Origin of the sequence: Streptomyces scopuliridis RB72 (assembly GCF_000718095.1) — a bacterium.
GTDB classification, from domain to species: domain Bacteria; phylum Actinomycetota; class Actinomycetes; order Streptomycetales; family Streptomycetaceae; genus Streptomyces; species Streptomyces scopuliridis.
Genome location: NZ_JOEI01000029.1, coordinates 1 through 57,414, shown reverse-complemented (window position 1 = coordinate 57,414; position 57,414 = coordinate 1). Strand labels below are relative to the sequence as shown.

Below are 57,414 nucleotides of genomic sequence, written 5' to 3'. Positions count from 1 at the left end.
TACGTCTTCTTCTTCGCCGCGGCGCCGACGGTCCGTGACGGCAGTGCGATGGCGACCGTGCTCTACCAGTCGTCGACCATCGGGATCATGGCGCTGCCGGTCGCGCTGCTGATGATCGGCGGGGAGTTCGACCTGTCGGCCGGCGTCGCGGTGATCACCTCCGCGCTCACCGCGGCCATGCTCAGCTATCAACTGACCATGAACGTCTGGGTCGGTGTGATCGCCGCGCTGCTGGTGTCGCTGGCGGTCGGCTTCCTGAACGGCTGGCTGGTGGTCAGGACCGGGCTGCCCAGCTTCCTGATCACCCTGGGCACCTTCCTGATCCTGCAGGGCGTCAACCTCGCCGTGACCAAGCTGGTCACCGGCAACGTGGCGACCGACGACATCAGCACCATGGACGGCTTCGACCAGGCGAAGAAGATCTTCGCCTCGTCCTTCGATGTCGGCGGCGTCCAGGTCAAGATCACCATCGTGTGGTGGCTGGTCTTCGCGACGCTGGCCACGTGGGTGCTGCTGCGCACCACGTACGGCAACTGGATCTTCGCGGCCGGCGGGAACAAGGAGTCCGCGCGGGCTGTCGGTGTGCCGGTGGCCTTCACCAAGATCTCGCTGTTCATGCTGGTCGGCTTCGGCGCCTGGTTCGTCGGCATGCACCAGCTGTTCTCGTTCAACACCGTGCAGTCGGGTGAGGGCGTCGGCCAGGAGCTCATCTACATCTCCGCCGCGGTGATCGGCGGCTGCCTGCTGACGGGCGGCGCCGGCTCCGCGATCGGCCCGGTATTCGGCGCGTTCATGTTCGGCATGGTGAACCAGGGCATCGTCTACGCCGGCTGGAACCCCGACTGGTTCAAGGCCTTCCTCGGCGTCATGCTCCTCGGCGCCGTCCTCATCAATCAGTGGGTCCAGCGCACAGCGACCCGGAGGTGAGCCCTATGACAAGCAACGCAACCGGCGCACACCGAGCGGTCCTCACCGAAGCCGCTCCCGGGAAGAACGCCCCGATCGTCGAACTGCGGAACGCGGGCAAGTCGTACGGCAACGTCCGTGCCCTGCACGGCGTGGACCTCGCCGTCCACCCCGGCAAGGTCACCTGCGTGCTCGGTGACAACGGCGCCGGCAAGTCCACCCTCATCAAAATCATCTCAGGGCTGCACCAGCACACCGAGGGCGAGTTCCTCGTCGACGGCGAACCGGTGCGCTTCTCCACCCCGCGCCAGGCCCTCGACCGCGGCATCGCCACCGTCTACCAGGACCTCGCCACCGTCCCGCTGATGCCGGTGTGGCGCAACTTCTTCCTCGGCTCCGAGATGACCAGAGGCCCCTGGCCGATCCGCCGCCTCGACATCGAGAAGATGAAACAGACAGCGGACGAAGAGCTGCGCAACATGGGCATCGTCCTCGACGACCTCGAACAGCCCATCGGCACCCTCTCCGGCGGCCAGCGCCAGTGTGTCGCCATCGCCCGCGCCGTCCACTTCGGCGCCCGCGTGCTGATCCTGGACGAGCCCACCGCCGCCCTCGGCGTCAAACAGTCCGGCGTCGTACTCAAATACATCGCCGCCGCCCGCGAGCGCGGCCTCGGCGTCATCTTCATCACCCACAACCCCCACCACGCCTACATGGTCGGCGACCACTTCAGCGTCCTACGCCTGGGCACCACGGAACTCTCCGCCGCCCGCAGCGAGATCACGCTGGAGGAGCTCACCAACCACATGGCCGGCGGCACCGAACTCACCGCACTCAAGCACGAGTTGGCGCAGGTACGGGGCGTCGACGTGGAGGAACTCCCCGAAGAGGATGCCCTTCAGGCCGGCGCAGCCAAGGCCAACTGACACTCACAGCACCCTCACAGCGCAGCGGTCACCGACATCGAGCACGGGCAGAGGAAGAGGGCGGTACCGGTCCGGTACCGCCCTCTTCCGTTCGCTCTTCTCCCGTTATGCCGTGGCCGGAAGGACCGTACGCGGCCGGACCGGGAACCCGGCCGCCCGGTAGGCGTCGTCGATGAGCCGCATCGTGGTCAGGGCGTCATCGGCGTCCAGCGCCAGCGGTACACCGTGCCGCAAATGGGCGGCGAAGGCGCCGAGTTGGTAGGTGTACGAGGACCGGCGGCCGAGCTCCTCGGTACGCTCACCGGCGGCCGTACGTACGACGACCCGGTCGTCCAGGTGGGGCTGTACGAAGTTCACCGCCGTGGCTTCGCCGCGCGAGCCCACGACGCGGTAGCTCATCTGCCACGTGTGGTGGGCCATGTGGGAGCGGGCGGTGCCCGTGGCGCCGCCCGGGAACTCCAGATCGGCGTTCAGCCACTCGTCAACTCCCGCGGCCTCCGCCCTCTCGCCGCCGCGCGCGGCGACCAGCCGGGGCGCCCCACCTGCCCAGGGCGCGAGCATGCGCTGGGCGTGCAGGCTGTAGCACCCGAGGTCCATCAGCGCACCGCCCGCCAGCGGGAGCGACCACCGTATGTCGCTGTCCGGCGGTGCGGGCATGGCGACCATGGTCTCGACGTGCCGGAGGTCGCCCAACTCCCCGCTGCTCAGCAGCTCGTGCAGGCGCCGGGTGACCGGGTGGAACAGATAGTGGAAGCCCTCCATGAATACCGTGCCCGCCTTGGCGGCGGCCTCGTGGACCTCGGCCGCCTCGGCCGCGTTGCTCGCGGACGGCTTCTCGGTGAGGACGTGCTTGCCGGCCTGGAGGGCGGCCAGGTTCCACGGCCCGTGCAGACCATTGGCCAACGGGTTGTAGACGACCTCGATCTCCGGGTCGGCTACGAGGTCGGCGTAGGAGTCAGCCAACCGCTCCACGCCGTGCGTGGCGGCGAAGGCCTCGGCCCGGTCCCGGTCGCGGGCGGCCACCGCGACGAGGCGGTGGCCGCCCGCACGGGCCGGCCCCACGATCGACAGCTCGGCGATCCGGGCCGCGCCCAGGACGCCGATCCGCAGCGGGTCGTCCGTCATCACGTACGCACCTCGTCGAGTCGTACCGGCCGGTGCTCATGGAGCGACAGGGTGCAGGCCTCGGCGATCCAGCTCGCCTCGATTGCGTCCGCGACCGTGCAGGGGGAGGGGCGGGTGCCGGCGACGACCTCGGTGAACGCGGTGAGTTCGGCGCGGTAGGCGGCGGCGAAGCGGTCCATGAAGAAGATGTGCGGCGTCCCGGCCGGGAAGGTGACGCCCGGTTCGACGGAGCGCAGCGGCAGCTTGTCCTCCAGGCCGACGGCGATACTGTCCTTCATGCCGTGCAGTTCCAGGCGCACGTCGTGACCGCGGGCGTTGTGGCGGGAGTTGGAGATGACGGCGATGGTGCCGTCGTCGAGGGTGAGCAGGGTGGACGCGGTGTCGACGTCACCCGCCTCACGGATGTACTCCACGCCGCGGTTGCCACCGGTCGCGTAGACCTCGACCACCTCGCGGCCGGTCACCCAGCGCACGATGTCGAAGTCGTGCACGCTGCAGTCTCGGAAGAGGCCGCCGGAGACGGCCACGTAGGCGGCCGGCGGCGGGGCGGGGTCGAGGGTGGTGGACCGTACGGTGTGCAGGTCGCCGAGCTCACCGTTGATCACGGCCCGGCGTGCGGCCACACAGCCCGCGTCGAAGCGTCTGTTGTAGCCGATCTGCACCTCGACGCCACTGCCCTCCACCGCGCGCAGCACCTCCACGCTCTCCTCGACCCCGCGTGCCACGGGCTTCTCACAGAAGACGGGGATGCTCGCCTTCACGGCGGCGAGGATGAGGTGGGGGTGCGCGTCGGTCGCGGCGGCGATCACGACGCCGTCGACTCCGCCGGCGAGCAGGGCCTCGGGAGAGTCGGTGGCGGTGGCCCCGAAGCGTTCGGTGGCCGTGGCGACGGCCGCGGCCACCGGGTCGGTGACCACCAGGGAGTCCACCGCGTCCAGCCCGGCGAGGGTCTCCGCATGGAAGGCGCCGATGCGGCCCAGCCCCATGATGCCTATGCGCATGAGAATCTTGCTCCTTCTGCCCGGGGGCGGTTCAGTCCTGGCTGCCGAAGACGTTCTGGTCCCAGTCGATGACCGAGCCGGTCACCACGCCGCTGCGGTCGGAGAGCAGGAAGGCGACGAAGTCGGCGATCTCGTCGACCTGCCCGAGCTTGCCCATGGGCTGCGCCTGGGCGGCCTTCTCCCGCCAGTCGTCGCCCGCGTCGTGGAAGGCGCGCTGCGTGGCGTCCTCGCCCTCGGTGTCCGTCCAGCCGATGTTGAGGCCGTTGATCCGGATCCGGTCCCAGCGGTGCGCGTGGGCGGCGTTGCGCGTCAGGCCCGCCAGACCGGCCTTGGCCGCGGAGTACGGCGCCAGGTGGGGCGGCCCGCCGTGGGCGCAGTTGGAGATGATGTTGACGATGGTGCCCGGCGCCTTGCGGGCCGTCATGTCGGCCACCGCTGCCTGCATCGCGAAGAACGGCGCGCGCAGATTGATCGCCATGTGCTGGTCGAACAGTTCCGGCGTGGTGTCCAACAGCGAGCCACGCGACGTCAGCCCCGCCGCGTTGACGAGACAGTCGACGCGCCCGTGAGCGTCGACGGTCTGGACGGCGCTGTCGCGCGCCTGCGCCGGATCGGAGAGGTCCGCCCGTACGAAGCGCGCGCCCGTGTCCGCGGCGAGCTTCTCGCCGATCTCGGCCCGACGGCCGGTGAAGACGACGGTCGCGCCTTCCCGGACGGCGGCCCGCACGATGCCCGCGCCGACGCCCTGGCTGCCGCCGTTGACGAGGACGACCTTGTCCTCAAGCAGTCCCATGGTGTGGTGTCCCTTTCAGCTCTGGCGGCGCTTGGCGGCCGCCCGCAGTTCCTGGCGCAGCCGCTCGGGTTCCCAGCCCTCGGTGACGGCCTGCCGGACGGTGTCCGCCTGGGAGGGCGGGGCGAGACCCTCGACCGGTGGGTCGAGGTCGAGGTGGGTGGGGAAGGGGTAGCCCTCGGCGGTGGCCGCGATCACGCGGCGCAGCCAGTTCTCCGAGGCGCCCTCGGACGTGCGGCGCAGCAGCACCGGGAACAGCGCGTTCGCCATCGCCTCCCGGTCCACCGTCTCCATCGCGCGGCCGAAGGCGGAGGAGATCTGCAGCAGATTGGCCATGCGCCTGATGTCGGCCGAACGGTTGTGCCCGGCGGCGTGGAAGAGCGCCGGGTTGAAGAAGACCGCGTCGCCCTTGTCCAGCCGGAGCTGGACGTGGTGCGTGTCGAAGTACTCGACGAACCGCGGCAGCCGCCAGGCCAGATACCCGGGCTCGTACTTCTGTGAGTGCGGCAGGTACAGGGTCGGGCCGGACTCGACGGGCATGTCGCAGTGGGCCACCGCGCCCTGCAGGGTGAGCACCGGCGACAGGCGGTGGACGTGTGCCGGGTAGGCGGCGGCGTGCTCCTGGGAGAGGAAGCCGAGATGGTAGTCGCGGTGGACGTTCTGCGCCGCGCCGCCCGGGTTGACCACATTGATCTGGGAGGTCACCTGGTAGGCGGGGCCGAGCCAGGCCTCGGCGATCAGCTCCAGGATGTCGTTGGCGTAGTAGTCGGCGAACACCTCGGGCGCCCGTACGGCCACCTTGTCCAGGGCGTTCCAGACGCGGTCGTTCGCGCCGGGCTTGGCGAAGTGGTCGCCGTGGGCCGCGCCGGTGGCGCGCTCCTCTTCGATCAGCGCCTGGAAGACCTCGGACGCCGCGTCCACGACGGCCACGTCGGTGAAGGCGCGCTTGAGGACCACGATGCCGGGCCCGTCCAGCAGAGCCCGGACCAACTCGTCCTGCACGCTCCGACGGCCCTCCTGGGAGGTCGCCAGAGAGCGGAGCCTATCGCCGTCGTAGAGCGGCACGTTCTGTTCGACCCGCTCGGCCGAGGGATGGTCGGCGGGGTCGGTGCGCTGCTCCACGAGTGAGCGGAACACGTCGAGATCGCAGTCCGCCTCGGTCAGCCACGTACGCGCTCCCGCGGCACTGGGAGACATCCGGTTCCTTTCGCAGTCTGTGCATTTCTGCCAGTCTTGGGAACCCGAACCCATCATTCAATGCTTACCGATACATCAAAAAACCATCATCGGCCTTGGGATCAGCCATGCGACACCGCTACCCGATCAGGGAAATCGCCCGCCAGGCCGGCCTGAGCACGGCCACGGTCGACCGCGTCCTCAACCAGCGGGGCAACGTGACGGAGAGCACCATCAGGGAGGTGCAGGAAGCCATCAAGGACCTGGACCGCCAGCAGAGCCAGGTCCGGCTCGGGGGCCGCACGTTCATGATCGACATTGTGATGCAGACTCCGGAGCGGTTCTCCACCGCGGTACGGGACGCGCTTGAAGCCGAACTGTCCTCCCTGCATCCCGCTCTCGTGCGCTCGCGCTTCCACTTCCGTGAGACCTGCTCTCCGAGTGAGCTGATCGGCACCCTGGACAAGATCGCCAAGCGTGGTTCGCAGGGTGTGATCCTCAAGGCCCCCGACGAGCCGGAGATCGTGGCCGCCGTCGGGCGGCTGATCGCGACCGGCATCCCCGTCGTCACCCTGGTGAGCGACCTGCCCCACAGCGCGCGGCTGGCGTACATCGGCATCGACAACCGCGCGGCGGGCGCCACCGCCGCCTACCTGCTCGGGGAGTGGCTCGGCGGCCGGCCCGGCAATGTGCTCACCACCATCAGCCGCGGCTCCTTCCGGGGGGAGGAGGAGCGCGAGATGGGCTTCCGCAGCACCATGCGGCTCGCCGAGCCCAGACGCTCCCTGGTGGAGGTCACCGACAGCGACGGCCTCGACGCCACCCAGCACGATCTCGTTCTTGAGGCACTCAAGCGCGACGAGGACATCATCGCCGTCTACTCGGCGGGCGGGGGCAACCTCGCGACCCTCGATGCCTTCGAGGCGCTCGGGCGGGAGTGCGCGGTGTTCATCGCCCATGACCTCGACCACGACAACACCCGCCTGCTGCGCGAGCGCCGCCTCTCCGCGGTCCTCCACCACGACCTGCGCCAGGACATGCGCCGCGCCTGCCAGATCATCATGCGCGCCCACAAGGCACTCCCCGACGACGGCCCCTCGCTGCCCTCGGCGATCCAGGTGGTGACGCCGTTCAACATGCCACCGGGTGCTCCGACCGTGCCGGTTGCCGACTGAGACCCGCGGTGAGCCGTCGCTCGGGTGCGCACTCCGCGGCAGTCGCCGGTGCGTGCCTCTCCCCGCCCCCGCAGGGATGGCCCCCGCCCACGCCCGGGCCGCTCACCCCTTCACACCTGGTACGGGGTCGACCGCGCCTGCCTCGCGCCGCGGGCCGCGAGGAGACGGCGCGGGAGAACGGCATCGCACCGTACGAGCCGGAACGTGGCAGTCCTGAGACATTTTCCGCGAGGGCAGGCGGGCAGGGATGGTGTTGACCATGGTTCTGACGGTGAACACCCGCAGGACCATTGAGCAAGGCAAGGAGTGTTCTTGATGCGTACCGACCAGAAGATTGCCGTCACCCTCGCTGCCACTGTGCTGGCGGGCGCCGCCGGCGCGGGAGTCGCGCAGGCTTCGCCGGCAACGGGCAGGAGCGTTGCCCCCTCCGCCTGCCGTCCGGCCAACCACACCGCGAAGATCACCGAGGCACCCCATAGCGCAGGGCACCGTCACTACCGGGTCACCCTGACCGCGCCGCGCGGGTACGAGCCGTGCGAGCTGGCCGGTTCGCCCACCGACGTGCGGTTCTCGAACCACGGCTCGGACAGCGGGGTCACCGCAGGCCGCTACGGCAGCCAGGAGACCGTGGTGACTTTCGGCCCGGGCCACCCGGTGCACTTCGACGTACAGGTTCCGAGCAGCGGCCGCGGTATCGCTGCGAACGAGGCATCGTTCACGCTCCGGGCTCCGGGCGGGCAGATCCCCGGCACGTCTGTCGCCGAGGGCAGCCTCAAGGTGGCCACCGGCACCCTCATCGGTCCGGTCCAGCGCGGCGCCTGACCTCCGTCCGCGCCCCGGTGGCGTTCCGCAGCGGTGTCTCTGCCGCGGAACGCCACCGAGCTTTTCGGCGTGGCTGTACCACCGATCGGCACGACACGTGACGCATGGCGCCGACCCGGGCGGCTCCTGGAACCGAGTCGTCTTTTCCAGGCCATGTCGCTGTCGGCCATGCGGCCGGCTTTCGCCTCGGCGAGGTCGGGCGAAACAATCGCAGCGAGGCGTCCACCGCGGCGGCCGGTTCCACCGTCGCGCCCTCCGTCCGGCGGTCACGCGGCCCCGCCGCGGGGGATCTGGGACGCATCGCGGCCCCGAGACGGTCGCATACCGGGCGTTGGAGCCGGCCTGTGGTGCGGTCAGGTGACTCACACGATGCGCGTGTCGGTGGGAGTGGGGTGGTTCCAGGCGGTCGCGACGTCGCGCGGGGGCATGGGGCGAGTGTCGATCGTCAGGTCGACGGTGGGCATCGTCCGCGGCGAGCGAGACGGTGTGGCGGGCGCCCAAGGCCGGCGGCTTGACAAGGCCTCGGGGCCGCGTCCGGCCGCGGTGATGGTCTTCGCGCTGAGGAGGCGGGCGAGTTGGACAGCCATCTGCCCGGCGTTCCCGGTGACTTCGTCCAGCAATCCGCGCCGCAGAACCATTGAGAAGTACGGGGGGATCGTCCTGGCGCATGTCGAAAAGGGTCGGAGCGAGTACCGTCCCCAGCTTCGGTCCGCAGGCCGACACCCGGGTGGCCGCTCCTCACGCATCGTTACATGTCGCTGCCAAGTCCGAATGACGCGAGGGGTATTGACGCTTTCGCCGGGGCTTCTATCATCCAAGTTGTCCGAAGCCCCGGTCTGTGTCCGATACTTCGAACACGCAGCTCTCGAACCGCGACCGATCAGACGCGGTCCGTGCACATCACAGACCGTGCAGGCCAGGCAGCTCCGTATGTCGTTCCCCAGGCCCCGTTGGCAGTTCGCGCGACTCTGTCGAAACGTTTCACATCCGCACGTGAGGAGGCGCGCTCGGCCGCTCGGTCGTCATTGCGCGGTTCGAACTGTCCACTCCCTGAACCACCCACGCACCCACACCGCGCCCCCCATCGCACCGCACACCACATCCGCACCGCATCCGCATCCGACCGTACGAGGAGAACCATGAATCCCCCCACGCGACGCAGCCGTTGCCGCGCCTCGGCGTTAGGTTTACTGACCGCCTCCGCGCTGCTGGCGACCGGGGTCGCCGCCGCACCAGCGCCCGCCGCCGAGGCCGCACCGATCCAGGCGAGCACCCTGGGCGCCCAGGCAGCCCAGTCCGGACGGTACTTCGGGACCGCCGTGGCGGCCGGCAAGCTGGGCGACGGAACGTACGCGACGATCCTGGACCGCGAGTTCAACTCGGTCACGCCCGAGAACGAGATGAAGTGGGACACCGTCGAGCGGTCCCGCGGCTCGTTCAACTTCGCTCCCGCCGACCAGATCGTCGACCGAGCCTCGGCGCGCGGCCAGCGCGTGCGTGGCCACACGCTGGTCTGGCACTCCCAACTGCCCAGCTGGGTCAGCTCCCTCACGGACGCGAACACACTGCGTGACGTGATGAACAACCACATCACCACGGTGATGAACCACTACAAGGGCAAGGTCCAAGCCTGGGACGTGGTCAACGAGGCATTCGCCGACGGCGGCAGCGGCCAGCACCGCCCCTCGGTGTTCCAGAACCTGCTCGGCGACGGCTTCATCGAGCAGGCCTTCCGCACCGCGCGGACGGCCGACCCGGCAGCCAAGCTCTGCTACAACGACTACAACATCGAGAACTGGAGCGACGCCAAGACCCAGGGTGTGTACCGCATGGTGCGCGACTTCAAGGCACGCGGCGTGCCCATCGACTGTGTCGGCTTCCAGTCGCACTTCGGCACCGGCGGCCCGCCGGCCGGCTTCCAGACGACGCTGTCGAACTTCGCCGCGCTCGGCGTGGACGTACAGATCACCGAACTCGACATCGCCCAGGCGCCGACGACCGCGTACGCGAACACTGCTCGGGCGTGCATGAACGTCTCACGGTGCACCGGGATCACCGTGTGGGGCATCCGCGACATCGACTCCTGGCGCAGCGGGGAGAACCCGCTGCTGTTCGATCGCGACGGCAACAAGAAGGCGGCCTACCAGGCGACGCTGACCGCACTCGGCGGCAGCGCGGTCACGACGGCACGCACGACGAGCACCCGCTCGGCCCCACCGGCGGACGCCCGCTCGGCCTCCTCCGCGTCAGCCCTGCCAGGCAGCTTCTCCTGGAGCTCCAGCGGCGCGCTGATCGCCCCGAAGCCGGACTCGACCCACAACATCGCCGGGATCAAGGACCCGTCGGTCGTCCATTACAACGGCAAGTACCACGTGTTCGCCAGTACCGCGAGTGCCTCCGGCTACAACCTGGTGTACCTGAGCTTCAGCGACTGGTCCCAGGCGGGTTCTGCCCCCCACCATTACCTGGACCGCAGCGCGATCGGCACCGGATACCGGGCCGCGCCGCAGGTGTTCTACTACGCTCCGCAGGGGCTGTGGTACCTCGTGTACCAGACCGGGAACGCGTCCTTCTCCACCAATCCGGACATCAGCAACCCGAACGGCTGGAGCGCGCCCCGCAATTTCTACTCCTCGATGCCGGACATCATCAGGCAGAACATCGGCAACGGCTACTGGGTCGACATGTGGGTGATCTGCGACAGCGCCAACTGCTACCTGTTCTCCTCCGACGACAACGGGCACCTGTACCGCTCGCAGACGACCGTGTCCCAGTTCCCGAACGGGTTCACCAACACCGTCATCGCGGCCCAGGACGCCAACCGCTACGCCCTGTTCGAAGCCGCCAACGTCTACAAGGTGCAGGGTAGTGATCAGTATCTGCTGGTGGTGGAGGCGATCGGATCGGACGGGCGGCGCTACTTCCGCTCCTGGACCGCCGGCAGCCTCGGCGGCTCGTGGACGGCGCTGGCCGCCTCGGAGAGCAACCCCTTCGCCCGGGCGAACAACGTCACCTTCCCGGCCGGTTCCTGGACCAGGGACGTCAGTCACGGCGAGATGATCCGAGCGGGCTACGACCAGACGCTGACGATCCCCGCCTGCAAGCTGCAATACGTGTACCAGGGCCTGAACCCGGGCGCGAACGGCGACTACAACACACTGCCGTGGCGGCTCGGCCTGCTCACCCAGACCAACTCGGCCTGCTGACCGGCCGGCCGGGGTCCTTGGGTGATGTTCGCGTGCGAGATGCCGGCCGCCTTGGACAGGGGCCGGTACGCCCGGTCAAGGGGCGGGCCGAGAAGGCCCACCCACCGGCAGTTCCGCACGCTGCGGCCGACACCTTCCAGCCCGCCTCGGGACCGGACGATGCCGTGGTCCGCGGGCTCCGGCGGTCGAGGAGTCCGTGGCCGCCGGAGCCCGTCTGCTGACCGGAGGCAAACCCCTGCCAGACGGCGGCTGAAGTTCAACGCCCTGCTCACGAACGCGGTGATCTTCCACAACGCCCTGGACATCGCGGAGATCGTCCGCCGGCTCCTGGAGGAGGGCTGGGAGATCGGCCCGGAGGCCTGGCCCACATCTCGCCGTACCTGACCGAGCACATCAAACGGTTCGGCGAGTACTCCACCCACGAACTCGGGATCCGGCCCGAGGCGTACGACCCCAAACTCGATGTCGACTTCACCCAGCTCCGCGACCAGGACCTGCGAGCCGAGGGCTTCGGCACGGCGGCCTGACCGCCCTCTTCGAGAAAGCCACGGACCACCATGCCCCACCCCGCACCGACGACCCGCCTGCGCCTCTACAGCGCGCCGCGTACGTACGTCGACGAGACCGGAGTCGGCCACGACGTTCTCCGCCTCTACGCCACCGGGCACACGCGCACCGGCACGCCGATGACCGGCCGAGGACTGCCACGACCTCGGTGACGGCGCCTACATCAATACCGGCCTGATCGTCCCGCACCACCAACGGTCCGGACGGGCGCTGTTGAAGGGCGAGGCAGAGGACAACGCCGCCCACCGCAAGGTCCGCGCCCGGGTGGAGCATGTGGTCGGCCGGATGAAGAGCCACAAGAACCTCTGCGACTGCCGACAATTGATCACCCCAGCCGCAGAGTCCGGCATGCTGGTTACTGGAGTCGGCAGCGTTGGCCTGTTCGCCAGTTCGCGGTGGCGGCGGCAATGACGGTGCCCAGCCTGTCCCGGGCGCTCACCAGATCGCCGATCCGGCTGTCGATGCGATCCTGTTCTGCCGAAAGCCGGTCGAGCAGCTCTGGCGTGGCCTCGCCGTTCACGACGCACGGCAGCAGTTCCGCGATCGACTTGCTGGGCAGCCCGGCGGCGTACAACTGCTGGATCAGCTGGACACGGTCCACCGCGCTGTCCGGGTACTGCCGCTGGCCGCTGGGGCTGCGTTGTGAGGTGAGCAGGTTCTGTTCCTCGTAGTAGCGCAGCGCCCGAACGCTGACGCCTGTCCTGGTGGCGAGTTCGCCGATGCGCATCATGTCTCTCCGATGTGAGCCGGACCACACTTCTTGCCTCTGACGTCAGCGTCAGGTTTTAGCGTATCTCGCGACGGCTCACCCCTCCGCCTCGGCGAAGGAGGAGACCGTGACCAGCTTGTTCGACAGCATTCCCATCGGAAACGCGAAGGAAGATCCGCCCATGACTGCATCAGATGTGACGGCCACGGACGTGGCCGTCCCCGTCCCCGTCCCCATCGTCTCGGTGAAGCCGCTAGTGCTGGAAGTGCCGGGCCGCGGCGAGGGCCTGCGGGTGAGGATTTCCGCGCCGGCAACCGGGAGCGAACTGCCGGTCATCGTCTTCTCGCACGGTTTCGGGTCGTCGTTGAACGGCTACGGTCCTCTGGCCGACTTCTGGGCTGCTCACGGTTTCGTGGTGATTCAGCCCACCCATCTCGACTCCAGGACCGTGGGTCTTCCCCAGGACGATCCCCGCACACCGCGGATCTGGCGTTTCCGCGTCCAGGACGTGAAGCGCATCCTTGACCAGCTTGATCTGCTGGAGGCCGCCGTTCCCGGTCTCAGCGGGCGCGTGGACCGGAGCCGCATCGCCGCGGCCGGACACTCCTTCGGCGGCCAGACGGCGGGCAATCTGCTGGGCCTGCGCGTCCTCGATCCGGTGAGCAGGAACACGGAAGACCTGTCCGACTCGCGGATCAAGGCGGGCGTGCTGCTTGCTACGGCCGGCAGGGGCGGAGACGACCTGACCCCCTTCGCGGCCGAAAACCTTCCGTGGTTGAAGGGACCGGACTTCGCCCACATGACCACGCCGACCCTCGTGGTCGCGGGGGACAAGGACGACATGCGGATGTCTGTCAGAGGGCCGGAGTGGCTCGCCGACCCGTACCACCTGAGCCCGGGGCGCAAGAGCCTGCTCACTCTGTTCGGAGCGGAGCATTCCCTCGGCGGAATCGCCGGCTACGAAGTCCGGGAGACGACGGACGAGAACCCCGAGCGCGTGGCCCTGATCCAACGGGTCACCTGGGCCTACCTTCGCCACGCACTCGGCATCGAGGACGCCGGCTGGACCGCTGCGCGGCAGGCTTTGTCGGAGAGCGTCGCCCCCATGGGGCGGATCGAATCCAAGTGACGTTCTGAGAAGCGAACCACCTGAGGGGCGGTCGCCACCCGCAGACGGTCCGCAGGTGGCCGGCTCGGGCCGAGACGACGGGATCGGCTGGTCCGGTGCCGGGTGGCACCCAGCTCGGCCAAGTACAGGCGGCCGTCCCCGAACGCCCGCACCCACGCGTCGAGCTGCCGGATCAGTCGTCGCACGAGGGCTCCTTCGGCTCGGGTCCTGCGTACAGGGCAGACCTTCACGGGCCGGCCGGCCACCGGTCGGCGCGTGCTGCGCCATGAGGGTCGCCGGTCAGTCGACCTCGCTCACCCCCCGCACCTCAGCCGCCGGTGCCGGCGTCACCTCAGGGCGCCTTCCTCGACGTCCCAGCACCCGTTCGACGACCACGGCGGAGAGGCAGAGAAGCGCCGCGAGCACGGAGAAGACGGGGAAGATCGCGGTGTCGCTCCAGACGGTCGCGCCGACGCCCACGAGGAGTGTGGGCGTGATGAGCGCGCCGTACGCGAGCAGGTAGAACATGGACATGACAGCCCCGCGCCGCTCGGCGGGGATGTGTGCGGTCAGGTGACGCAGGGAGCCGCCGAAGGCGAGCCCGTAGGCGCCGCCCTGGAGTGCGACGGTGACGATGATGACGACGGCGTTGCCGGTCGCGAAGCCGCCAATCCCGGCCAGCATGAGCACGGCGAGCGCCGTGTCACCGACGAGTGCGACCGTGCGGGCCGGGTAGCGAGCACTGACGACCTGTGCGAAGGCGGCGGAGAGGGTCACGGCCGCGATGACGACGCCGCCGAAGAATGCCCCGTCGACGTGCGCGGCGTGGGAGGCGATCGAGGGTTCCAGCGAGAAACAGACCCCGAGCACGGCCCAGGCGGCACCGGCGCCGATCACGGCGAAGACGAAGCGCCCACGGATCTCCTTGGGCACCTGCGGACGCGGGATCCCCAGCGGCGCGGCACCGGCCGAGGGGTGCGGCTCACGCATCACCAAAAGGAGGATGAACAGGACGAGGGCGATGAGCGCGTCGGCGAGATACGGCAGGAGCAGGGGGTGGAAGCCGGTCTGGGCGAGGGTCGCGGTGCCGAGCGCGGCGACGGCGATGCCGACGTTGAACGCGATGGCGGTGAGCGTCCCGCTCCGCGCCGCCCGCTCCGGGCTCACGTCCAGCAGGGCGGCCCCGCCGACGACGACGATCGCGCCGATCCCCACACCGTTGAGCATCCGCGCCGCGACGAGATACCCGGGCCCCGCGGCGAAGATGAAGGCGGCGAGCCCGGCGAGCAGCAGCAGGACGGCGACGAGGAGCACGGGCCGGCGGCCGTACCGGTCGGACAGGGCCCCGGAGACAAGGATCGCGATGACCGCCACGGCCCCGTACGCGGCGAAGATGACGGTGGTCAGGAAGGGCGGGTAGTCCCACTTCTCGGCGTACAGGGAGTAGAGCGGTGAAGGGATGGCGGAGGTCGCCTGCCCGAGCATGAGGAGGACGAGGAGGACCGCGTAGCTCCATGGCTGGGGGCGGCGGCCCGGGGTGAGTATCCGCACGAGGGCTCCTGGTAAGTTTGATCTGGATCGTACTTCGAGAGGTTAGGGAGAAGTATGATGCTCGTCAAACTTGGAGTTGTCTGATGCCGCCCTGGGAGACCCCACCGGACCAGTTGCCACCCGTCGCCGCCGTCCAGAAACTGCTGCGTGCCCTCGCCGACCCCGTACGCCTGGAAATGGTCCGCCGCCTGGCGGCGCATCCCGCCGCCGAAGCCCCCTGCTCGGATCTCTACGAGGGCCTGAACAAATCCACCGCGACCCACCACTTCAAGATCCTGGTGGAGGCGGGCATCCTCCACCCGGTCATGGTCGGCCCCTCCCGCGGCCACCGCCTGCGCCGCACCGCCCTCCAGGAGGCGGTACCGGGCCTGCTGGACGCGCTGACGGAAGCTTTGGCGCGAGAGGGTCGATGACCCCTGCGGCGGGAACCGGCCTTGGGGACCAGCGGAACAGCCAGTAACGCCAAGCACTTGATCTTGGGCTTCCAGCACAGGTGATCGGTCTCGTGCGGGGGTTCGGGGAAGGTCCTCGATCACTGGTAGGGGGTGGCTACGGTCCGCCGCATGCCGGTGGACCGCCTTCGCCACGCCGGTCTCGGCATCGACCGTTTCCTCAACGAGGGCCGCATCCTCACCACCGTTCTCGGCAACGCGGTCGCCACCGTCTTCATCGCCAAATGGGAGGGCGAGTTCGACCTCGAACGCGCCAAGGCCGTACCCGACGGAAAGGACGTCGGCCCGGTCCCCGACCCCGACGTCCCCGCGCTTGCGGCGATGACGACCGACGACTCCGAAGCCGCACCAGCCGTAGCGGGGCACTGATATGACGCCCTCCCCGCTCTCGCGCCGATAACGCAGCGAGCGTGCGTGCCAGGCGTCGCGAGCCAGACGGGATTTGTCAGACAGGGCCCAGCCGCACCACCTCCGACTCGGGCAAGGTCCCGACGCCCGCGTGCGATCCGTCTTCGAACCGGCGTGGACGGCGCACGCCGGGGTGGACGCGCCGTGGCAACGATCCGTTCGGACTCCGCGCGCCCTACCGATGGCCACGGGCCGCGGCAATGATGAGCAGACCGCAAGTGATCCAGACGCCTCCGCACACCCGCCCTTGACAGGTGGACATGCGGTGGAAGGAGCCCACGTTGTTGCTTCTCATCTCCCCGGACAGCGTCGAGGAGGCCCTCGACTGCGCGAAGGCGGCGGAGTACCTCGACATCGTCGATGTCAAGAAGCCCGACGAGGGCTCGCTCGGCGCGAACTACCCATGGGTCATCAGGGAGATCCGCGAAGCCGTCCCGGCGGACAAGCCGGTGTCCGCCACCGTGGGAGACGTACCGTACAAGCCCGGTACGGTGGCCCAGGCGGCGCTCGGCGCGGCTGTCTCCGGAGCCACGTACATCAAGGTCGGCCTCTACGGATGCACGACGCCCGAACAGGCCATCGATGTCATGCGAGGGGTCGTCCGGGCGGTGAAGGACTATCGGCCGGACGCTTTCGTTGTCGCCTCGGGCTACGCCGACGCCCACCGGATCGGCTGCGTCAACCCGCTCGCACTGCCCGACATCGCGCTCCGCTCCGGCTCCGACGCGGCCATGCTCGACACCGCGATCAAGGACGGGACACGGCTGTTCGACCACGTTCCGCCGGACGTCTGCGCGGAGTTCGTCCGGCTGGCCCACGAGGCCGGTCTGCTCGCCGCCCTCGCGGGCAGCGTCAAGGAGGGAGACCTCGGCGAGCTGACCCGTATCGGCACGGACATCGTGGGGGTGCGCGGGGCGGTCTGCGAGGGGGGTGACCGCACCACAGGAAGGATTCAGCCGCGGCAGGTGGCCGCCTTCCGGGCAGAGATGGACCGGCACGCCCGGGAGTACGCGGCCGCCGTCGCCGCGAGCTGACCGCCGGCATGCCGACACGTCAGCCCCGCCGCGCGCCCGGGATCAGCGGCAGGTGTTTCGCCGTCCTCGATCCGGCAACGGGCGAGGCCTTCGACGACGCTCCCGACCAGCAGCCGGACGAGCTGGACGCCGTCGTCGACCGGGCTCACGAGGCCTGGCGCGGCTGGCGTGCCGACCGCGTCGCCCGCGCCACCGCGTTGCTCGCGGCAGCCGACGCCGTGGAGGCGGCCGGCGCCGAGCTCGCTCCGCTGCTCACCCGTGAACAGGGCAAACCCCTGGCCGAGTCGTACGCGGAGATCGCCCGCACGGCGGCCCGCCTGCGCTACTTCGCAGAGCTGGAGCCCGGGTCCCGGCCGATCACCGACGGCCGGCCGGTACGCAGCGAGGTCCGCTGGCGACCGCTCGGACCCGTCGCCGCGATCGTCCCGTGGAACTTTCCCCTCCAGCTCGCGTCGGCGAAGTTCGCGCCCGCGCTCGCCGCGGGCAACACGATGGTGCTCAAGCCTTCCCCGTTCACACCCCTCGCCACACGGTTGCTGGGGTCTGTCCTCGCCACCGCCCTCCCCGAGGGCGTACTGACGATCGTCACCGGTCGCGAACCTCTCGGCGCCCGCCTCGCGTCCCATCCAGGGATACGCCATGTGACCTTCACCGGTTCGATTCCCACCGGACGGGCCGTCGCGGCGGGCGCGGCGGCCTCGCTCTCCCGGGTCACCCTGGAGCTGGGCGGTAACGACGCCGCCGTCCTGCTGGAGGACGTGGACGTGGAGCGGATCGCGGACCGGCTGTTCTGGGCGGCCTTTCGCAACTGCGGGCAGGTCTGCATGGCGGTCAAGCGCGTCTACGCTCCGGTCCGGCTCTACTCCCAGGTGGTCGAGGCCCTCGCGCAGCGTGCGAAGAGCGCCGTCGTCGGCCCCGGGCTCGACCCGGACTCGCGGCTGGGTCCGGTCAGCAACGCCCCCCAACTGGCCCGGGTCGAGCGTTACACGGCGCAGGCCCTGGCAGACGGCGCCCGAGCCGTGACCGGTGGCCACCGGCTGGACCGACCGGGCTACTTCTTCGCCCCGACGATCCTGGCCGATGTCCCACCCGACAGCCCGGTGGTGACGGAGGAGCAATTCGGTCCGGTCCTGCCGGTGCTGCCGTACGGGAGCCTCGACGAAGCGATCGAGGCGGCCAACGACACCGGCTTCGGGCTGGGCGGCTCGGTCTGGGGGACCGACCTCGACCGGGCCGAGGCGGTGGCCGACCGGCTGGAGTGCGGGACGGCATGGATCAACCACCATGCCGAACTGTCCCTCGCCCAGCCTTTCGCGGGCATCAAGGAGAGCGGTGTCGGCGTCGCGGGCGGACCGTGGGGGCTCTACGGGAACCTCAGACCGTTTGTCGTGCACCGTCCGGAGGAGGCGCGGCCATGAGGTTCGGCGCGGCGGTACTGCGCTCGTACGAGAGCCGATTCGCCGTCGAGGAGGTGATCCTGGCCGCGGGGCCGGCCGACGGTGAGATCCTGGTCAGGATCGCGGGCTGCGGGATGTGCCGGACCGATCTCGCGGTCCGGCGTTCGGCGGGCCGCTCACCGCTGCCGGCGGTGCTCGGCCACGAGGGGGCCGGGGTCGTGGTGGAGACGGGCGGCCCGGATACCGGCCTGAGCGTCGGTGACCATGTCGTGCTGAGCTTCGACTCCTGCGGACACTGCCGGAACTGCATGGGGGCGGCTCCCGCCTACTGTGACTCCTTCGCCTCGCTCAACCTCTTCGGGGGGCGCGGGGAGAACGCGGCGCGGTTCACCGACGCGGCCGGGGGTGAACTGGCCCCCCGGTGGTTCGGCCAGTCCTCGTTCGCCGAGTACGCGATGGTCCTGGCCCGCAACGCCGTCCGGGTCGACCCCGCACTGCCCATCGAACTGCTCGGACCGCTCGGCTGCGGTTTCCTCACCGGAGCCGGAGCGGTGGTGAACTCCTTCGGCGTCGGCCCCGGCGACACCATCGCCGTGTTCGGCGCGGGAGCGGTGGGTCTGGCCGCGGTGATGGCCGCCACCGCCGCCGGGGCGGTGACCGTGGCCGTCGACCGGCACCCCGAACGCCTGGCGCTCGCCGAGCGGTTCCGCGCGATTCCGTTGCACGCCGCCTCGGCCGGCCTGTCCGACCGCATCCGGCGACTGACCGACGGCGGCGCGCGGTACGCGCTGGACACCACGGGCTCCGCCCAGCTGATCAACGACGCACTGCGGGCCCTGCGCCCGACCGGGCACCTCGGTCTGGTGGCACGGCTCCACACCGCGCTGCCGCTCGAACCGGGAGCGCTGGACCGGGGCCGGCGGATCTCCCACATCTGCGAGGGGGACGCGGTGCCGGGACTGCTGATTCCGAGGCTGACCGGACTGTGGCAGGCCGGGCGGTTTCCCTTCGACCAGCTGATCCGTACGTACCCGCTCGCGGACATCAACGAGGCCGAACGCGACTGCGACGCGGGCCGCGTGGTCAAACCCATCCTCGTCCCGGAGGGGAGGAACCGATGATCGAGGCTTTCCACGCCGCTGCCCTGTCTGATCGACTCCGCTCGACCGCCATCCGACGACCGGCCACGGACACCGCACGGCGTGGCCGGTCCTCCCGCGACGCTCGTCCGGTGCGTCCCGTCGGGGGAGAGGCACAGGCCCCCGACGGGGGGTGTTACGACCGGGACTTGTTCGCGAACACCCACCGGTTGCCCGCCAGCGCGTCGTTCTGTTCGGGCAGCGGGCCGCGTCCGTGCCGACGGGTGAAGTCGAAGGGGGTGTGGACCGATGTGGACCAGCCCTTACCCGCCAGATCACCCGCGGAGTCGGGCCGCGGCTCTCTGTCGAACAGGTTGAGCAGGTCGATGCCGATCTGGTGTTTCGTCGAGGTGTAGAGCGGACTGTCGCGGTATTCCAGCAAGTCCTTCTCCAGCTTGACCTCGAAGGCCAGAGCGCTGCCCTCTGTGCTCAACCGGTCCACTGAGTCGATGAGGTTGGTCTCGGCGGCGTTGGGCAGGTAGAACAGCAACCCCTCGGCCAGCCATACGCTCGGTGCGGCCGTGTCGAAACCGGCGTCGGTCAGCGCTCCGACCCAGTCGGCGCGCAGATCGATCGGGATCGGTACGCGCGCCGCCTTCGGCGTGGCCGACAGCCCGCCGAGCACCTCGTGCTTGAACGCCAGCACGCCTTCCCTGTCGATCTCGAAGACCACGCAGCCGGGAGGCCAGTCGAGTCGGAACGCCCGCGAGTCCAACCCCGCCCCGAGCAGGACCACTTGGCGGGCGCCCGTGCCCACCGACCGGAGGAGGAAGTCGTCGAGGACTCTCGTCCGCAGACCGAAATAGCGCGCGAACCTCCCCCACAGCGGGTTCGCGTCCCCGTCCGGAGCCTGCTGTACGCGGACCGGCCAGCCCGCGGACGCCGGTGCGGCGAGCACGAAGTGCTCCGCGTAGATGTCCCGTGCCAGGCTGTCACGGCGGTGGGTCTCGATCGCCCGTGCCGCGGCGACCATGAGAGCGGTCAGACCGACACCTCCTTCCACGCCTTCCACACCGGTGTTCCGATGCGCTGTGCCGACCATGTGTCCTCCCTTGGGGCGAGTTGCGACCACGAACAGTGAGGGGAATGTGAGGAATACGAGAGATGGGTCCGCCGTGAACACACGAGCCGGTTCCGGCCGAGTGCGGTTTCGTGCCGACGACCCTGGTCGTCACCTAGATCCGCGTGATTAGCCATCGCATTCCCGACCTGAATCCGAACCCGGACATCGCGCAGCGTCCTCACTATCCAGCCGACGATCGTCCCCCGCCCGGAAATCCGACACCGTTCACCTGAACAGGTGAATATCGCTCATGTGACCTCATGGATCAGTCCGACCCCGAATGCGCCTGATTCCGCTGCGAGTCGGTCTGTCGAAGCGTCAGGGGCCCTGCTGCGAAGCCCGGTTGGGCCCTGCGGAGGGAACCGATGGGGGCCGACGGCGCGTCACACGTAAGGGTGATCAACGGACTTTCGCATTGCGAGTGGGGACGGGGGTTGTTGCGTCGTGGGGTACACGATTCCTGAGGGCGTCGACACGATGCTCGATGTCGTCGGTGTGGGCTGACCGAACGTGGACGAGGACGCGTACCGCGACATGGCGGACTCGTTGCGGGAGTTCGCGGACGACGCGGACGACGACGCGGGGACCGCGTACGGGCACATACAGAAACTGCTCTCCAGCGGGCAGAGCGAGTCGCTGACCGCCCTGGACAAGCACTGGTCGAAGGTGCAGGGCAAGCACAAGGACCTGGCCAGGGCGGCCCGTCTGGTGGCCGGTGCGCTCGACCGGGTCGCCGACATCATCGTCGCCCGCAAGATCGCCGCAGTGGGCGAACTGGCGGACCTGTGCGCCACGGTGGGCATCACGCTGGCGTTCGCACCGGTGACGGCCGGCCTGTCGACGCTGCTGGCCGGCGCCAAGATCGCCGCAACCCGGATCGCGTTCAAGCGGATCCTGAAGGAGATGGCGGAGGCGGCCGTCTCGGAGATCGTCGCCACGCTCACGGAGCCCGCGGTTGCCGCGATCGAGAACACCGTCGCCGACCTGGCGATCCAGACCGCGCTGAACATCGCCGGTGTTCAGGACGGTTACAGTGCGGTGACCGTCACCCGGTTCAACAGCCTCGGCCAGACCGTCGCCGAGACCGACGCCCGCGGTCATACCGTGCTGTTCACCTGGGACCGCTACGACAATCCGCTCTCCCGCACCGACGAACTCGGCAACACCGCCGAGTTCGGCTACGACGAGCGTGGCGACCTGATCACGATGCTCCTGCCCGACGGGCGCCGCGCGTCGGCCGCCTACGACGAGCGGCATCTGCCCGTAGCGGTCACGGGCCCGGACGGGTCCGTCTGACGGCAGACCTTCGACGACCGAGGGAACCGGCTGTCGGTGACGGCCCCGGACGGAACGTCAACCAGCTACGCCTACGACACGACGGGCGCCCCGGCCACGGTGACCTTCTCCAACGGCGTGACGGAGCGGCGGGTCAACGATCCCGCAGGACTCACCCTGTCGGCCACGGATTCCCAGGGCGCCACGTACACCCTCACCCGGGACGCCTTCGGGCGGCCCCACGAGTCGGCCGACGCGGCCGGTTCCGTCACCCGGCTGGAGTGGACGCCGGACGGCCGGCTGTCCCGGCGCACGGCCCCGATGGACGAGGAGGGGGACCCGATCTACTTCGACTACGCCCTCGTCACCTCGGTGGACTTCCGGGGGCCGCGCGGAGACTGACTACGGCGGCCGTCGACCGGGGGATGCACTACCCCACGCCGGGCCCCACGCACCGCCGGCTCGGCCTGATGTGTCTCGGCGTGGGCCACCAGGACGGCCGGCTGACGAACGCCGAGCCCGCGGTACGCGCCATAAGCCGGGTGGCCCAGGCGTGCCGGGGGGGATCACGGGTCCCGTGTTGCTCACCTCCAGACAACCGGCGCCGGTGCGGACGGTGACACTGCCGCCCGGATGGTTGTGACGAATCGCGTTGCTCACCAGGTTGTGCGCCAGCCGTTCGAGCAGAACGGGGTCGCCCGTGGTCCGCAGGGGCCGGAGATCGAGGTGCGGTGTCACGTCATGGTCGGCCGCTTCGGGGCCGGCCGCCAGGACCACGGCGTGCGCGACCTCGTGCAGGTCGACCGGCTCCTGGCGTCGCATGCCCTGCTCGGACGCGGCGAGGAGCAGCAGGCCCTCGATCAGATGTCCCTGGTGCTCGGACGTCTCGATGAGCTTGGTACGGATCCGCGCTACCCGCCGGGCATCCGGGTTGCCCGCGAGACCTGTCTCGGCGGCGGCCCGCTGGAGGGCCAGGGGGGTGCGCAGCTCGTGTGCGGCATTGGCGGCGAACCTCTGCTGGGCGTTGACGAGTTGCTGTATGCGGTCGAGCATCTCGTCGAAGGTGTCGGCGAGTACCTTCAGCTCGCCGGGAGGCGCGCGCAGGGCGATGCGCTCGTGGAGGTTCGTGGCGGAGAGAAGCCGCGCGGTTTCGGTGACATGGCGTACCGGACGCGGCACGCGGCCGGCCATCCACCAGGCGGCGGCGACCGCCGCGGCGGCGACCGATCAGAGATCACCTGACAGACTCTCAAGGTGCCCTCTAGCCAACGCGCGTAGACATCAGCATCATGGGGTTGCTTCGAGCGCACGACCTTCTCCTGAATTTGTCATGTACGCGTCAATCTGAACTGAGAGAGGCGGCACGATGGCTTGCGGATCGACCAGCCTGTGGGCTGGTGAAACGAGCTGGTTCTGTTGCGGATCCTCGTGGGGGCCGTGCGGCAGCGCCGGCGGCGGTGCCTGCGGCAACTGCCGGTCAAGCGCCAACCACGGCGCCTGGCCCAACGCGTCACAGGCATGTTGGGACATCACCCGGCCCGACCTGTGCGGCGAGAACATACCCAGACGCGGCTGCGGTGCCGTGATGAACGTCAGACACCAGTGTTCCGGCGCCACGGTATGCATCACGATCACCGACTGCGGACCGCGTACCAAGGAATGGTGCGGCGAGGCCGCCTGCTGCAACGGCGCCTGCCGCACCAACCGCGTCCTGGATCTGACCCCGGCCGCCTTCTCGGCGATCGGCAACCTCAGCTCCGGCAAGCTGCCGGTCTACATCTACGAGTGAGAAGGGACGCGGACATGACCTCTCGTCAGGAGGACCGCCGCGGCCTGGGCCGCCGTCGCTTCCTCACCACCGCCGCCCTCAGCGGCGCCACGATCATCGGCGCGACCGCGCTCGGCGGCATCGACGCCGACGCCGCCTTCGCCGCCGAGCCGTCACTCGACCCCGCCATCGCGAAGTCCTCCTTCGTGGAGGGCCGGATCACCGGCATCACCGGCAGCATCCTGGAGGTCGCCGGCTCCTACGGTGACCACGCGCGTGTCCAGATGACCAACGCCACCAGTGTGTGGAAGGTCCGCGCCACCTCCGCCGCGGCGATCGAGATCGGTGACGGGCTCTACGCCCGCGGTGTACCGATGCCCGATGGCACCATAGCCGCCGACGCCGTGTGGGTGAACATCGTGAACCTCGACACCCAGATCCGCGGCATCGCGAAGAACCGGCTCCACCTCGCCCACGGTCAGCACGAAGTCGTCGGCAACGTCCTTCCGGCCACCACCAACGCCTCGTACGCGGGCCGCGCGCTCACGTCCGACCTGTCCCAGTTGCGCATCGGGCAGAGTGCCCAGGTCCTCGGGGCCTGGCGGCCGTCCGACAACTCCGTGGATGTCGTCCGTATCTCGGTCGGGCACTGACAGCGGGATCGAGGAGGAAGACGGAGAGATGCTCTCACTGACAACGGGCCTCGCCCCGCTGGTCCTTGCCGGTCTGCTGGGCTGGACCGGCGCGGTCAAGCTGTTCAGCCGCGGCACCGTGCTCGGGGCACCGAAGACGGCGCTGGCCCGCATGTTGAGCAGCAGCGAGCGAGCGGCGCTGGTGCTGCGCGGCGTCGGCGCCGGAGAACTGCTCATCGCCGCGGGGCTGCTGGCCGTACCTGCCAACCCGCTGCCGGGGGCGGCCGCCGCCCTCCTCGGCGCGGGTTTTCTCGGCTATCTCGGCTACGGGCGGGCGCTCGCCCCGGAGTCCTCGTGCGGCTGCTCGGCGAACGAGGACACGCCGATCACCTGGCGCGCGTTCGCACGCGCCGCGGTGGTGCTGGTGAGCGGTGTGGCGGCGGCCGTGGCGCACGGCAGCTGGTGGTCCACGGTCTCCGGGCGGCCCGCCGGGTCGCTTGGATTCCTGGCCGCCGCCGCGGTCGTACTGATAGCGCTCTCGGCCGATCTCGACCGGTGGTGGCTGCTGCCGCTGCGTCGGGCGAGGCTGCGTGTCTTCGGGCATCCGCTCTTCGGCACCGGGGCGGGAGACCGGGTGCCGGTCGCCGCGAGCGTCGAACTGCTGGAGAACTCCCTTGCCTGGCAGGCCGCTTCCCCTGTGGTCCGGTCGGCTCTGCTGGACCACTGGGAGGAGGACGGCTGGCGCATTCTCCTGTTCTCGGGTGTGTACGAGACAGCGGAGGGGGCCTGGCCGGTCTCCGTGGTGTTCGCACTCGACGCCACGTCCAGCCGCGACACCCCCGGCGACCCCGTCGTCCGCGTCAGTTTCCTTGACGCGGACAGCGGGGAGCCGGTGGGAGCGGAGCTGCTGAGCACGGTGCCGTCGCGGAAGGCGCTGCCGCTGGCGAGCTGACACTGCCCGCGGAGCGGTCAGGGAGCGGGTCCGGGGGCGTCACGTACGCTCCCGGATCCGTCCCATGTCCGCTCAGGCTTGAGTGCTTCAGTGGCGATGCCGTCGATGAGCCGGCGTGCTCCCTGGCTCAGCAGCGTGACGGCCACGGATGTGCCGGTACGGGCGGCCGATCCCCTTCCTGTCCGGCCCTGATCAGGCGGGCAGCCCCCACCGGAGGGCCGGTTCGTTGGGTGTGACGGGGCGGATGGTGAGATCCGGGGCGTCGCCGGCCGCGGTGATGAGCGCCGCTTCACCCTTGCGGAGGGGGATGCGGATCTCGCCTTCGCCGGTCTGTTCGAACCTCATGGGCCGTCCCAGGCCATCCCGGACTTCGATGGCTCCCACTATGCCGTGGCGTACGAGGCACGTGGCGCCGGCCTCGCTGGTGAGCCGCACCCAGCGGGTCGCGCCCTTCTCCCGTACCGCGCTGAGCAGGAAGGCACCCTGAGTACGGAAGTCGTGCACGACCAGATCGCGCCAGACGGCGGGCAGGGCCGGGAACACCCTGATCGTGCCGCCCCAGGACTGGCACACCATGTCGTGCAGCGACTGGGCGGCGGACAGCGGGGTCTCGATGACCGGGCCCGACTCCTTGTACATGGTGTTGGGCTGGATGAAGCGTGTCATCAGTTGACCGAGATAGCTGAGCGCGTCGTCGCCCTTGCCGAGGAGCGCCGACATGGAGGCCGCACCGGTGAATGTGTAGCCCTGGAGGGCTCCTTCGAAGCCGACCCAGTGGGCGAGCGACTTCTCGATCAGCGCGCGCTCGTCCGCTGTCCGGCCCGTGACCTCGTACAGCGGATAGACGGCGAGCAGGTGCGAGTAGTGGCGGTGTGACTTGGCGAAGGGGACCCCGGCTCCGATCATGTAACCGTTGCCGTCCACCGGGTACGGCGTGAGCTTGGCCAGCACCTCGCGCCAGCGGTTCGCCAACGGGTCCCGCTTGCCCAGCAGTTCGGCTGAGTCGAGGAGGGTACGGCAACCCCAGCGCAGCAGCATCAGGTCGTAGTTGCAGTCGGCCGCGTTGACCCCGTACTCGGGGGAGAAGGTCGCCGGGAGATGCAGTTTGCCGTCGGTGCCGGGGGTCAGGAAATGCAGGTAGTAGTTGACGGCCTTGCGCAGCAGCGGGAAGAGGACATCGCGCAGGATGGCCTCGTCCATGGTGTGCCGGTAGCTGAGCCAGACGTTGTGCAGTGCCCAGGTGAGGTTGCCGACCTCGGGGGTGGGTGAGTCCTGGCCGGGGATGCCGACGCCGTAGCCCAGATCTCCCGACGTGGCGCCACCGTTGACGAGCTGCGGGTCGGTGGTGCGCGGAATACCGTACGAGTCCCCACGATAGGGAGCGGCGATCTCCGCACCCAGCTGATCCCGGAATTCACTCAACGCACGTGTGACGGCGTCGAGTTCGAGATGGTTGGAGCCGTGGATCAGCCAGTACTCAAGCTGGACGTTGAGGTTCCACCAGGTGTTGGGCCAGGGCGTCGGCTCCAGCCACGGCCCGGAAGTCGCCATCACCGGCGCGTCCTTGCGGGCGGCCGCGGCGACCTTGTAGAGCTGGATCCAGTAGAAGCGCTGCAACCGGGCGTCGGGCAGCGACAGGAAGCCCTTCCGGTAGTAGCGCTGCCACCACGCGCGGTGGGGGAGCGCGTGCACGTCGTACGGCACCGCCCGAGCTGTCCGCACGGCGCGCAGCGCACGGTCACGGGCGGTGGTCGCCGGATGGGAGTGCGCGACCGTCGCATAGAGGGTGCGCCTGCCGTGGCGAGCCACTTCCTGCCAGGCGGTGACATGCCGGCCGCCCGCGAGCAGCGGCTGTACGGCGGCGGTCACGTCTCCGTGTTGCTCGATCGTGGCCGGTGGATTGGCCACGTATCCCGGGGGGAGGGGTTTGGACGCGGCACGCGGGCTGATCGCCACGGCCGGGTGGAAGACCCAGCGAAAGCCGCGCTCTCCCTCGCTCGGCGTGACCTCGACGGCGAGCAGGTCGGTCGAGGAGTGTACGAAAGCGCGCAGCGTCAGGGAGCCCGCGGTGGTGGTGAGGGTGCCGGTCAGCTCGACGTCGCGCAGCCGCAGCCGCCAGTCGACGCCGGTGATGGTACCGACGGGCTCCAGCGTGAAGTAACCGATCGGCAGCCGGGCAAGGCCGAAGAGCGAACCGAACTCGGGCCGGTGATCCTGGACTTCGGAATGCTGGACATTGAAGCGGACCGCGTTCCCGCCCGGTTCGGCGTAGATGCCGGAGCCGAGGAAGCCGTTGCCGAGGAACGGGCCTTCGTACCAGGTCTTCGGCATCCGCTGCCATACCGGGTCGGCGTCGTCGAGCACGGTGCGCCAGATGTCCGGGGATACGTGTGGTTCCACCGGCGCGGTCCGTGGTGATCCGGATTCCCTGGCGGGCGAAACAGCCTGGGCCGACGCGGACTTGCCGCCTCCCACGACCAGCGCGCCGCCCAGCGCGGTGCCTGTAGCGAGCAGGGCCCTTCTCGACGGATCTGGTGCAGTGGCCATGATGCCTCCCGGCGCCTCATACGAAGATGGCGTGATTGATCCGAGCTGTCCCGTTGGAAGAAGGTGTGGCCCGCGTGCGTCCGGGCCGTCGACGACGCCGATCCTCCGCCTCGCGACGGCACGCACGGCGGTGACATCAGCCGCTCCGCGGCGGGCGCAGGCCCCGCCCCGCGGGCGTGACGGCGCTGGTTCCGCGACACGCCTCAGCGGTCGCAGCTGGTACGGCCCTGATACCAGTGGCACGCCACCGCGGCGAAGCCGCCGTTCGCGACCACCGGCACGGAGAGCTTCGTATCACCGCGCAGCACCCTGCCCTTGCGCACCAGGCCACCGGGGCCGTCGGTGACCGTCTCCACCAGCCACTTGCCGTGGCCGAAGCGCAGCGGGACCTCGGCGGTGCGGGCTGCCCCGGCGAAGATGCCGCCGATGAACCAGCGTTCGGCGTCGCGCCGGGCCAGGGCCGCGCCTTTGCCCGGGTCACCCGCCAGTAGTTTCGTCTCGTCCCAGGCCGCCGGGATCTGTTCCAGGAAGCGCCGGGCCTCGGGGCGTTCGTCGTACGACTCCGGCGTGCCCGCAAGGTTCTGGATGCCGGACTCGTAGAGCACGGAAAGCCCCAACTCGCCAGCGTCAGAAGCCGCGTTGGGACGCTCCGCACGCTGGAAGGCACCCGGTGTGTAGTCCATCCCACCGATGACATTGCGGGTGAAGGGGAGCGTCGCCAGGTGCTCCGGGGTATTGGTCTTCTTCTCCTCGCCGTTGACGCCCTCCATCGTCATGACCTGCGGCCACGTGCGGTGGACACCCTTGGGGATCGTCGAGCCGTGGAAGTTGACGAGGAGGTGGTGTTCCGCGGTCCCGGCCAGGATCGTGTCGTACCAGCGGAAGGTCTCCTGCGCCTCGGAGTCCATAAAGTCGATCTTCACGCCCTTGACGCCCCACTCCTCCAGCGTCGGCAGCCACCGCTCCCGCTCCTCGGGAGTGTCGAGGTCACGGTGGTGGATCCAGACCTGGATGCCGACGCCACGCTCACGGCCGTACCGCACAAGCTCCGGCATCCAACTGTTCGTCTGCCAGTCGGGATCGGTGACGTCCCACTGGTCCGGGTCGAAGTACCAGCCCGCGTCGACCACGGTGTACGGCCAGCCGCGCTGAGCCGCGTAGTCCACGTACGCCTTCTGCTTCTCCAGGCTCTGCCCGGCCGGCCTGCCCCCCGCGAGCCAGGTCCACAGCGCGGGAGCCGGCTTGATCCAGGAGGTGTCACGAACCTTCGAGGCGGGGGCGAGGTCGTCGACGAACGTGGACTCGGTGACGGTCGCCAGATCGCCGGTGATCACAGCACGCCAGGGGGTGGTGAGCGCCCCGTCGACCTGCACCTGCTCGTCCCAGAGCTTGACACGGTAGGTGACCGACCCCGCGTCGTGCACGAGGCGCGCGCCCGAGTAGGTCCCGGTGAGGTCGGACTCCGCGACCAGCGCGTAGCTGTCACCGGCCTTGAACAGCGCCTGCATCATGTACTCGCCGGCGGGGGCGCCGGCCGCGTCGTACTGGGCGAACAGATTCTCGTTGTCCCTCCGGTACTTGCCGAGCCAGGCCGCCGAGCCCGCGGGCAGGGTGAACGCGGAGGTCTCGCCGACCACATCGCCGGTGTCGGCGGGCAGGACATAGCGGTAGGCGACGCCGTCGCCGGAGACCCGCACGAGCAGATCGAGCCTGGCGCCGTCCGCGGTGCCGAAGCGGAAGCGCGCCTCAGTCATCCGGGCATGGCGGGTGCGGTCCTTGCCGACGGTGGTGCGGTACGACTCGGAGACCTTACGGTCGCTGCGCCCGAGAAGGCGCAGCCCGGTGGAGAGGTCGGCTCTTTCCGTGACGATTCCGAGGGGAGAGGGCTCGATGACGGTCTGCCCGTCGTGGGTCACCTCCAGCGATGGGCTGCCGTTGGAGGGATCGAGTCTCAGTACGGCGCCAGGGCCGTGCCCGGCATGCGCGGACGGGGCGGAGACCTTCCAGACGGCAGGCTCGGCGCCGGCCGGCAGCGCGGCGACCAGCACTGCCGCAAGCGCGAGACACAGCGTCAACACGGTTATGCGGATACGGACATGGACCGCCATGCGGAGCCACCCCTTCTCCAGTCATCGGATGAATCGGAGCGTGGCGGAGATTTGAGGGCCTGTCAATGAACCTGACAAGCAATTCATCGGGTGGCTGGATGGTTCAGCCTGACCACATGTCACATGAGCCCGACTGGGACCGCTCATTCCTTCAACCGGTCAATCCCTCACCACCCGACGGCCGCAGGGAGCCGAGACGCAGCGGCTCCGCGGTCGCCAGGAGCCGGCGGAGTTCAACACGCGCGCGCGACGCCGGAAGGCACCGCGCGCCACGCGGTGCCTTCCGGCGGATCCGATCGGATCAGGCGCTGAGCAGGAGCCAGCCCCCGAGGCCGCCGCACATGCTCGCGTTGCAGGCGTCGGTACGGTAGCCGGCCGGAATGGGCACGCCGGGACAGATGTACACGCCGACGCGGGCCAGTTGCTGGAACCACACGCCGATGTTGCCGCAGCCGGTGCTTATGTGGCCGGTGAGCACGTAACCGGTGGGGATCGGCGAGCCCGCACAGACCCACTGGCCGTCGCGGGCCAGCTCCAGGAACCAGGTGTCGATGTTGCTGTTGCAGCCATTGGCACTGTGGAGGGTGATCACGTAGCCGGCGGGGATCGGCGAGGTGGCGCAGACCCAGATCCTGTCCTGCACGGGCTGCATGTACCAGGCGCCGGCACCGTTGCACCCGTTCGCCGCGCGGCTGGTGATCACGTAACCCGATGGTATGGGCGTGCCGGGGCAGACCCACCCGGGGGACGCCTCAGTGGCGGCGGCGACCGGCGCCGCCGGGGGCGCCGCACTGGCCGCGCCGGCGGCCGTACCGGTGAGGACGGTCACCAGCAGCTCAGGTGGGCACCTCCGCGCGTGCCCCGCGGATGCGGAATTCGCTGAAGGAGGACAGCCCGGGGTAGGCGGGATCGGTGGGCGGTCCCGGATGGTCCACCCGCACCTTGAAGTAGCGGAACGACATCCCTTGCACCTCGGGGAGCGTCGGGATCGTTTCCATGGCGTAGTTCGACGCCGTGGTGTCGGTCGTTTCGCGCGAGGTGAGGAGCGTCCAGGTCTGCCCGTTGTCGGACCCGTAGACGTTCGCGCCCTGTGAGCGGTTGCCGAACATGTAGCGGGCCTGAAGACCGAATGCCGTCGGGGTCACGCGGAAGTCCGCTCCGAAGTCCACGGAGAACGGCGCCTTCAGGTCCCCGCTGAAGGTGTTGTAGTCACCGTCGGTGAGATTGCGGACGTTGGTCGGAACGGGAAGGTCGGACGTCACGATCGACGGATAGTCGAGACTGTCATCGTCGGCGAGCGTCGGATTCAGCAGCTTCAGGGACGCGACCGCCGACTGGAGCCTCACCAGAGCCGAGTCGAACTGCCGGTCGGTGTCCGTCTCCATGGATGCCTTGACATCGTCGGCGACCGCGGTGAACGCGTTGAGGGACGCGGAGGTGTATGCGCGCTCGGGGTCGTAGCCGTCCAACGCCCGGTCATAGGCGGCGGCGCGGTTCTTCTCGACGTGGAGCGTTACCTCCAGCACGGTGTCGGTTGAGCCGTCGTCGGCCACCACCAGCAGCCGGTGGGCGCCGACCTGGCGCTGTCCCGGTGTCCATGTGAACGCCCCCGTGGCCGAGGCCAACAGGGCGCCGCTCGGCAGCCCGGAGGCCTCGTAGCTCAGCGTGTCGGCGCTGTTGGCGTCACGTGCCGCCAACGACGTGGCGAAGTCGGTTCCCTTCACCGTCACGAGGGTGGTGGCAGCGCCCTGCGGGAAGACAGGCGGTGAAAGCTCGTTGCCGGCAAGGACGTTGACGTGGTCGAAATCCACGTCGGCGTTGCCGCGTCCCTTGACCGTGTAGTACGCGATGTGGTCGCCGGTCCGGTTGGGCGGCGCGGCGCTGTTCGCCATGTCGTACGTCAGGTACCGCCACTGATTGTGGGTGTTGGGCAGCGTCATCGTGCGGAAGGGCGGAGTGTTCTGGTCCTTGCTGATCTCCAGTGTGGACGTGCCGCTGGTACGGATCGACAACCCGACCGGGCTGGACTTCGTCCGGTCTTGGTAGTGAAGGTCGTGAAGGGCGATCGTGGTGCCCTTGGGTGAGCCGGTCACCCTCGTATACGTACGGTCGCCCTCCGTCCTGACGGACGTCTTGCGGGGGTTGAACGAGACGCTCTTGTCCTCGAATTGCACATGCCGCTCCCCGGCGGGCGGCGGCGCCTGCCCCGCGAGCGGCATCGGGAACGCCAGCCAGAATTCAGGGCCGGTGTCGATACCTCCCCAGAAGTTGCTGAGGCTCCCGCCTCTGTAATACAGGGGACCGTTGGCCTGCCGATGCGCCTCCGCCAGGTACGGCGCCTTCTTCTCCACGTTGACCCCGAGCTTGTACGTGTAGATGTCGTACAACTCGTTGACCACCGTGATGTCGGAGAGGCGCCCGCGGTAGGCGCTCGACAGCGTTCCGGTGCCGCCAGTGAGGTCGACCCACGGCGTTTCGTACCCCAGCATGAACTGGGCGTAGGCGTTGGCGCCGGCGAGGATGCGGTGGTCGAGGAAGGTGTAAGGGGACACCGCGTTCCTGGCGGTCGACGCGGTTCCCGTGACGGGGTCGATCTTCGTTCCCTGCACCGAAACGATGCGGGCGAGTCCGGTGAGGGTGTCCACGTCGCCCCCTGAATGCGCCTGGTCCCGCGTCATTTCCTGATGCTGGACGAAGCTGTATCCGTACGGGTTCAGGGGGTTGTTCTTGTCGACGTGCTTGAAGATGCCGGCGATGGCTCCGTTCTGGTGCTGCAAGGGCGAGGTGGCGTTGACGGTGAACCACTCGACACCCTCGGAGTAGCGCGCACGATTGTCCGTGAAGATGTATCCGGCGAGGGCGCCGACGAGCGGGTACGAGTGTTGGTTGAAGTAGTTGGTGTTCTTGTGCAGGAAGGTCGCCGTCATCGGCGCGATGAGGTTCGTCGTGAGGTTGTCCGTGTCGGCTTCCGTCCAGGCGAGGTTGTAGTCGCCGTAGTCGGCGTCGAAGCTCGTGTAGCGCAGGATTTCGGCGGCCGACAGCAACCGGTACAGCGGGACGCCGGTGTGAATCTGGGAGTCGGGGTAGTAGGCATACTTGGCCGGGTCCATGTGGCTCCAGATCCTGATGATCTTCAGAGCGTTGGCCCGGTACACGCTGTTGCCGGTGATGTAGTAAAGGATCGCCTGTGTATGGGCGCCCCAGGAGTCCTCGATGAGCTTGGACTGCGTACCGGTGCCTGTGAACGCGTCCGTTCCCGGCTGATCGAGGACGGAGCCGGCGTTCTTCGACTTCAGGGTCGGCGAGGCGTAACCCGTCTTGACCATCGCGTCGTAGTGGCTTTTCCATGGCTCGACGCCCGCCCGTACCTGCGCCCTGGCGGTGGTGAGGTCGTCCGCGGTGACACCGATACCAGGATGGCTGAATCCGGCGGCGCTGGTCGACCTCTCGATGGAGACGAGTGTGTCCTTCGTCAATTCCGTGCCGTCGGCCGCTGTTGAACCGGCCACCGCGGCCGAAGTCGTCAAGGGGATGGACAGCAGGAGCAGGGCGATGGCGGTGACTACGGACAGAGCGCCTGTCGAGCGCAGTCCTCTCCGCTGTTTTACCTGCCAGTTCACTTTCCAGGGACGTTCCATGCGGGTCCTCCAGTGCTGGTCGTGATGCTCCTGGCGTGCTGGTCCGCTCACATGAGGCGGCGCGATGCGGCGGGCGAACGCGAGCCGGGGAGGGGCAGTTCGCGCCGCTTCTCGGTGTCCAGCCCCGTCGCGGGCTTCACCGACGGGACGACCGGGCGGCGGAAGGTCTGCTCGGCCAGCACCAGATCCGACGCTTCGTGAGCACCTTAGAAATCGATTGCTAGTTGAGTCAACATCCATGACAGCAGGAGTGGTTGTGGGCTATTCATCTCGCCGCATGATGCCCGTTGAGATACCGCTATACGGGAAATAGTCCCCGAAACTCCTCCCTGGCACGAGCAGAGACCGGTACCACTCCTGTTGGATCGAGAGGCTCAAGGGGCTCAAAGGGGCTCAGGGCTCGGGGGAGACTTCCAGGTCGACGAGCCAACGGGCCAGAAGCGACGCGAGTTCCTCCGGACGCTCCTCATGCAGATAGTGGCCGCAGCCCTCGAACACCTCGACACGCGAGCGCGGGTCTGGCAGCGCGCGGCGAGCCCAGGCGGCGCGGTCGAGGCTCGTCATGACGGTCAGTACGGGGCGCCTCAGCGTGACAAGCATGGCCTCCGCGGCGGCCCGGGGACCGAACGCGCCGGGAGCCAGGTACATGGCGTCCCGCGCCTCCGCCAGGACCCGCGGATCCATGGCCGACATCAACCGCCGGTGGCGCGCTCTCACCCTCCGCGGAGTGGCGCTCGTGTGCGCGCCGTCCACGAAGCGTGCCGCCCACCCGCTGCCCTCGGCACGCAGTTGCTCCTGTTCGCCGGGAATGCGCCGCAGCTCGGCGTCATCGGCGCCGTAGGCGGGGTCCAGCGCCACCAGGCCCATTACGGCGTCGGATCGGGCGGCTGTGAGAGCGACGACGATCTGTGCGCCCATGGAGTGGCCGACGGCGATCACGGGTGGGAGATCGAGCCACGACATCAGCATCGCCAGGTCACCCGCGAAATCGGCAGGAGAGTAGCCGCGGGGAGGCGTGGAGGATTCGCCGTGGCCGCGCAGGTCGGCGGTGATGACCCGGCGTCCGGGTGGCAGTGCCGCCACAACGGGCCGCCACTCGGCGCTGTCGCCGCCCCAACCGTGGATCAGGAGCAGCGGGGTCCCGGCACCCGCATCGGTGCCACTGCCGGTTCCGGTGCCCGTGTCGGTGAAGCGCAGTCGCACGCGGGGCAGTTCAACGTATGGCATGACGGTTCCTCCGCTTCTTGGTGCGACAGCGTTCGCACAGGTCGAGCCCGGAAGGGGAGGGGAGGTCTCGCGCCGCCCGGTCGGCAGGCAGCACTCACCCGTACATCTCCAGATGCAGCAGGACCGCGCTGCCGGCCCGGGACAGGTCCACCGTCAGGACTCCCTCGGTCCGGTCCCAGCGCGCCCCGGCGTCTCCCGCCGCCTCGAAGGCCCGGGACACCGACCCCGCCCGCCCGCACAGCTCGGGGAACGGCAGCGCGCACCGGGAATCGCCGCTCTCACGGCGGACAGCGCTGCCCGGTAGCCGTCCTCGCAGTCCAGGGCCGGCGCGGTCCACGGATCGCGCCGGCCGGGCAGTCCGAGCGGCCAGCGCGGCACGGCCGTGCGCAGGTAAGGACGGTAGCCCATGTACGCGTCCAATGCCGTCCGTACGAGGGCCAGTTGCGCCGGGGACAGCCGGTCGACCCGCCCCTCAGGTGGACGCGGCCGAGCAGCGCCGGTACGAGTGCGAGACCGGTCTCGTCCACGCCGAACTCGCTCTGCGGACAGGCCCACATGGCTCCTTGTTCCGGCAGGACGGCAGCCGGGGCGGCGACGGCGATCGGCGGAAGATTGCGGTGATCCTGTTGGTCGGTGAGGGAGTGGACCGGCAGGCAGGCGAGCGTGGCGTAGTCACCGCGGCTGCCGCCGGCCGCGCAGCTCTCGACAACGAGGCCGGGGTGCCGGTCGAGCCGACCGCGTCCCACCAGCCGTCGGAGTCCGCGTACCAGCCGGCGTCGGTGCAGCAGTACTCCGCGCCCGCCTCGGCCGCGGCCTCCGCGAGCGGCAGGATCGCAGCGGTGCTCGGGTCCGACATCAGGCAGTTGTTGATGTCGTTGAAAACGACGGGCAGGCGCTCGTGATCGGGGTGCGGTCGCAGCAGCGCACGGCGATACCCGGTCATGGCGGCGACCGCGCCCTCGAAGCCGCCACCCGGTACGAGGGCGACCGCGGCCGGAACGCTCTCGAAGGACTCGCCCGGGAAGAGCCGGGCACGCCAGGCGTGCTCACGGTCGGTCGGCCCCGACAGGGCCAGGTACACGTCGTCGTAGCGGTCGCCCAGTTCCGCGTGCCACGCGCCGTTGTGCTCGATCTGCCACAGTGGGGCCCGACCGGTCTCCCCGTCCTCGACGCAGCCCATCGGCAGATGTTCGGCGCTTGACCAGGCGCCGGTGCTGGTGAGGGCGATGCGGTTCTTGGAGCCGGTCTGGCCGTAGCGGACCATGCCCACGTCGGCCGGCCCCGGGTCGGCGCGTCCCGCCGGGGCCGTCTCATGTCGCTGGAGGCGCCGTGCTGCCGCGCACCACGAGGTCGGCGGACAGTTCGATGCGGGACGCCTCCGGCGGGTCGCCCGCCATGATCCTGACCAGCGGCCGCAGCGCGGTGGCGGCCATGTCGGACAGCGGCCGCCGCACGGTGGTGAGTCCGGGTGTGGCCCAGCGAGACTCCGGCAGGTCGTCGAACCCGACCACGCTGACATCGTCCGGCACCCTCCATCCGCGCTCGGCGACCGCCTGGTACGTGCCCAGCGCCATCGCGTCCGAGCAGACGAAGACGGCGGTCGGCGGCTCGTCGAGATCGAGGAGTTCCCCGGTCCGCGGCCGGGCCTCGGCCATGTCGAAGCGGGCGAACTTCTCGTATTCGGGGCGGTGCGGAATGCCGGTCGCGGTCAGCGCCGAGCGGTGACCCGCCATCCTGGCGGTTCCGTGCAACTGCCGCGGACAGCCGCCGATGACCCCGATCCGGCGATGGCCGAGCGCGAGCAGGTGCTCCGTCGCGGTCAGGCCGCCGCGCCAGTCGGCCGCGCCGACCGCTGCCACGTACGGCGGCGGATCGGCCACTGGATCGATCACGACGAAAGGGATGCCCTGCTGCTCGTCGAGCCACGCGTACTGGGAGTCGGTGAGTTCCGCGACGTCGAACAGCACGCCCGCCGATCCGCGCGCGGCTAGGCCCTGTCCGGTCGATCTTCGCGGGCCCGCGACGCCTGGCACCGCACCTCGCTGCGTTGTCGGAGTCGCCCAAGTAGGTCCAGTACATGGGCGATCCTCCGCCTTGCGATGCACGGCACCAGACGCCGCGGGCTGATCCGCGAAGATCGACCGGACAGGACCTAGGCCCTGTCCGGCCGAGCCGGTCCAGTACCTCGGTGACACGACGGCGCGTGTCGGGAGCGACATCCTCCCGGCCGTTCACCACCTTGGAGACCGTGGGTACGGACACCCGTGCCTCCCGGGCCACGACCGCCAGTGTCGGTCCGGCGGGGCCGTCGGCGCGCGTCATCGAGTACCCCTCATCCATGCCTCGCCACGGGTCGTCAGCCATGCCTCACCACGGGCCGTCGAAAGTTTCAGGAGCTGCGGCTGCGACAGGGGGCATTGACCGCTTCGACAACCGGTTTCTACATTAGGGCCGTGCCACAGCGACGTGAAGACCTCGGAGTTCACTACCTGGCGGGGCGCGAAACACCCCGGCTCATCGCACCGATTTCTCGATGACTCATGCCCGTGAAAGGAACTCGTATGACTTCGGGCCGGATCCACAACCCGGTGCTGCCGGGCTTCCACCCGGACCCCAGCGTCGTCCGTGTCGGGGTGGACTACTACCTCGCCACCTCCAGTTTCGAGTGGTTCCCCGGCATACCGGTCCACCGCTCGACCGACCTCGTCACGTGGGAGCCGGCCGGTCATCTGCTGGACCGTACCGAACTGCTCGATCTGCGCGGCGTAGCCGACTCGGCCGGGGTGTGGGCGCCCTCCCTCTCCCACCGTGACGGTCGGTTCTGGCTGGTCTACGGCATCGTCTCGACCGTTGGCTCTCCCTACAAGGACGTCGACAACTACCTGATCACCGCGCCCGCGATCGACGGTCCCTGGTCGGAGCCGGTCTTCCTCAACTCGTCCGGATTCGACGCCTCGCTCTTCCACGACGACGACGGCCGTAAGTGGCTCGTGAATCTGCAATGGGACCACCGCGAGCGGCGTCCCTCGTTCGCCGGAATCGTGCTCCAGGAGTACGACCACGGCGAGCGGGCGCTGATCGGAGAGCCGCGGACCGTGCTCCGGCACGACGAGTTGATCGAGGGCCCCAACCTCTACCGGCGCGATGGCTGGTACTACCTGATGCTCGCCGAGGGAGGCACCGGCTGGAACCACGGCATCCTGATGACCCGCTCCCGCTCGCTGACCGGCCCGTATGAACTCGACCCGCACGGCTCGCTGTTGACCACGCGTGACACGCCCGACTGGCCCCTGCTCAAGGCGGGCCACGGCGAACTGGTCGAGACCCCCGACGGCGCGTGGTACCTGGCGCATCTCGCGTCCCGACCGGTCGCCACGCCCGCGGGACCACGATGCGTGCTGGGGCGCGAGACCTGTCTGCAACGGGTGGAGTGGACCGCGGACGGATGGCTGCGGCTTGCGCACGGGGACGACAAGCCGCGCTCGGAGGTCCCGGCGCCCCGCTCGGCAGGTGCGCACGTCCACAGGACACCGCAGGTCCGTGACGACTTCGACGCCCCCGTGCTGGACGCGAGGTGGAGCACCCTGCGGGTACCCGGCGACGCCTCCTGGCTGAGCCTCACGGAACGCCCCGGCTGGCTGCGGCTGCGCGGCAGACAGAGCCTCCACTCACACTTCGAGCAGAGTCTGGTCGCCAGGCGGCTCACCGCGGTGCGGTGCGAGGCCACCACCGTGCTGGATTTCCGGCCCTCGCACTTCGCCCAGCTCGCGGGCCTGATCTGCTGGTACGACACCACCACCCACTATTACCTGCGCGTCACGCATACCGAGGGGCGGGGCCGGGTGCTCGGTGTCGTCCTGAGTGACGACGGGACCTACCGGGAGTTGGCCGACGACGACGTCGACATCGACGACTGGCCGCTGATCCATCTGCGCGCCCGCTTCGACGAGGCCGAACTGCGTTTCTCGGCCTCACCCGACGGGATCGCGTGGCAGCCCGTCGGCCCGTTGCTCGACGCGAGCAAGCTCTCCGACGATTACGGTGACCGGCTCCGATTCACCGGCGCGTTCGTCGGCGTGTGCGCCCAGGATCTGGGCGGCACTCGCGTGCAGGCCGATTTCGACTGGTTCGAGCTACGCGACTAGCAACCGATTTCTATCTGTCTTTGCGTTCCCGCCCCGTTCCCGCCCCGCCCCCGTACCCGCATGGAAAGGCACTTCCCGATGATCCAACGGTCTGCGGCACGCTTCACCCTCGACCCCGCCTTCGGGATCGGCGAGGTGAACCCGCGTCTGTACGGCTCGTTCGTCGAGCATCTCGGCCGCTGTGTCTACGACGGCCTGTACGAGCCGGGCCACCCCGAAGCCGACGAGGCCGGACTGCGCCGGGACGTCCTCGCGCTCGTCAGGGAACTCGGGGTCACCACGGTCCGCTACCCGGGCGGCAACTTCGTCTCGGGCTACCGCTGGGAGGACGGCGTCGGTCCGCTCGAACAGCGCCCGGTGCGCCTGGATTTGGCCTGGCACTCCCTGGAGACCAACCGATTCGGGCTCGGCGAGTTCATGGACTTCTGCCGCAAGACGGACGTCGAGCCCATGATGGCCGTCAACCTTGGCACCCGGGGCGTGGAGGACGCGGTCCGGCTGGTGGAGTACGCCAACCACCCCGGCGGCACCGAACTGTCCGACCTGCGCATCGCCCATGGTGCCGAGGAGCCGTACGGCATCCGCATGTGGTGCCTGGGAAACGAGATGGACGGCCCTTGGCAGATCGGTCACAAGAAACCGGGGGAGTACGCCCGGCTCGCCCGGGAGACCGCAAACGCCATGAAGATGGTCGACGGCGATCTCCAACTCGTCGCCTGCGGTTCGTCCGGGTTCGGTATGCCGACCTTCGGCGCCTGGGAGGCCGCGGTCCTGGGGGAGTGCTACGAGCAGGTGGAGTACGTCTCCCTGCACTCGTACTACGGCCTGGCGGTGGACGACACCGACCTCGACTCCTTCCTCGCCTCCGCGGAGGACGTCGAGCGGTACATCGAGGGCGTCGTCGACACCTGCGACCACATCGGTGCCAGGCTCAAGTCGACGAAGAAGATCATGCTGTCCTACGACGAGTGGAACGTCTGGCACGTGGAGCGCTCGCCGACGACGCCACCGCCGGAGGACGGATTCCCCTACGCGCCCCGGCTGCTGGAGAACAACTACTCCCTCGCCGACGCGGTGCTGACCGGCTCGCTGCTCATCGGGATGCTCCGGCACGCCGACCGCGTCACGGCAGCCTCACTGGCCCAACTGGTGAATGTCATCGCCCCGATCATGACCGAGCCGGGCGGTCCCGCCTGGCGCCAGACGATCTTCTATCCCTTCGCCCAGGCATCGGCGTTCGGGCGTGGCCGGGTGCTGCGCGTGGAGGCCGACAGTCCCCGTCACACCACCGAACGGTTCGGCGAGGTCGACCTGCTGCATGCCACGGCCGTCACCGACGACGCGACCGGTGCGGTCACCGTCTTCGCCGTCAACCGGGACCGGACCGGTGCACTGCCCCTGGACGTCGTACTGCGCGGCTTCGGCGAGCTGGCCGTCGCCGAGCACCTGGTCCTGGACGGCGACGACCCCGACGCACGCAACACCCTCGACCGTCCCGACCGGGTCACCCCGCGCACCGCGACGGGCGCGACCGTGTCCGGTGACGTGCTCCGCGCTGTCCTCACCCCGCTGTCCTGGAATGTCATCCGCCTCCGTCGCCCGGGGAACGGGTAGGGCGGCCGCGCCACCCCGATCACCCCGAACACCCGATGACCGGAAGAGAAGAGACACCGTGAAGCCCGCGTCCTACCTCGCCGCCGACGACCGGTACAGCAGCGGCAGCAAGGTCGCCCTGCTGAGCGCGCTCAACAAGTTCGCCGACGAACGCGGGCAGACGCTGGCGTAGTTGGCGCTCGCCTGGGTCCTGCGAGACGAGCGGGTCACCTCCGTGCTGATCGGTGCGAGCAGTGTGGCTCAACTGGACCAGAACCTCGGCGTCCTCGACTCCCGGCCCTTCGACGAGGCCGAACTCGCCGAGCTGGAACCGCTGGTGGGCTGCCACACACGTCTCACCGTGTCTCCCCGTGAACCGGGCCCAGGATGTCGAGCGTCCTGGGCCCGGTCCGGTTTCACCGCTGTGTCGACGACAGCACGATGGAGAACTCCGCGGGCGCGGCGAGAAGCTGGTACCGGGGGAGCACACCGGGACCGCACGAGGCGGAGCCGATGCCGTGCACAGCGTGGTCGAGGTGGACCCACACGGTGTCTCCCGGTGCGAGACCGGAGAGGTGCGACGCGGCGTCGAGCCGCTCCGTGGTCCAGCGGCGGGCGGTGAACCAGAAGGCGGGCTCGCCGTCGATCTGTACGGTCGCGCCGCCGCCGGAGAGCTGGGCCCGGCGGACGTCCGGGCGGGCGCCGTTCTCCTGAGGCCGGACGTATGGGGTCTGCATGTCGTCGACCCTCATGCGGTAACGCCCGATCAGTGAAGCGGTGGCGGTGTCGGGGTATGCCTCGCCGGGTCCGCCGCCGAACCACTCGGCGCTGCCGAAGGCGGCCGGAAGGCCGAGCCGGATGCCGAGCCGGGGCAGCGGCACCCGCCAGTCGCCGTCGGGGGTGACCGAGACCGTCAGCCGTAGCCGATCGGTGTCGGCGGTCCACCGGTAGACGGTGCTCAGGCCCAGGGCCGTGCCGGCGGGGGCCACCCGGGTGCGTACGGTCAGCGCGTCCCGCGTCAGCTCGACGCCGTCGACGCGGTGCCGGATCCGGTGCAGACCGAGCTGTCGCCAGAGCCGGTCGTACTGCTGCTCCGGATGCCGGTCCGCCCCCTGGTCGTTGTCGGTGGGCGCGCCATACGTCCAGCCGAGGGCCGGCGAGCGGCGCGGAACCCAGCCGGGTCAGGACGCCGGTATGCGCGTCGAACTCGCCGGGGGCGAGCGCGGGCACGTCCAGCGTGCCCGTGGCGAGCGGCTCGCCGTCGGCCTCGCAGGACCAGACGAAGGCGAGATACGACAGGTCGCGGAAGTCGTGCAGATTGGTGATCCGGACCGTGCCGTCCGCCGCTTTCCCAGCCTCCGTCCGGGAGTACCCCCGACCGATGCGGACGGGCTTGAGGGACGGCTGGAAACCGGTCGCCGTACCGCAGTAGCCAAACGTGTAAGGCATCGATACACAACCCCCATGGTCCAAGGCATGATCTCGATGTCCGGCCCATTGACCCTCTCACCTGGTGCCGCCTAGCGTAGAGATCGGTTGCTATGTTGATCCCAAAGCCGGAGGCCACTGCCTTGTCCGAGCGTCCCGTGGCGTTGTTCGCGATGAGTGCCGACACTCTGCCCAGCGTCTATCCACCCGATCTCATGGACCGGCTCCGGGCCTCGGTGGATCTGGCGCCCGTCCTGATCGCCGAGGACTTCCATGAATCCCGGGCGCGAAGAGCCCTGGCAGAGGCCCAGATCCTGCTCACTGGCTGGGGCTGCCCGCACATCGGCCCCGACGTGCTCGACGCGGCTCCCGGACTGCGGGCCGTTCTGCACGCGGGTGGTTCGGTGAAAGGCATCATGGCTCCCGGCTGGTGGGAACGGGGTCTGGTCGTCTCGTCGGCCTCCGCCGCCAACGCCCTGCCGGTCGCCGAATACACCCTGGGCATGATCATGCTGGCGGGCAAGGACCTGTTCGCGGCGCGGGACCGCTACCGCGCGCGGCGCACCTTCACCCTGGCCGAGATCATGCCCGGTATCGGGAACTTCGGCCGCCGGGTCGGAGTGGTCGGAGCGTCACGGATCGGCCGCCGGCTCATCGAACTGCTGCGGCCCTTCGACTTCGAGGTGTTCCTGGCCGATCCGTATGTCGGGGCGGCCGAGGCGGCGGCGCTGGGTGTCGGGCTGCTACCGCTCGACGAGTTGCTGCGCACCAGCGACATCGTCACCGTCCACGCCCCCGCGCTGCCCGAGACCCATCGCATGCTCGGCCGCCGCGAGCTGCGGCTGATGCCCGAGCATGCCGTACTCATCAACACCGCGCGGGGCAGCCTGGTGGACACCGACGCACTTGTCGAGGAACTGCGACGGGGCCGGATCAGCGCGATACTCGACGTCACCGACCCCGAGCCGCTGGCGTCCGGCTCGCCCCTTTTCGATCTGCCTAACGCCTTCCTCACCCCGCATCTCGCCGGCTCGCAGGGCAATGAAGTGCGGCGCCTGGGCCAGTACGTCGCAGAAGAGCTGGAACGTCTGCTGGCCGGAGTGCCGTTGGTCCACCGGGTGGACCCCGCAGAACTGGAACGCGCCGCGTGACCACCCCGCGCCGCACCGCCCCCGCCCCGCGCGCCGGCCCGGACGGACCAGCAGGACGCGCGTTCCCGCCGATCCACCGCGGTCCACTATCGTAAGGAGATACGCAGGTGCCGGTGGTGGAGGGAACCGATACGTGGAGAAGAACGCGGGGGCCCCGTCCCATCGTGAGTCATCGACGGTCCGGGACGTGGCTGCCCGGGCCGGGGTGTCGGCGTCCACTGTCTCCCGCGTGCTCGGCGGCACCTACCCGGTGGCCAAGGAGACGAGGTCCCGGGTTCTGCGCGCCATGCGCGAGCTGGACTACGTCGTCAACGCGCACGCGCGTGCCCTCGGCGGCGCCGCGAACAAGACCGTGGCGTTCGTCGTTGATGACGTCACGGGCCCCTTCTACGCCCACATCGCGCGCGGCGTCGAAGAGCAGGCTGCCGCCGAGGGGCGGCTGTGCATGCTGTGCACCACCCACGGCGATCCGCAGCGCGTGTTCGCGGTCGTCGAGACGATGCGTGAGCAGCGCGCTGACGCCGTCATCGTCGTCGGCGGCGCCTGGGACGACAAGCCGTACCAGGACCGGATGACGCACTTCGCGCACGCCCTGGACCGGGCGGGCTCGCGGCTTGTCCTGGTCGGCAGACCACCGCTGGGCAAGGGCGTGCCCGCCACTGTCGTGGACTACGACAACGAGGGCGGCGCCTTCGCCATGACCACGCACCTGATCAGCTCCGGCCGCCGGCGGGTCGCCTATCTCGGCCGGGTGCCGGGGCTGTCCACCAGTAGCCAGCGGATCAAGGGCTTCGTCCGCGCCCACGAGATGCTGGGTGTCAGCCACGACGAGGCACTGATGGTGGACGGCACCTTCACCCGCAGCTTCGGTTATCAGGGGATGCGGGAACTGGTCGCGAGCGGCGCCGACTTCAGCGCGGTGTTCGCCGCCACCGACATGGTTGCGGCAGGCGCGCTGCAAGCGCTGCGCGAGGACGGCGTGCGGGTGCCCGAGGATGTCGCTGTCGCGGGTTACGACGACATCCCGACCGCCCTCGACGTGTATCCGGCTCTGACCACGGTCAACATCCCGCACGAGGAGCTGGGCCGTGCCGCGGTACGCCTCGCTCTGCACCGCGACCAATTCCCCGACAGCCAGCACCAGGTGTTCGGGACGCACGTCGTCGTACGTGCCTCCACCCGGCGCTCCGGCGACTGACCGTCGCGCGCCCCCGCGATGACGTGGGGGAGGGTGCGCGCCTGGGCGTGTAGAAATCGATCTCTGGACCCGCGTAGGACTTCCCGCTGCTCCGGTCGCGTAGATCAACCAGATCACGTAGGGGAATTGCCTGTAACAGAGGATTTTCGCGTGCGACATCTTGCTTCGCGCGTGGGGTAGCTCTAGCTTCCGTAGAGACCGATTTCTACGCGGCTCCGGCAAGACCGAGCAGCGGATCGGCTCGGCACACCATGCCCGGATCCCGAGGAGGGGTTTCATGAACCGCAAGCGGGTCGCACTGGCCTCCGCCACCGCGATGGTGTTGTCCGTCGCCCTGGGTGCCTGTAGCGGCGGCGGCTCGGGTGCCAAGGCCGAGGGGCCGGTCACCCTCCAGTGGTGGACCTGGGACGAGGCCAGATACACCGAGCCTGTCGCCGCCAAATTCAACGAGACACACGCCGACGTCAAGATCAAGATTGTCAAGCAGGCGGACAATCCCGGAGCGGCGGCGAACCTGCGCAATGCCGTGGCCTCCGGGAAGGACGTCCCCTGTCTGGTGAAGAACTTCTCGGAGGTCCCGGGGCTGGTCGGCGAGGGCCTGCTCGCCGACATCACCCAGTACCTGGAGCCCTACGCCAAGAAGAAAGATCTCTTCATCGAGTCCTCGGTCCCCGCCGTGGAGGCCGGAGGGAAGTACTACGCCATACCCACCGGATTCCAGCCGTCGTTCATGATGATCAACCGGAAGGTCTACGACACGTACGGGGTCAAGCCCCCGAAAACCTGGAACGACGTCATCACCGCGGGCAAGGAGCTGAAGAAGCACGGGGTCCAGGTGATGAATCTGGCCGGCGAGGACCCGTCCACGCTGGTCAACCTCGTCCAGCAGGCCGGCGGCTCGTGGTACAAGCTCGACGGGGACAAGTGGAGAGTTGCCTTCTTGTCGTCGGAGTCCCTGAAGGCCGCGGACATCGTCCAGCAGCTCGTTGACAACGACGTGGTCGCCAACCAGACCTACACGGACCGCCCGGCGCTGATCAACTACTTCGACTCCGGCAAGATGGTCTCCCTCACCACCCAGACATGGCAGTTGCCGAACTACGAGCTCAACTACAAGAAGTCGCTGGGCGACTGGGAGCCGATCGATCTCCCGCAGTTCTCCGACGCGAGCTCGTTCGTCACCCAGGCGCACAACGCCAACAGCGGTCTGCTCGTTCCCAAGGGCTGCGCCCATCTCAAGGAGGCGACCGAGGCAGGCGTCTGGCTGAACACGTCCAAGGACGCGATCGACGCCTCCTACCAGAAGGACACCAAGCAGTACACGTGGCCGGGCGCGCTCCCGGACCCGTCTCCGTGGGTGGACTCCTCGGTCCCGGACAAGCTCTTCGGGGAGTACAAGCCTGAGGCGAGGGACGTGATCCTCAAGGCGGTCGAGAGCGCCAAGGACTCCTGGGTGGTCGGACCGAACTACACCGGCGTCTTCGCCGAACTCCAGGACCAGTGGGCGAAGATCGTCACCAAGGAGATCACGGCCCGCCAGGCGCTGGAGCACATGCAGACCTTCACCGTCGCCGACCTGAAGTCGAAGCACGTCAACGTCGAAGGCTGATCCGATGACCGCCGCTCAGCCGCGAGCGCCCCGCGCCCCGCACCTGCGCTGGAAGAGGGTCATGGCGCTCAAGGGCGCCTCCCTGACGTTGCCCTTCTTCCTCGGTTTCGCGCTCTTCACCGTGACGCCCATGGTCATGGCGCTCAAGGAGAGCCTTTACCGCAAACAGAGTTCCGGGCTCGGCTTCGGGGACAAGACTGTCGAGTTCGTCGGTCTCGACAACTTCGTGCAGGGATTCGAGGACGCGAAGTTCTGGGCCGGCATGGGACGGGTCGCGCTCTTCGCGGCGCTCAGCATCCCGCTGATCCAGCTGGCCGGAGTAGGTCTGGCACTGCTGCTGGACGCCGCTTCCCAGCGCCTCGCCGACAGGTTCCGCCTGCCCCTCCTCGTGCCGTACATGATCCCCGGCATCGTCGCCACGCTGATCTGGATCTACCTCTACAGTCCGGCCGTCGGACCGCTGACCCCGTTCTTCGACCTCATCGGGGTGCACGCGGATTTCTACAGCGGCTCCATGATCTGGATCTCCATCGGCAATCTGATCGCGTGGAGCAGCATCGGGTTCAACATGCTGATCGTGTACTCCGCGCTACGGGCGGTGCCACCCGAGATCTACGACAGCGCGCGGATCGACGGCGCATCGGAGTGGCGCATCGCCTGGTCGATCAAAGTCCCGCTGGTGCGCCGGTCCCTGGTGCTCACCACCGTCCTCAGCATCATCGGCACCTTGCAGATCTTCAGCGACCCGATGCTGTTCCGGTCGATGACGCCGGAGACCGTCACCCGTGACTTCACCCCCATCATGGGGATCTACGACTGGGCTTTCAGCCAGGGTGAGTTCAACTACGCGGCCGCGCTGTCGATCATCCTCGCGCTCGTCGTCGGCACCGCTTCCGCCCTCTTCTACCGGCTCACGAACAAGGCGCCCACCTCATGACCACGACCATGGAACGGCCGACCGGACCAGCAGCCGCAACGAACTCGCCCGGAAAGCGGGCGCCTGCCCGTCGCCGGCGCACGGAGGCCGGCCACGTCCGGCAGACCAGGCGCACCAAGGCTTTGATCATCACCGGTCTGGCGCTCTTCACCCTTTACTCGCTGGCGCCCGTCTGGTGGCTGATCGTCTCGGCCACCAAGAGCCAGCGGGACCTCTACACCACCAACGGCCTGTGGTTCACGGCCATTCATCTCAAGGAGAACCTCCAGCAGCTCTTCACCTACCAGGACGGCATCTTCCTCCGCTGGATGTGGAACACACTGTTTTACGGCTTTGTGGGCACCGCGGGCATGACCGTCATCTGTGTGGCCTGCGGCTACGCCCTGGCCATGTACGAGTTCCGAGGACGCGGTTTCCTGATGGGCTGCATTATCGGCTCGTTCCTCGTGCCGGGCGCCCTCCTCACCATTCCCTCGTTCCTGCTCTACACCGACCTGAACATGGTCGACACCCCGTCGGCGATCATCCTCCCGAGCTTCTTCAACGCATTCTCCGTATACCTCGCCAAGGTGTACGCGGAGGGTGCGGTCCCGCCCGAACTGCTGGAGGCGGCGCGCATCGACGGCGCCGGCGAGTACCGCATCTTCTTCCGGATCGGCGCGCGGCTGATGTCCACCGGGGCGGCGACGATCTTCCTGCTCGGCTTCGTCGGCATGTGGAACTCGTTCTTCGGCCCCCTGGTGTTCCTGCGCAGCAGCGAGAAGTGGACGGTCATGCTCGGCCTGTACTCCTGGCTGAAGGTCAAGACGGACAGCTCCGTCGACCTCACCGGGATGGTCGTGGCCGGTTCGATCATCTCGCTGATCCCGATGGTGATCCTGTTGGTCTCGATGCAGCGCTACTGGCGCTCGGGTGTCACCCTCGGCAGCCTCAAGTGACCCGCGCCGACGTCGGCGAGCACTCCTTCGCCGGCCCGGTCCCCGTCCATGGTGCGAGCCAGTATCTCGTCCAGGCCGATGCTCTCGCCGAACACTGGGCGCAGCGCGGCGAGTACGGCCGTGCTCCGGTATCTCCGCTGCCGGCCTCACGTCACCTCCGTAGCACCCGATTCGCACGCACCATCTCCGAGGAGTTGTGAATGTCCACGTCCATGTCCCGTCGCTCGGCCCTCCAGGCGGCCGGGGCTTCCGCTCTCGGTGCCGGGCCGACCGGCTCCGCGGGCGCCGACCGGGCGGCCGACGGAACGGCGGACGCGTCGCTGGTCACCTATGCCGTCCCGGCGGGCGCGCCGACCAACGACAGCTTCTCCGTCAAGGTCCGTACACCGGGACGCCCTTGGCGGTCTCTGGGCGTCTACCTGGCCACTCTGAGCATGGTCGACACCACCACCGACATCAGCCTGCTCCAGAACTCCTCCCTGGCGTTCGTCGACTTCTCCGGCAGCATCGAGGTGTTGGCCACCTACACCAAGGCCGCCATCAGGACAGCGCGCGTACGCCCTGACTCGTACGAAATCACCCCGGACGTCCGCAGCGGCACCATCGCCTTCACGCTCGACGAGCCGCGCAATGTCGTCGTCCAGGTCAATGAGGACGTCTTCGACTGCCTTCACCTGTTCGCCCGTCCCCTGGAGACGGATCGCCCCGCGGCGGACGACCCGGACGTCCTCTACTTCGGTCCCGGCGTGCACACCACTGACAGCGGCACCGTGACCGTGGGCTCGGGCCAGACCGTCTATCTCGACGGCGGCGCGGTGCTTACTTCGCGAGTGGTCTTCAAGGACGTACGGAACGCCAGGCTCGCGGGGCGCGGAGTGATCTGGGCGGCACCCGGCGGCGGCGCGACCGTCGAGAGGTCGACGGACATCTCCATCAGCGGCGTGACCATGCTCAACCCCGATGGCTACGCCGTCACGATCGGCCAGTCCCAGCAGATCACCCTCAACGGTATGGCCGCCTTCAGTTCGAAGGTCTGGGGCGACGGCATCGACGTGTTCTCCAGCAGCGATGTCACCATCGACGGTGTCTTCCTGCGCAACGCCGACGACTGCATCGCTCTGTATACCCACCGCTGGGACTACTACGGCGACACCCGCAACATCACGGTCCAGAACTCCACCCTGTGGGCCGACGTCGCGCACCCCGTCAACGTCGGCACCCACGGCAACACAGCCGACCCGGAGGTACTGGAGAACCTGACCTTCAGGAACATCGACATCCTCGACCACCGCGAACCGCAGACGCTCTACCAAGGATGCATCGCCCTCAACCCCGGGGACAGCAACCTCGTCAGAGATGTGCGCGTCGAGGACGTCCGCGTGGAGGACTTCCGGCAGGGCCAACTCATCAACATGCGGGTCATGTTCAACAGGAAGTACAACTCGTCGCCCGGCCGGGGCATCGACACCGTCTACGTCAAGAACCTCACCTACACGGGCACGCACGCCAACCCCTCGCTGCTGGCCGGCTATGACGGGGACCGCCTCATCCAGAACGTCACCTTCGAGAACCTCGTCGTCAACGGTGTCGTGATCGCCGACTCGATGGAGAAGCCGGGCTGGTACCCGACCTCGGACTTCGTGCCCATGCACGTCAACGAGCACGTGAAGAACCTGACGTTCCTCACCTCCGCGGAGGCGGCCACGTGACCGTCGGCCGTCCATGGTTCGTTCGTCCCACGTCGCCAGGCGCTTCGACCGCGTGCCCCCACAGATCCCCCACCGATCACCCGAAGAATGGAGACGCACAGAAATGAGCCGCGACACCGACATCACCACACACCGCATGTCCCGCCGCAGCCTCCTGCGTACCGCCGGCGGGCTGGCCGCCGCGGGCGCCCTCGGCGGTGCCACCGCAGCCCTCAACGGAAACACCGCCGGCGCCGCGCCCGCGACGTTCACCCACCCCGGCATGCTCCACGCCTACGGAGAGCTGAACCGGGCCAAGGTGCAGGTCGCCGCGGGCAAGGACCCATGGCTGTCCGGCTGGAACCGGCTGACCGCCAATTCGCACTCCGCCAGCTCGTGGAAGGCCAACCCGCAGGCGACCATCATCCGCGGCGGTACCGGCGAGAACTACGGCATCCTCTACAACGACATCCACGCCGCCTACCAGAACGCGCTCCGCTGGAAGATCGCGGGGACCACCGCCCACGGCGACACCGCGCGGGACATCCTCAACGCCTGGTCGGCCAAGCTCACCAGCCTCGCCGGCAATGCCGATCGGTTCCTCGCCGCCGGGATCTACGGCTACCAGTTCGCCAACGCGGCCGAGCTCATGCGCGGATACTCCGGCTTCGACCTCAACCGGTTCAAGACGATGATGCTCAACGTCTTCTACCCGATGAACAACGATTTCCTGCTCCGCCACAACGACGCGTGCATCACCAACTACTGGGCCAACTGGGATCTGTGCAACATGAACTCGATCCTGGCCATCGCGATCCTGTGCGACGACGGCGCCAAGTACGATCAGGCCGTCAACTACTTCAAGAACGGGGCCGGCAACGGCTCCATCAACCGCGCCGTACCGTTCCTGTATGACAGCCAGGGGCTCGCCCAGTGGCAGGAGTCCGGGCGCGACCAGGGCCACACCATGATGGGCATGGGTCAGATGGGCGCCTTCTGCGAGATGGCCTGGAACCAGGGCGACGACCTGTACGGCTACGGCAACAACCGCTTCATGAAGGCGGCGGAGTACGTCGCCAAGTACAACCTCGGAAACACCGTCCCGTTCACCACGTACACCTGGGGGACGGGCCAGAACTGCGCGCAGATGTCGCAAACCGTGATCTCCGACAATTCGCGCGGGCAGGTCCGGCCGGTATGGGACCAGCTCCACTATCACTACGCGGGCCGCCGCGGCCTCTCGGTGCCGTACATCACCCAGATGGCGGGGAAGGGCCGCCCCGAAGGCGGCGGTGGTGACTACGGTTCCGCCAGCGGAGGCTTCGACCAACTCGGCTTCGGCACCCTGATGTACGCCAGGTAACCGCTCCGCCGACCACCGACCGGTCAGTCCTGGAGTGGGCCGAGACCGGTCTTCCCGCAGATCCACGGCCTGCGCGCCAGTAGCGCCTGACCGGCAAGGGGGTAAACCTCGGCCCGCGATGCTACGTGTCCGAGGCCGGATCGTTCTCGGCAACGGTGTGCGCATCGGTGCGCACAGCTCTTTGCTCGGGTTCAACCACGGCTTCTCTCCCGCTCGCCCCCGCCCCAACTGTCCGGTGCCGAGCACACCGAGCGGCTGTGTGCCCTGCAGGATCCCACCACCGGACTGGTCCCCGAGTACGCCCCCGACGGAGGTCCTGGAACACCGCCCGCCCCGGCATCCGACGGTTGGGCCGACGACGGCGCCGCCGGGTATCACGTGCTGTCGGTGGGCTGTGCCCTGGATCTGCTCGGCGCGCGCTTCGCCTCACTCGCGGCTCCTTCGCCCAGTTCGACGTGCGAGCTCCGTACGCCGAGCAGACGGTGGACACCGTGATGGCCCACGGCCGGGATCCGCGCTGGTTCGCCCCCGGGCGCGAGAACGCTTGCGATGTGCTCGACGTGGCTCACCCGTTGTGGCTCGCGGGGCGACAGAGCCGCCACCGTGCCGCCGATGCCCGCGCCTGGGCGGAGGAACGGCTGACACGGGCCTGGACCGCCGGCGGGACGGTGCCGACTTCGGCCCGGCAGGCGAGGGGAGCGGAGGTCCCGGTCGCGAACCCGGTCTGCAGGGGCCCGAGATGTGGCTCGCCATCATCTGGCTGTCGGCCGGCATAGTGGGTCTGGCGGACCGGCTGGGCTACCGTCCCCGTGGCGTCCACCGCCCGGAGCCGGGCCCTTCGATGGAGTTGAGCCTCCCCTCTCGCGTAGCGAGCGCGGGGCGGAGGTAGTAGCGCCTCACCCTCGCGCTGGTGAGCGTTCCGGATCCCGTCGCCTCACCCGCGGCCGTCGTACGCGCGAGCGACGTGGTGATGGTGGCCGTCGTCGACGCCGACCGGGCCCGCACGGCGATTGACGGCGAGGGCGGACCGCTGTCCGATGGTGTGCCCCAGCGGCCCGCCGGGATGCGCACAGAGATCCGCGAGGTCGAGTTCCTCAGGTGCGAGGAAATGGGCTGTGCGCTATATGCACAGGGTGTGCGCAGGGCGCTTGAGGTGAGGTTAACGTAGGCGAAACACCTTGGCGGCACAGGCCTTGCGGCGTCCTATCGCCGTACGCGGCAGCATGCGCCCCGTGCAAAGGAGCACGCATGGCAGACCCTCAACCGACCACAGCGCCCGACCTCGATCCCCACCGGAACTCCCGGAAACGCAATGCCATGGCCGCGGTGGTGGGATCGGTACTGGAGTGGTACGACTTCTTCCTCTTCAGCACATCCGCGGCGCTGGTATTCAACAAGATCTTCTTCTCCGGCGAGTCGGAGTTCGTGGCGACGCTGGCGTCGTTCGCCACGTTCGCGGTGGGGTTCGCGGCCCGCCCGGTCGGCGGGCTCATCCTGGCCCACCTGGGCGACCGGTGGGGCCGTAAGCCGGTCCTCCAGATCACCCTGGTGCTGATGGGGGTGGGCACACTCGCCATCGGGTTGCTGCCGACGTATGCGCAGATCGGCATCTGGGCACCGATCCTGCTGGTGTTCTGCCGCATCCTCCAGGGGCTGGGCGTCGGCGCGGAGCTCGGCGGCGCTTACGTGTGGACCACCGAGAGCGCCAGGCCCACCGAGCGCGGTTTCTACGCGGCCCTGCCCGGCGGCGGCGAGTTCCTGGGAGTGGTGTGCGCGTCCGGTGCGATGGCGATCGTGTCATCGATGGACGAGGAGAAGTTCCTGAGCTGGGGCTGGCGCCTTCCCTACCTCGCCTCGGTCGTCGTGGTGATAGCCGGTTTTCTCCTGCGGCACATGGCCGACGAGAGTGAGACGTTCAAGGAGGCGGTCGCGGAGGGCAAGAAGGAGAAGATGCCGCTGGCCGCAGCCGTCCGCGGTCATCGCAGGACCATTGCGCTGATGATCGGCGCCGGCTGTGCCACTGCCGTCGCGTCGTACTCCATCCAGGGCTATCTGCCGGCGTACACCACCCAGCAGTTGGGGATGCCGGCGAATGTGGCGGTCATCGCGATCACCATCGCCGCGGCCGTGTCCGTCTTCGGCGTACCGCTCTGCGGCTGGCTCTCCGACCGTGTCGGGCGGCGGCCTCTGATGATGGGCGGTGGGATCGCGATAGCGCTGTTCGCGGCGCCGTTCTGGCTGCTCGTCGGGACGAAATCGCTGCCCGTGATCTCCATTGCCGTGAGCCTTGCGTTCGCTGTGATGCTCAATTCGCTGATTTTCGGTCCCGCGGGCTCCTTCTACTCCGAACTGCTGCCGACCGAGGTGAGGTTCACCGGCCTGGTGCTCGCCCGCGAGAGCACGGCCGTGCTGTTCTCCGGCACCGCGCCGTTCATCGCCACCCTCCTGGTCCATGCCGGAGGGGGTAGCCCATGGCTGCTCGCCGGCTACATGGCACTCTCGGGAGTTATCACCGCCATTTCGGTGCTGCTGCTACCGGAGACCGCGCCCCGCGCGCTGCGCCGCAAGGCGATCAAGTCCGGGGCCAGTGACGGCAGCACTCCGATCGACGTCGAATACGCAGAGGTGTAGAAGAAGTGTCAGACCACGAAGTCCTTTGCCTCGGGGAGGCCATGGTCCTGGTGACGCCCCGCCACGGTCAGCGGCTCGCCACGGCCCGCGAGGCGGCCATCGGAGTCGCGGGTGCCGAGTCGAACGTGGCACAGTATCTCGCCGATCTGGGCCACCGGGTGGCATGGGCGAGCCGGGTTGGCGGCGACCCGCTCGGCGACAGAGTGCTTACCGCAGTCGCCCGGCCCGGGGTCGACGTGCGCTATGTCGAGAGGGATCCGTCCGCCCCGACGGCCGTCTATTTCAAAGACCCTTCCTGCGAAGACGGCACCCGGGTCCACTACTACCGGACCGGGTCCGCGGCGTCCCGGCTCACACCCGCGTACCTGGACACGGTCCCGATTGCCCCGTCACGTCTGGTGCACCTTTCGGGAATCACCGCCGCGCTGTCTGCCAGCTGCGCGGAGACCGCTACGGCCCTGTTCGATCGTGCACGTGAGGCCGGGGTACTCCGCTCGTTCGATGTCAACTACCGTCCGGCGCTCTGGAGTACCGAAGACGCTTCTGCGCCGCTGCTCACCCTGGCCCGGCAGGCCGACGTCGTGTTCGTCGGGCTCGATGAGGCGGCACATGTCTGGGGCACCACTACCGCCGAGGAGGTACGCGACCTGATCGGACCGTCGGTGAGCGTAGTAGTGAAGAACGCGGAGGTCGGCGCGGTGTTGTTCGAACCGGGCGCGGACACGGGCACGTTCGTCCCCGCCGAGCCGGTCGAGGTGGTCGAGCCGGTCGGAGCGGGAGACGCGTTCGCGGCGGGCTACCTGTCGGCCTGGCTGCGGAACGATATCCCGGCTGACAGGCTGCGTCTGGGGCACCGCGTCGCCGCGTTCGCGCTCAGCTCGGTCGAGGACCACGCTGACGCCACGTCCCTGCGCCGCCCGGCACTCGACCAGGACGGAGCGGGTCGGTGAGCCAGGCCGTCGAGCGAGCCATCCAGATCCTGGAGATGCTCAGCCAGGGCCCGCAGCATCCGGCCGCGATCGCCGAACGGTTCGGTGTGCACCGGACCACCGCACTGCGTCTGCTCCAGGACCTCTGCCAGGGCGGACTCGCCCGTAAACGAGAAGACGGCACCTTCGCCGTCGGATACCGCCTCGCCGGACTGGCGGCAGCCGCCCTGGAACAGTTCGATCTGCGCGCGAGCGCGCACCCGTTCCTTGCCGAGCTCGGCCGCAAGCTCCGGCTCACGGTGCACATCGCCACCGTCGACGACGGGCGCGTGATCTATGTCGACAAGATTGAACCGCAGGGCACCGTACGGCTGTACTCGCAGATCGGAAAGCCGGTCGTGCTGCACAGCTCCGGTGTCGGCAAGGCGATCCTGGCGTTCATGCCCGACCACGAACGCGATCAGCTGCTGGACGGTTACGTCTACGAGCGTTTCACCGACGCCACGGTGACCACGGCCGACGCGTTCGCCGCTCGGCTGCGCGAGGTCAGGGCGCGGGGCTGGGCCGAGGACGACGGGGAGTACGAGTCGTTCGTCAATTGTGTGGCCGTCCCGGTCCGGGACGGCACCGGAACCGTACGCACGGCCATCTCGGTGACGGCGCTGAAGGCACAGACCGACCTCACCGTCCTGCACACGCATCTGCCGGCCATCAGGCACACCGCACAAACCATCTCTCGCACACTCGGGTGGACCCAATGAACACCGCATCCGGACAGCTGTTCCAGGGCGCGTTCGACGAGCTGCCGCTCATGGCCATCCTGCGCGGCTTCGACGTCGCACGCACGGTGGAGGTGAGCCGACGGGCGTGGGGCGCCGGCATCCGGCTCGTCGAGGTGCCCATACAGAGCGAGACCGCTGTGGCCGCGCTGCGCGCCGCGGTCGAGGCCGGCGAGGAGCGCGGAGCCGTGGTGGGCGCCGGCACGGTGACCACCGTTGAGAGGGTCGAGCAAGCGGTGAAAGCGGGCGCGGGCTTCACCGTGGCTCCCGGATTCTCCCGCGAAGTCGCCGAGGCGTCACTCGCGGCGGGCCTGCCGCACCTGCCGGGCGTCGCGACCGCGTCGGAGATCCAGCAAGCCGAGTCCCTCGGGCTCACCTGGCTCAAGGCGTTCCCCGCGGCCGACCTCGGTCCGGGCTGGATCGCCTCGATGCACGGTCCGTTCCCACAGGCGCGCTTCGTCGCGACCGGCGGCATGAATCTCACCAACACCATGGAATTCCTCGGCGCCGGCGCCGCCGCGGTGTCACTCGGGTCGGCACTGGCCGACCCTGACCAGTTCGCACAGCTGCCCGAGCTCATCGAGGCGATCACAGGAAAGGCGGATCAATGAAGATCGTGGCACTGGAGACCTTCTCCGTGGTACCCCGCTGGCTATTCCTTGCCGTACGCACAGACGAGGGCGTCACCGGCTGGGGCGAGCCGGTCGTCGAGGGCCGTTCGGCGACCGTCGCCGCGGCCGTCGAGGAACTCTCGGACTACCTCATCGGCCAGGACCCGTTCCGTATCGAGGACCACTGGCAGGTGATGACGAAGGGAGGCTTCTACCGGGGCGGGCCCATCCTCTCCAGCGCGGTGGCGGGCATCGACCAGGCTCTGTGGGACATCAAGGGCAAGGCCCTCGGCGTGCCCGTGTACGAACTGCTCGGCGGCGCGGTACGCGACCGGGTGCGCACCTACTCGTGGATCGCCGGTGACGAACCGGACCGGGTCGCCGAGCACGCGCTGGAACGCATGCAACAGGGCTTCGACGCGGTCAAGATGAACGGCACCGGGAAGGCCCGCGCCCTGGAGTCCAAGGCCGAACTCGACCTGCTGGTAGGGCGCGTCGCCGCCGTACGCGAGGCGATCGGCGACGCGGCCGACATCGCCATCGACTTCCACGGGCGCGTCTCACCCGCAGTCGCCCGCGAGGCGTTGCGCCTGCTGGAGCCACTGCACCCGCTGTTCGTCGAAGAGCCGATCGTGCCCGAACTGACCGCGGACTTCGGGCGGATCTGCTCATCCACGACGGTGCCGATCGCCACCGGGGAGCGGCTTTACTCGCGCTGGGACTTCCGCGATCTGCTCGGTTCGGGGATCGCGGTCGCGCAGCCGGACCTGTCCCACGCCGGCGGCATCTCCGAGGTACGCCGGATCGCCGCGATGGCGGAAGCGTACGGTGTGGCGCTCGCCCCGCACTGCCCACTCGGCCCGATCGCGTTCGCCGCCAGCCTCCAGATCGATTTCGCCAGCCCCAACGCGCTGATCCAGGAAACCAGCCTGGGCATCCACTACAACACCGGAGGCGGCTCCGATCTCCTCGATTACCTGGTCGACAAGAGCGTCTTCGACTTCGCCGACAGCCACATCAGCCGGCCGACCGCGCCGGGGCTCGGCATCGAGATCGACGAGACCGCCGTACGCAAGGCCGCCGAGGTGGGGCAGCGTTGGCGCAATCCCGTGTGGCGCAACACCGATGGATCTCTGACCGAGTGGTAGACCGGGCAGCAGGGAAAGAGACATGAAAGCGTGTATCGCCTACGGGGCAGGCGATCTGAGGGTCGATGACCTGCCCGCCCCGCACATCACCGAGAACGAGATCGCCGTCCGTGTCGTCTGGATGGCCTCTTCGGTCCATTCGGCCTGCATGTGGCGAATCTGGCCGAGGAGTTCACCGATGCGGGTCCGCTGGGTGAGGATCTGGGCGTGAGCGGCCTTGAGCGCTTCCTCGGCGTTCAGCGCACGTTCGCGCCAGGTCGCAATCGCGCTCGTCGCCCTGATCGGCGAGCATCTGGGACCGGTGGTCTCCGGTCTCGGCCATTGCGATAGCGACGGCGGCTCTGGCCTCGGGGTTGTCATAGAGGAAGGTGCGGGAGAGCTCCCTCACCGTGATGCGGCAGCAGCCCGCGCGAGGAGGACTGTCCGTGCGGGTGGCGGTTCGGTGGGCACGGTGGACGCCCTTCACGGGTCATGGGTTTGGGCGGCGTAGTGCCCTCGGGAGGATGAACCACAGGCCGGTGAACATGGTGAGTGTGGCAGCCGTGATCGTGACGGCGGCGGTCA

49 protein-coding genes and 4 pseudogenes (1 of these 53 only partly in view) are annotated in these 57,414 nt (G+C 68.9%); 35 read left to right on the top strand and 18 right to left on the bottom strand.

The annotated features are described in order from the left end of the window. On the top strand, positions 1–927 hold the 3' portion of the coding sequence (locus IF11_RS0129515; RefSeq protein ID WP_030354815.1) for an ABC transporter permease. It extends 153 nt beyond the left edge of the window; the window shows 927 of its 1,080 coding nt (coding positions 154–1,080); its start codon lies off the left edge, out of view; its stop codon occupies positions 925–927. Positions 928–932: 5 nt separating this feature from the next. Further along, positions 933–1,832, top strand: a complete 900-nt coding sequence (locus tag IF11_RS0129510; RefSeq protein WP_030354814.1) for an ATP-binding cassette domain-containing protein — start codon at positions 933–935, stop codon at positions 1,830–1,832. A gap of 105 nt (positions 1,833–1,937) precedes the next feature. Here IF11_RS0129510 and IF11_RS0129505 read toward each other — a convergent pair whose 3' ends face one another. From IF11_RS0129505 to IF11_RS0129490, 4 genes are read right to left on the bottom strand one after another with little or no spacing between them, the layout of a single operon-like run. Continuing rightward, positions 1,938–2,957, bottom strand: a complete 1,020-nt coding sequence (locus tag IF11_RS0129505) for a Gfo/Idh/MocA family protein (protein ID WP_030354813.1) — start codon at positions 2,955–2,957, stop codon at positions 1,938–1,940. Beyond that, a complete protein-coding gene (locus tag IF11_RS0129500; protein ID WP_030354812.1) occupies positions 2,957–3,958 on the bottom strand; it encodes a Gfo/Idh/MocA family protein in 1,002 nt (333 codons plus the stop codon). Before IF11_RS0129500 ends, IF11_RS0129505 begins: the two co-directional genes overlap by 1 nt. Positions 3,959–3,989: 31 nt before the next feature. Beyond that, complete coding sequence (locus tag IF11_RS0129495) at positions 3,990–4,751, bottom strand: SDR family oxidoreductase (RefSeq protein WP_030354811.1); 762 nt, start codon at positions 4,749–4,751, stop codon at positions 3,990–3,992. 15 nt (positions 4,752–4,766) lie between these two features. Next, positions 4,767–5,945 (bottom strand): phytanoyl-CoA dioxygenase family protein, encoded by a 1,179-nt coding sequence (locus IF11_RS0129490; protein WP_030354810.1) that lies wholly within the window; start codon positions 5,943–5,945, stop codon positions 4,767–4,769. A gap of 107 nt (positions 5,946–6,052) precedes the next feature. Between IF11_RS0129490 and IF11_RS0129485 the strand changes: the two genes are divergently transcribed. The 5 genes and pseudogenes from IF11_RS0129485 to IF11_RS42445 all read left to right on the top strand — a co-directional run. Next, positions 6,053–7,099 (top strand): LacI family DNA-binding transcriptional regulator, encoded by a 1,047-nt coding sequence (locus IF11_RS0129485; protein WP_030354809.1) that lies wholly within the window; start codon positions 6,053–6,055, stop codon positions 7,097–7,099. Between the two features lie 315 nt (positions 7,100–7,414). Further along, complete coding sequence (locus IF11_RS0129480; protein WP_030354808.1) at positions 7,415–7,921, top strand: DUF4232 domain-containing protein; 507 nt, start codon at positions 7,415–7,417, stop codon at positions 7,919–7,921. Positions 7,922–9,060: 1,139 nt separating this feature from the next. Continuing rightward, entirely contained in the window at positions 9,061–11,127 is a 2,067-nt protein-coding gene (locus IF11_RS0129470; RefSeq protein ID WP_030354806.1) for a glycoside hydrolase, read from the top strand. Positions 11,128–11,684: 557 nt separating this feature from the next. Further along, positions 11,685–11,846, top strand: a complete 162-nt coding sequence (locus tag IF11_RS41085; RefSeq protein ID WP_157848460.1) for a hypothetical protein — start codon at positions 11,685–11,687, stop codon at positions 11,844–11,846. Beyond that, positions 11,839–12,015 (top strand): annotated as a pseudogene (locus IF11_RS42445) (transposase family protein); the annotation flags it as partial. The gene IF11_RS41085 and the pseudogene IF11_RS42445, both read left to right, overlap by 8 nt. Before the next feature lie 34 nt (positions 12,016–12,049). Here the strand turns inward: IF11_RS42445 and IF11_RS0129460 are convergent. Then, a complete protein-coding gene (locus IF11_RS0129460; RefSeq protein ID WP_030354805.1) occupies positions 12,050–12,421 on the bottom strand; it encodes a MerR family transcriptional regulator in 372 nt (123 codons plus the stop codon). A 163-nt stretch (positions 12,422–12,584) separates the two neighbouring features. Between IF11_RS0129460 and IF11_RS0129450 the strand changes: the two genes are divergently transcribed. Next, a complete protein-coding gene (locus IF11_RS0129450; RefSeq protein WP_030354804.1) occupies positions 12,585–13,532 on the top strand; it encodes an alpha/beta hydrolase family protein in 948 nt (315 codons plus the stop codon). Between the two features lie 279 nt (positions 13,533–13,811). On the opposite strand, the gene IF11_RS0129445 is transcribed toward IF11_RS0129450, so the two are convergent. Beyond that, on the bottom strand, positions 13,812–15,062 hold the full coding sequence (locus IF11_RS0129445; RefSeq protein WP_030354803.1) for an MFS transporter: 1,251 nt from the start codon (positions 15,060–15,062) through the stop codon (positions 13,812–13,814). Positions 15,063–15,145: 83 nt separating this feature from the next. Between IF11_RS0129445 and IF11_RS0129440 the strand changes: the two genes are divergently transcribed. The 5 genes from IF11_RS0129440 (at position 15,146) to IF11_RS0129420 (ending at position 19,474) form a co-directional block, all read left to right on the top strand. Beyond that, entirely contained in the window at positions 15,146–15,475 is a 330-nt protein-coding gene (locus IF11_RS0129440) for an ArsR/SmtB family transcription factor (protein ID WP_030354802.1), read from the top strand. A gap of 150 nt (positions 15,476–15,625) precedes the next feature. After that, positions 15,626–15,883 carry a hypothetical protein gene (locus IF11_RS0129435; RefSeq protein ID WP_030354801.1) on the top strand — a complete coding sequence of 86 codons (258 nt, stop codon included), beginning with the start codon at positions 15,626–15,628 and terminating at the stop codon, positions 15,881–15,883. Between the two features lie 320 nt (positions 15,884–16,203). After that, complete coding sequence (locus IF11_RS0129430; RefSeq protein ID WP_030354800.1) at positions 16,204–16,956, top strand: (5-formylfuran-3-yl)methyl phosphate synthase; 753 nt, start codon at positions 16,204–16,206, stop codon at positions 16,954–16,956. Positions 16,957–16,964: 8 nt separating this feature from the next. After that, on the top strand, positions 16,965–18,374 hold the full coding sequence (locus tag IF11_RS0129425) for an aldehyde dehydrogenase family protein (RefSeq protein ID WP_030354799.1): 1,410 nt from the start codon (positions 16,965–16,967) through the stop codon (positions 18,372–18,374). After that, positions 18,371–19,474: an NAD(P)-dependent alcohol dehydrogenase gene (locus IF11_RS0129420; protein ID WP_030354798.1), complete on the top strand. Its 1,104-nt coding sequence runs from the start codon at positions 18,371–18,373 to the stop codon at positions 19,472–19,474. Before IF11_RS0129425 ends, IF11_RS0129420 begins: the two co-directional genes overlap by 4 nt. Before the next feature lie 154 nt (positions 19,475–19,628). Here IF11_RS0129420 and IF11_RS0129415 read toward each other — a convergent pair whose 3' ends face one another. Continuing rightward, a complete protein-coding gene (locus tag IF11_RS0129415; protein ID WP_030354797.1) occupies positions 19,629–20,534 on the bottom strand; it encodes a class I SAM-dependent methyltransferase in 906 nt (301 codons plus the stop codon). 531 nt (positions 20,535–21,065) lie between these two features. Between IF11_RS0129415 and IF11_RS42800 the strand changes: the two genes are divergently transcribed. Continuing rightward, a complete protein-coding gene (locus tag IF11_RS42800) occupies positions 21,066–21,851 on the top strand; it encodes an RHS repeat protein (protein WP_030354796.1) in 786 nt (261 codons plus the stop codon). A 36-nt stretch (positions 21,852–21,887) separates the two neighbouring features. After that, on the top strand, positions 21,888–22,232 hold the full coding sequence (locus tag IF11_RS0129405; RefSeq protein WP_030354795.1) for a hypothetical protein: 345 nt from the start codon (positions 21,888–21,890) through the stop codon (positions 22,230–22,232). On the opposite strand, the gene IF11_RS39550 is transcribed toward IF11_RS0129405, so the two are convergent. Beyond that, positions 22,233–23,021, bottom strand: coding sequence for a histidine kinase dimerization/phospho-acceptor domain-containing protein (locus IF11_RS39550; RefSeq protein WP_078490986.1), 789 nt, complete (start codon positions 23,019–23,021; stop codon positions 22,233–22,235). Positions 23,022–23,415: 394 nt separating this feature from the next. Between IF11_RS39550 and IF11_RS43030 the strand changes: the two genes are divergently transcribed. From IF11_RS43030 to IF11_RS0129385, 3 genes are read left to right on the top strand one after another with little or no spacing between them, the layout of a single operon-like run. Next, the gene (locus tag IF11_RS43030; RefSeq protein WP_326613926.1) at positions 23,416–23,619 is read left to right on the top strand and encodes an RlpA-like double-psi beta-barrel domain-containing protein; all 204 of its coding nucleotides are present in this window, start codon (positions 23,416–23,418) and stop codon (positions 23,617–23,619) included. 14 nt (positions 23,620–23,633) lie between these two features. Beyond that, positions 23,634–24,251 carry a hypothetical protein gene (locus IF11_RS0129390; RefSeq protein ID WP_030354792.1) on the top strand — a complete coding sequence of 206 codons (618 nt, stop codon included), beginning with the start codon at positions 23,634–23,636 and terminating at the stop codon, positions 24,249–24,251. Between the two features lie 28 nt (positions 24,252–24,279). After that, complete coding sequence (locus IF11_RS0129385; protein WP_030354791.1) at positions 24,280–25,182, top strand: MauE/DoxX family redox-associated membrane protein; 903 nt, start codon at positions 24,280–24,282, stop codon at positions 25,180–25,182. Between the two features lie 192 nt (positions 25,183–25,374). Here the strand turns inward: IF11_RS0129385 and IF11_RS0129380 are convergent, their stop codons facing one another. The 9 genes and pseudogenes from IF11_RS0129380 to IF11_RS38265 form a co-directional block, all read right to left on the bottom strand. After that, entirely contained in the window at positions 25,375–27,729 is a 2,355-nt protein-coding gene (locus IF11_RS0129380; RefSeq protein ID WP_030354790.1) for a glycosyl hydrolase family 95 catalytic domain-containing protein, read from the bottom strand. A 203-nt stretch (positions 27,730–27,932) separates the two neighbouring features. Further along, positions 27,933–29,837, bottom strand: coding sequence for a glycoside hydrolase family 97 protein (locus tag IF11_RS0129375; RefSeq protein WP_030354789.1), 1,905 nt, complete (start codon positions 29,835–29,837; stop codon positions 27,933–27,935). A 301-nt stretch (positions 29,838–30,138) separates the two neighbouring features. After that, the gene (locus tag IF11_RS0129365) at positions 30,139–30,540 is read right to left on the bottom strand and encodes a hypothetical protein (RefSeq protein ID WP_157848459.1); all 402 of its coding nucleotides are present in this window, start codon (positions 30,538–30,540) and stop codon (positions 30,139–30,141) included. Between the two features lie 133 nt (positions 30,541–30,673). Then, entirely contained in the window at positions 30,674–33,457 is a 2,784-nt protein-coding gene (locus IF11_RS0129360; RefSeq protein ID WP_157848458.1) for a discoidin domain-containing protein, read from the bottom strand. A 65-nt stretch (positions 33,458–33,522) separates the two neighbouring features. After that, positions 33,523–33,657: a hypothetical protein gene (locus tag IF11_RS42790; protein WP_280521093.1), complete on the bottom strand. Its 135-nt coding sequence runs from the start codon at positions 33,655–33,657 to the stop codon at positions 33,523–33,525. Between the two features lie 211 nt (positions 33,658–33,868). Further along, positions 33,869–34,702, bottom strand: a complete 834-nt coding sequence (locus IF11_RS0129350) for an alpha/beta fold hydrolase (RefSeq protein WP_030354786.1) — start codon at positions 34,700–34,702, stop codon at positions 33,869–33,871. Between the two features lie 94 nt (positions 34,703–34,796). Continuing rightward, positions 34,797–34,922: a hypothetical protein gene (locus IF11_RS42785; protein WP_280521091.1), complete on the bottom strand. Its 126-nt coding sequence runs from the start codon at positions 34,920–34,922 to the stop codon at positions 34,797–34,799. 252 nt (positions 34,923–35,174) lie between these two features. Further along, on the bottom strand, positions 35,175–35,966 hold the full coding sequence (locus IF11_RS0129340) for an alpha-galactosidase (RefSeq protein ID WP_030354785.1): 792 nt from the start codon (positions 35,964–35,966) through the stop codon (positions 35,175–35,177). Between the two features lie 46 nt (positions 35,967–36,012). Continuing rightward, positions 36,013–37,024, bottom strand: a pseudogene (locus tag IF11_RS38265) (substrate-binding domain-containing protein). Positions 37,025–37,263: 239 nt separating this feature from the next. Between IF11_RS38265 and IF11_RS0129330 the strand changes: the two are divergent. The 3 genes and pseudogenes from IF11_RS0129330 to IF11_RS42430 all read left to right on the top strand — a co-directional run. Then, entirely contained in the window at positions 37,264–38,847 is a 1,584-nt protein-coding gene (locus tag IF11_RS0129330; RefSeq protein WP_030354783.1) for a glycoside hydrolase family 43 protein, read from the top strand. A 78-nt stretch (positions 38,848–38,925) separates the two neighbouring features. Next, the gene (arfA, locus tag IF11_RS0129325; protein ID WP_030354782.1) at positions 38,926–40,461 is read left to right on the top strand and encodes an arabinosylfuranosidase ArfA; all 1,536 of its coding nucleotides are present in this window, start codon (positions 38,926–38,928) and stop codon (positions 40,459–40,461) included. Positions 40,462–40,633: 172 nt separating this feature from the next. Beyond that, a pseudogene (locus IF11_RS42430) lies at positions 40,634–40,759 on the top strand (aldo/keto reductase); the annotation flags it as partial. A 97-nt stretch (positions 40,760–40,856) separates the two neighbouring features. On the opposite strand, the pseudogene IF11_RS39535 reads toward IF11_RS42430, so the two are convergent. Beyond that, positions 40,857–41,850 (bottom strand): annotated as a pseudogene (locus tag IF11_RS39535) (beta-galactosidase small subunit family protein); the annotation flags it as partial. 161 nt (positions 41,851–42,011) lie between these two features. Between IF11_RS39535 and IF11_RS0129310 the strand changes: the two are divergent. The 14 genes from IF11_RS0129310 to IF11_RS41080 all read left to right on the top strand — a co-directional run bounded on the left by IF11_RS0129310 (position 42,012) and on the right by IF11_RS41080 (position 57,061). Beyond that, the gene (locus IF11_RS0129310; RefSeq protein ID WP_030354780.1) at positions 42,012–43,019 is read left to right on the top strand and encodes a hydroxyacid dehydrogenase; all 1,008 of its coding nucleotides are present in this window, start codon (positions 42,012–42,014) and stop codon (positions 43,017–43,019) included. A 187-nt stretch (positions 43,020–43,206) separates the two neighbouring features. Continuing rightward, positions 43,207–44,217: a LacI family DNA-binding transcriptional regulator gene (locus IF11_RS0129305; protein WP_244888262.1), complete on the top strand. Its 1,011-nt coding sequence runs from the start codon at positions 43,207–43,209 to the stop codon at positions 44,215–44,217. Positions 44,218–44,494: 277 nt separating this feature from the next. Beyond that, complete coding sequence (locus tag IF11_RS0129300) at positions 44,495–45,826, top strand: ABC transporter substrate-binding protein (protein ID WP_030354778.1); 1,332 nt, start codon at positions 44,495–44,497, stop codon at positions 45,824–45,826. 4 nt (positions 45,827–45,830) lie between these two features. Continuing rightward, positions 45,831–46,763 (top strand): carbohydrate ABC transporter permease, encoded by a 933-nt coding sequence (locus IF11_RS0129295; protein WP_244888261.1) that lies wholly within the window; start codon positions 45,831–45,833, stop codon positions 46,761–46,763. Beyond that, entirely contained in the window at positions 46,760–47,701 is a 942-nt protein-coding gene (locus IF11_RS0129290; RefSeq protein WP_030354776.1) for a carbohydrate ABC transporter permease, read from the top strand. The genes IF11_RS0129295 and IF11_RS0129290 overlap by 4 nt, the downstream gene beginning before the upstream one ends. Positions 47,702–47,901: 200 nt before the next feature. Beyond that, positions 47,902–49,410 carry a glycosyl hydrolase family 28 protein gene (locus tag IF11_RS0129280; RefSeq protein ID WP_030354774.1) on the top strand — a complete coding sequence of 503 codons (1,509 nt, stop codon included), beginning with the start codon at positions 47,902–47,904 and terminating at the stop codon, positions 49,408–49,410. A 103-nt stretch (positions 49,411–49,513) separates the two neighbouring features. Continuing rightward, positions 49,514–50,752: an alginate lyase family protein gene (locus IF11_RS0129275; RefSeq protein WP_030354773.1), complete on the top strand. Its 1,239-nt coding sequence runs from the start codon at positions 49,514–49,516 to the stop codon at positions 50,750–50,752. A 910-nt stretch (positions 50,753–51,662) separates the two neighbouring features. Beyond that, positions 51,663–51,920, top strand: a complete 258-nt coding sequence (locus IF11_RS0129270) for a hypothetical protein (RefSeq protein ID WP_030354772.1) — start codon at positions 51,663–51,665, stop codon at positions 51,918–51,920. A gap of 80 nt (positions 51,921–52,000) precedes the next feature. Continuing rightward, positions 52,001–53,383, top strand: coding sequence for an MFS transporter (locus IF11_RS0129265; protein ID WP_063759258.1), 1,383 nt, complete (start codon positions 52,001–52,003; stop codon positions 53,381–53,383). 5 nt (positions 53,384–53,388) lie between these two features. After that, positions 53,389–54,333, top strand: a complete 945-nt coding sequence (locus tag IF11_RS0129260; protein ID WP_030354770.1) for a sugar kinase — start codon at positions 53,389–53,391, stop codon at positions 54,331–54,333. After that, complete coding sequence (locus tag IF11_RS0129255; RefSeq protein ID WP_030354769.1) at positions 54,330–55,073, top strand: IclR family transcriptional regulator; 744 nt, start codon at positions 54,330–54,332, stop codon at positions 55,071–55,073. Before IF11_RS0129260 ends, IF11_RS0129255 begins: the two co-directional genes overlap by 4 nt. Then, positions 55,070–55,702: a bifunctional 4-hydroxy-2-oxoglutarate aldolase/2-dehydro-3-deoxy-phosphogluconate aldolase gene (locus IF11_RS0129250; protein ID WP_051746340.1), complete on the top strand. Its 633-nt coding sequence runs from the start codon at positions 55,070–55,072 to the stop codon at positions 55,700–55,702. The genes IF11_RS0129255 and IF11_RS0129250 overlap by 4 nt, the downstream gene beginning before the upstream one ends. Beyond that, positions 55,699–56,850 carry a galactonate dehydratase gene (dgoD, locus tag IF11_RS0129245; protein WP_030354767.1) on the top strand — a complete coding sequence of 384 codons (1,152 nt, stop codon included), beginning with the start codon at positions 55,699–55,701 and terminating at the stop codon, positions 56,848–56,850. The genes IF11_RS0129250 and dgoD overlap by 4 nt, the downstream gene beginning before the upstream one ends. 22 nt (positions 56,851–56,872) lie before the next feature. Further along, on the top strand, positions 56,873–57,061 hold the full coding sequence (locus tag IF11_RS41080) for a hypothetical protein (protein ID WP_030354766.1): 189 nt from the start codon (positions 56,873–56,875) through the stop codon (positions 57,059–57,061). Positions 57,062–57,414 lie beyond the last annotated feature (353 nt).

What these genes read in the sequence shown, in the direction of transcription:
- IF11_RS0129510 (WP_030354814.1), top strand. Translation starts at nt 933, where the DNA reads ATGACAAGCAACGCAACCGGCGCACACCGAGCGGTCCTCACCGAAGCC.
- IF11_RS0129505 (WP_030354813.1), bottom strand. Translation starts at nt 2,957, where the DNA reads ATGACGGACGACCCGCTGCGGATCGGCGTCCTGGGCGCGGCCCGGATC.
- IF11_RS0129500 (WP_030354812.1), bottom strand. Translation starts at nt 3,958, where the DNA reads ATGCGCATAGGCATCATGGGGCTGGGCCGCATCGGCGCCTTCCATGCG.
- IF11_RS0129495 (WP_030354811.1), bottom strand. Translation starts at nt 4,751, where the DNA reads ATGGGACTGCTTGAGGACAAGGTCGTCCTCGTCAACGGCGGCAGCCAG.
- IF11_RS0129490 (WP_030354810.1), bottom strand. Translation starts at nt 5,945, where the DNA reads ATGTCTCCCAGTGCCGCGGGAGCGCGTACGTGGCTGACCGAGGCGGAC.
- IF11_RS0129485 (WP_030354809.1), top strand. Translation starts at nt 6,053, where the DNA reads ATGCGACACCGCTACCCGATCAGGGAAATCGCCCGCCAGGCCGGCCTG.
- IF11_RS0129480 (WP_030354808.1), top strand. Translation starts at nt 7,415, where the DNA reads ATGCGTACCGACCAGAAGATTGCCGTCACCCTCGCTGCCACTGTGCTG.
- IF11_RS0129470 (WP_030354806.1), top strand. Translation starts at nt 9,061, where the DNA reads ATGAATCCCCCCACGCGACGCAGCCGTTGCCGCGCCTCGGCGTTAGGT.
- IF11_RS41085 (WP_157848460.1), top strand. Translation starts at nt 11,685, where the DNA reads ATGCCCCACCCCGCACCGACGACCCGCCTGCGCCTCTACAGCGCGCCG.
- IF11_RS0129460 (WP_030354805.1), bottom strand. Translation starts at nt 12,421, where the DNA reads ATGCGCATCGGCGAACTCGCCACCAGGACAGGCGTCAGCGTTCGGGCG.
- IF11_RS0129450 (WP_030354804.1), top strand. Translation starts at nt 12,585, where the DNA reads ATGACTGCATCAGATGTGACGGCCACGGACGTGGCCGTCCCCGTCCCC.
- IF11_RS0129440 (WP_030354802.1), top strand. Translation starts at nt 15,146, where the DNA reads ATGCCGCCCTGGGAGACCCCACCGGACCAGTTGCCACCCGTCGCCGCC.
- IF11_RS0129435 (WP_030354801.1), top strand. Translation starts at nt 15,626, where the DNA reads ATGCCGGTGGACCGCCTTCGCCACGCCGGTCTCGGCATCGACCGTTTC.
- IF11_RS0129425 (WP_030354799.1), top strand. Translation starts at nt 16,965, where the DNA reads ATGCCGACACGTCAGCCCCGCCGCGCGCCCGGGATCAGCGGCAGGTGT.
- IF11_RS0129420 (WP_030354798.1), top strand. Translation starts at nt 18,371, where the DNA reads ATGAGGTTCGGCGCGGCGGTACTGCGCTCGTACGAGAGCCGATTCGCC.
- IF11_RS0129415 (WP_030354797.1), bottom strand. Translation starts at nt 20,534, where the DNA reads ATGGTCGGCACAGCGCATCGGAACACCGGTGTGGAAGGCGTGGAAGGA.
- IF11_RS39550 (WP_078490986.1), bottom strand. Translation starts at nt 23,021, where the DNA reads ATGGCCGGCCGCGTGCCGCGTCCGGTACGCCATGTCACCGAAACCGCG.
- IF11_RS43030 (WP_326613926.1), top strand. Translation starts at nt 23,416, where the DNA reads ATGAACGTCAGACACCAGTGTTCCGGCGCCACGGTATGCATCACGATC.
- IF11_RS0129390 (WP_030354792.1), top strand. Translation starts at nt 23,634, where the DNA reads ATGACCTCTCGTCAGGAGGACCGCCGCGGCCTGGGCCGCCGTCGCTTC.
- IF11_RS0129385 (WP_030354791.1), top strand. Translation starts at nt 24,280, where the DNA reads ATGCTCTCACTGACAACGGGCCTCGCCCCGCTGGTCCTTGCCGGTCTG.
- IF11_RS0129380 (WP_030354790.1), bottom strand. Translation starts at nt 27,729, where the DNA reads ATGGCCACTGCACCAGATCCGTCGAGAAGGGCCCTGCTCGCTACAGGC.
- IF11_RS0129375 (WP_030354789.1), bottom strand. Translation starts at nt 29,837, where the DNA reads ATGGCGGTCCATGTCCGTATCCGCATAACCGTGTTGACGCTGTGTCTC.
- IF11_RS0129350 (WP_030354786.1), bottom strand. Translation starts at nt 34,702, where the DNA reads ATGCCATACGTTGAACTGCCCCGCGTGCGACTGCGCTTCACCGACACG.
- IF11_RS0129340 (WP_030354785.1), bottom strand. Translation starts at nt 35,966, where the DNA reads ATGGTCCGCTACGGCCAGACCGGCTCCAAGAACCGCATCGCCCTCACC.
- IF11_RS0129330 (WP_030354783.1), top strand. Translation starts at nt 37,264, where the DNA reads ATGACTTCGGGCCGGATCCACAACCCGGTGCTGCCGGGCTTCCACCCG.
- arfA (WP_030354782.1), top strand. Translation starts at nt 38,926, where the DNA reads ATGATCCAACGGTCTGCGGCACGCTTCACCCTCGACCCCGCCTTCGGG.
- IF11_RS0129300 (WP_030354778.1), top strand. Translation starts at nt 44,495, where the DNA reads ATGAACCGCAAGCGGGTCGCACTGGCCTCCGCCACCGCGATGGTGTTG.
- IF11_RS0129295 (WP_244888261.1), top strand. Translation starts at nt 45,831, where the DNA reads ATGACCGCCGCTCAGCCGCGAGCGCCCCGCGCCCCGCACCTGCGCTGG.
- IF11_RS0129290 (WP_030354776.1), top strand. Translation starts at nt 46,760, where the DNA reads ATGACCACGACCATGGAACGGCCGACCGGACCAGCAGCCGCAACGAAC.
- IF11_RS0129280 (WP_030354774.1), top strand. Translation starts at nt 47,902, where the DNA reads ATGTCCACGTCCATGTCCCGTCGCTCGGCCCTCCAGGCGGCCGGGGCT.
- IF11_RS0129275 (WP_030354773.1), top strand. Translation starts at nt 49,514, where the DNA reads ATGAGCCGCGACACCGACATCACCACACACCGCATGTCCCGCCGCAGC.
- IF11_RS0129265 (WP_063759258.1), top strand. Translation starts at nt 52,001, where the DNA reads ATGGCAGACCCTCAACCGACCACAGCGCCCGACCTCGATCCCCACCGG.
- IF11_RS0129250 (WP_051746340.1), top strand. Translation starts at nt 55,070, where the DNA reads ATGAACACCGCATCCGGACAGCTGTTCCAGGGCGCGTTCGACGAGCTG.
- dgoD (WP_030354767.1), top strand. Translation starts at nt 55,699, where the DNA reads ATGAAGATCGTGGCACTGGAGACCTTCTCCGTGGTACCCCGCTGGCTA.
- IF11_RS41080 (WP_030354766.1), top strand. Translation starts at nt 56,873, where the DNA reads ATGAAAGCGTGTATCGCCTACGGGGCAGGCGATCTGAGGGTCGATGAC.